Here is a 56,170-nt window from a genome sequence, read left to right on the forward strand (position 1 = left end):
CGGAGCCCCGAGGAGTCACCCGTGACCAGCACCGCGCAGGCGCCCTCTCCGCCTCCGTCCGAAGGCCGTTCGGCCCACCCGGACCACATCGGACACGTCATCTTCATCACGGCCTCGGCCGCGATGGGCGGCTTCCTCTTCGGCTACGACAGTTCCGTCATCAACGGCGCCGTCGAGGCCATCCGCGACCGCTACGACATCGGCTCCGCCGCCCTCGCCCAGGTCATCGCCATCGCGCTGATCGGCTGCGCCATCGGCGCCGCCACCGCGGGCCGGATCGCCGACCGCATCGGGCGCATCCGCTGCATGCAGATCTCCGCCGCGCTCTTCGCCGTCAGCGCCGTCGGCTCCGCGCTGCCCTTCGCCCTCTGGGACCTGGCCTTCTGGCGGATCGTCGGCGGCTTCGCCATCGGCATGGCGTCCGTGATCGGCCCCGCCTACATCGCCGAGGTCGCCCCCGCCGCGTACCGCGGCCGGCTCGGCTCCTTCCAGCAGGCCGCCATCGTCATCGGCATCGCCATCTCCCAGCTGGTCAACTACGGCATCCTGCAGCTCGCCGACGGCGAGCAGCGCGGCGAGATCGGCGGCCTGGAGGCCTGGCAGTGGATGCTCGGCGTGATGGTCGTACCGGCCCTCCTCTACGGTCTGCTCTCCTTCGCTATCCCCGAGTCGCCGCGCTTCCTCATCTCCGTCGGCCGCATCGACAAGGCCAAGGAGGTGCTCGCCGAGGTCGAGGGACGCGGCGTCGACCTGGACCACCGGGTCGACGAGATCGACCGGGCCATGCGCCGCGAGCACAAGTCCACCTTCCGGGACCTGCTGGTCTCCGGCAGCAGGTTCAAGCTGCTGCCGATCGTCTGGGTCGGCATCGGCCTGTCCGTCTTCCAGCAGCTCGTCGGCATCAACGTCGCCTTCTACTACTCCGCGACGCTGTGGCAGTCCGTCGGCATCGACCCGTCGAGCTCGTTCCTCTACTCCTTCACCACGTCGATCATCAACATCGTCGGCACCGTGATCGCGATGGTCCTGGTCGACCGGGTCGGCCGCAAGCCGCTCGCCCTCGTCGGCTCCGTCGGCATGGCGATCGCCCTCGCCGTCGAGGCCTGGGCCTTCTCCGCCGACCTCGTCGACGGCAAGCTGCCCACCACGCAGGGCGTCGTGGCGCTCGTCGCCGCCCACGTCTTCGTGCTCTTCTTCGCCCTCTCGTGGGGCGTGGTCGTCTGGGTCTTCCTCGGCGAGATGTTCCCCAACCGCATCCGCGCCGCCGCCCTCGGCGTCGCCGCCTCCGCCCAGTGGATCGCCAACTGGGCCATCACCGCCAGCTTCCCGTCCCTCGCGGACTGGAACCTCTCCGGCACCTACGTGATCTACACGGTCTTCGCCGTGCTCTCGATCCCCTTCGTACTGCGCTACGTCAAGGAGACCAAGGGCAAGGCGTTGGAGGAGATGGGCTAATCCCCGCTGCCCCGCTCCTCACGCACCACCCTGCCCCGGTCCGCGGCCCCATGCCACGGACCGGGGCAGTCGGCGTCCGGGCCGCCGGCCACGCCCGCCGGCCCGGCCCCCTCCCGTCCGGTGCCCACCCTGCCCGTCGCCCCGTCGCCCCGTCGCCCCGTCGGCGCGCTGCCCGTCGGCGCGCTGCCCGTCACCCCCGGCCTCCGCCCCTGACCTGCCGGTCCCGGGCCCGTCCACCGGCGGGCGGACGGCTCACGCCCGGAGCCGGGGCAGTACGGCGTCGCAGAACAGGCGCACGCTCCGCCAGCCCTCCTCGACCGGCATGCCGCCGCACAGGGGGTGCAGCACCAGGCTGTCGAGCTCCCCGCCCAGTGCCACGCACTCCTCCGGCGTCACCACCCGGTAGACGCCCTCCGCGCGCAGTTCCGGCACCGTCGCCGCCGTCGAGCGCACCGCCGAGCGGATGTCCTTCGACTGCCAGGACGCATAGGTCCGCGCCTCGTGCAGGAAGTGCTCGCCGTACTCCGCCCAGGTCCGGTCCGGGTCCTCCGCCACGTGCAGCAGCGGGGTCTCACGGGCCGGCATCATCGTCCAGCCCTCGGTGCCGTACGCGGCGCACTGCTCCTGGTAGTACGTCTCCAGCTCCGGCAGGTGCGCGCTCGGGAAGAGCGGCAGGCCCAGCCGGGCCGCCCGCCGGGCCGCCGCCTTCGACGAGCCGCCGACCAGCAGCAGCGGGTGCGGCCGGGTGAGCGGCCGCGGGGTGATCCGCACCGTGCGGCCCTGGTACGTGAAGGGCTCGCCGGACCAGGCCGCGAGCAGCGTCTCCAGGAGCACGTCCTGGAGCCTGCCGCGGCGGCCCCAGTCGACGCCGCGCTCCTCGTACTCCTCCGGCCGGTAGCCGATCCCCGCGACCGTCACGAGGCGCCCGCCGCTCAGCAGGTCGAGGACCGCGATCTCCTCGGCGAGCCGCAGCGGGTCGTACAGCGGGCCGATGATCGCGGAGACGGTCACCGCGATCCTCCGGGTCGCCCCGAACACCGCACCCGCGAAGGCGAAGGGGGAGGGGAGCCAGTTGTTGGCGGCGCCGTGGTGCTCCTCGGTCTGCACGGTGTCGACGCCGTGTGCGTCGGCGTGGGCCGCCATCTCGACGGCGGCGCGATAGCGCGCCGAGAGGGAGACGGGGTCCGCGTGCGGGGCGACGAGGTTGAAGCGGACGACGGTGAACGGCATGGGAAGTCCCCCTCCACGGGTGCTCGTGGAGGGGGACGGTAGCTGACGTGGCGTCAGATGGAAACGGTCTCGCGCGCTTCGGCGCTCTCGCCCGCCACGGCCGCCGGCGCCCGGCGTGCGCGGTCCCGGGGCAGCACCGCGTACAGCACGCCCGCCACCACGATCGTGGCCGCCCAGCCGAGCCCGTTCCGTCCGGTCCAGGACGAGGCCAGCGGGCCGGCGAACCAGTCGACCCGGGTGAAGAGCAGGCCCGTCGCCAGCGCCACGCCCCAGGCCGTCATCGCCTGCCAGGCGAAACCGCCCCGGTACCAGTACGCGCTGGTGCGGGTGGTGTCCATCAGCGCCTCCGCGTCGTACGTCCCGCGGCGCAGCATGTCCACGCCGAAGACGCCGATCCACGCCGAGAACGCCACCGCGAGCAGCGTCAGGAAGGAGATGAACGAGCCGATGAAGCTGGTCGCCACCACCATCAGCAGGAAGCCGAAGACCAGGCTGATCACCGCGTTCACGCTGACCGCAGCGGCTCGCGGCACCCTGATGCCCAGGGTCTGCGCCGTGAAGCCGGCCGAGTACATCGACATCGAGTTGATCAGCAGCATCCCGATCAGCGCGATCACCAGGTACGGCACCGAGATCCACCTCGGCAGCAGTTCGCCGATGAAGGAGACCGGGTCCTGCGCCGAGGCCAGGTCCGGCGTCGAGACCGCCATCACCGCGCCCATCAGCACCATCGGCAGCACGACGATCCCCGCGCCGCCGACCGTCGAGCCGACCACGGCCTTCGACGAGGCGGTACGCGGCAGGTAGCGCGTGAAGTCCGGGCCCGACGGCACCCAGCTGATCCCGCCCGCGGCGACGGTGCCGATGCCGGCCACCAGCATCTCCGTCGAGCCGGCCGGCTCGACGAAGACCGCCGACCAGTCGGTGTCCGCCACCAGATGGCCGAGGACCAGCACGGAGAAGGCGCCGAAGAGATACGTCGACCACGTGCTGCACACCCGCAGCGCGTTGATCCCGAGCCCGGACACCAGGAACGTGCAGGACACGAACGCCAGCAGTGTCACCACGATCAGGAACGTGTTCGACCTCACGCCGAAGAGCAGGTCGAGGACCGTCAGCACCGCGTACGCGCCGGTGACCGCGTTCACGGTCTCCCAGCCCCAGCGCGCCACCCAGATCAGCGCGCCGGGAAAAAGGTTTCCTCGCTGGCCGAAGACGGCCCGCGACAGGGCCATGCCCGGCGCCCCGCCCCGCTTCCCGGCGAGCGAGACCAGACCGACGATCCCGTACGACAGCACCGGCGCGGCCACCGCCACCACCAGCACCTGCCAGAAGTTCAGGCCGTTGAAGACGATCAGCCCGGCGCCCATCGTGAGCAGCAGCACGCTGATGTTGGCCGCGACCCAGGTCGGGAACAGCTCCCGGACCCGGCCGGTCCGCTCGGCGTCGGGAACGGGTTCGAGGCCGCGGCTCTCCAGCGTGCCGCCGCCCGGCGCGCCTTCGGTCTCGGACGCGTGGGACATAGGGGTACTCCGTCGTACAGATGGGGGGAAGCGACCACTTTACGTGCAACGCCGCCCGCCTCCGCGCGAGCTGCTCCGCCCCCGGCGCCTCGTGGCCGATACTGGACGGGTTATGGAACTCATCCTTGCTGTAGTCATCGCTCTGGTCGTCGCGGTCGCCGTGACCAGCGGCCTCGTGATCAGCGGTCGCAAGAAGAAGCAGCTGCCGCCGGCCGAGCCGCCGTCCACCACGCCGACCATCACCGCTCCGCCCGCCGAACCGCACGTCGGCGACGAGGCGGAGACACCGCGGGAAGAACCACGCCGCACCGTCGAGGAGGTCGAGCTCCCCACCGCCACCGAGGCCGTGGAGACCCCGGCCGCGGTCGAGGACCCGGTGGTCGAGGCGCCGCCGGCCCCCGCGATCGAGGTGCCCGAACCGACCGCCGGCCGTCTCGTACGGCTCCGGGCCCGGCTCGCCCGCTCCCAGAACTCGCTCGGCAAGGGGCTGCTCACGCTCCTGTCCCGCGAGCACCTCGACGAGGACACCTGGGAGGAGATCGAGGACACCCTCCTCACCGCCGACGTCGGCGTCGCCCCCACCCAGGAACTGGTCGAGCGGCTGCGCGAGCGCGTCAAGGTGCTCGGCACCCGCACCCCCGACGAGCTGCGCGGCCTGCTCCGCGAGGAGCTCGTCGCCCTCCTCGGCCCCGACTTCGACCGCTCGGTGAGGACCGAGAGCCCCGAGGACACCCCGGGCGTCGTCATGGTCGTCGGCGTCAACGGCACCGGCAAGACCACCACCACCGGCAAGCTCGCCCGCGTGCTCGTCGCCGACGGCAAGTCCGTCGTCCTCGGCGCGGCGGACACCTTCCGTGCCGCCGCCGCCGACCAGCTCCAGACCTGGGGCGAGCGCGTCGGCGCCCGCACCGTGCGCGGTCCGGAGGGCGGCGACCCCGCGTCGATCGCCTTCGACGCGGTCAAGGAGGGCATCGCCGAGAAGGCCGACGTCGTCCTCATCGACACCGCCGGCCGGCTGCACACCAAGACCGGCCTCATGGACGAGCTCGGCAAGGTGAAGCGCGTCGTCGAGAAGCACGGCCCGCTCGACGAGATCCTCCTCGTCCTCGACGCCACCACCGGCCAGAACGGCCTCATCCAGGCCCGCGTCTTCGCCGAGGTCGTCGACATCACCGGCATCGTCCTGACCAAGCTGGACGGCACCGCCAAGGGCGGCATCGTCATCGCCGTCCAGCGCGAGCTGGGCGTCCCGGTCAAGCTGATCGGCCTGGGCGAGGGCCCGGACGACCTGGCCCCGTTCGAGCCGGGCGCCTTCGTCGACGCCCTCATCGGCGACTGACCCGGACCCCGACCCCCCACATCCGGCGCGTACGCGAAGGGCCCCTGCCGCAGCTCAACGGCAGGGGCCCTGTTCCGTGACCGGAGCCGGTCAGCAGTGCGTGCGGTGGCAGATGTAGGCGAGCGTCCCGAGCAGCAGCCGGGCCTCCGGCGGCGCCCCGGCGGTGTCCAGGGTCGGCGGCCGCAGCCAGCTCACCGGGCCCAGGCCGCCCAGGTCCGAGGGCGGGGCGGTGATGTGCCCGCCCGCGCCCAGGCAGTGCAGGTCCAGATCGGCGTCGTCCCAGCCCATCCGGTAGAGCAGCCGCGGCAGCTCCGCCGCCGCGCCCGGGGCCACGAAGAACTGCGCCCGGCCCGTCGGCGTCGCGCACACCGGGCCCAGCGGCAGGCCCATGCGCTCCAGCCGGACCAGCGCGCGGCGGCCCGCCGCCTCGGCGACCTCGATGACGTCGAAGGACCGGCCGACCGGCAGCAGCACCGCGGCTCCCGGCAGGCGTGACCAGGCCCGGGTCGCCTCGTCGAGGCCCGCGCCCGCCAGGACCGGCTCGCCGAAGGCCAGGGGATGCGCCCCCGGCGCCGTACAGCCGAGATCGCCGCAGGAGCAGCGCCCGGCGACCGCCCGTGCCCCCGGGACCACGTCCCAGCCCCACAGTCCCGTGTACTCGGCCACCGCTGTGCACTCCGTGGTGCGTGCGCGGCGGCGTGCGCCGGACCGCATCTCGCGAATGCCGCCGATCGTGAAGCCCATGCCCCCTCCAACGGGTCGAGCGCGCCGGTGGTTACGGAACGGAGGTCCACCGTCACGATCCGCGACATCCGTGGGGTGCGATCCCGCCGGAGGTGTGCGGTGGTGTGGCCGGTGGTGCGGACCGTGGCGCGCGCCTCTTCGCGCTCCGGTTCGCCGAGCCTGATCCGTCGCATGTCAAGTGAATCGTGTTCCGTGCGCGGCGAGTTCATTCGAAGGGGTGGCGAATGGTGGCGTTTCTTGAAACGCCATGCCCGGACGGGTGATCGTAGGATTACCTTCGGTACACGAACCCCGGGGCGCATCGCACGCGCGGGTATGCCGGAGGCAAGCCGGTTTTCCGTTCGAAGGAGTACAAACACCGGACGGGCGCCGAGGAACAGGGCATCCTGGCAGGGGTTCGCGCAGACGACATCAGGTGGATGGGGGCGTTCCAGTGGGCGGCAACGGCGCAGACGGTTCGACTGCCGGCAAGCGCCCGAACGAGCAGCTGAGCTCGTGGTTCGTGCGCAGCGGCTGGTCGAAGGGCGAGCTGGCGCGCCAGGTGAACCGCCGGGCCCGCCAGATGGGCGCGCACCACATCTCCACCGACACCTCCCGCGTACGCCGCTGGCTCGACGGCGAACAGCCGCGCGAGCCCATCCCGCGGATCCTCTCCGAGCTGTTCTCCGAGCGCTTCGGCTCCGTCGTCGCCGTCGAGGACCTCGGCCTGCGCGCCGCCCACCAGTCGCCCTCCGTCTCCGGCGTCGACCTGCCCTGGGCCGGCCCCCAGACGGTCTCCCTGCTCAGCGAGTTCTCCCGCAGCGACCTGATGCTCGCCCGCCGCGGCTTCCTCGGCTCCTCCCTCCAGCTCGCCGCCGGGCCCGCCCTCATCGAGCCCATGCAGCGCTGGCTGGTGCCCACCCCGGTCGGCGAGGCCACGCCCGAGGCGCCCGGCGACGAGCGCCGCTCCCACCGGCTCTCCGCCGTCGAACTCGACCTGCTCGAGTCCACCACCGTCATGTTCCGCCAGTGGGACGCCCAGTGCGGCGGGGGACTGCGCCGCAAGGCCGTCGTCGGCCAGCTCCACGAGGTCACCGACCTGCTCCAGGAGCCACAGCCCTCCGCCACCGCCCAGCGCCTCTTCCGCTGCGCCGCCGAACTGGCCGAGCTGGCCGGCTGGATGAGCTACGACGTGGGCCTCCAGCCGACCGCCCAGAAGTACTTCGTCCTCGCCCTGCACGCCGCCAAGGAGGCCGGCGACAAGCCCCTCGGCTCGTACGTCCTGTCCTCGATGAGCCGCCAGATGATCCACCTCGGCCGGCCCGACGACGCCCTCGAACTCATCCACCTGGCCCAGTACGGCAGTCGGGACTGCGCCACCCCGCGCACCCAGGCCATGCTGTATGCGATGGAGGCCCGCGCCTACGCCAACATGGGCCAGCCCTCCAAGTGCAAGCGGGCCGTGCGGATGGCCGAGGACACCTTCGCCGACGTCGGCCTCGACCGCGAACCCGAGCCCGACTGGATCCGCTTCTTCTCCGAGGCCGAGCTCAACGGCGAGAACTCCCACTCCTACCGCGACCTCGCCTACGTCGCCGGACGCTCCCCGAGCTACGCCTCGCTCGCCGAACCCGTCATGGAGCGGGCCGTCGAACTCTTCGAGAAGGACCCCGAGCACCAGCGCTCCTACGCCCTCAACCTCATCGGCATGGCCACCGTCCACCTGCTCAAGCGCGAGCCCGAGCAGTCCGTCGTCCTCGCGGAGAAGGCCCTCGGCATCGCCCGCAAGGTGCGCTCCGAGCGGGTGAACACCCGGCTCCGCAAGACCGTCGACACCGCGGCCCGCGACTTCGGCGACGTCGCCGAGGTCGTCCACCTCACCGACCGGCTCACCGCCCTGCTCCCCGAGACGGCGGAGGCCGTCTGAGCCCGGCGCACCGCGCCCCACCGACCCCGGCCGCGCCGGCCGTCCCGTAAACCCCGATCGGCTCCCCCGCCGCAAGGTCACACGGACGGCCGACGCGGCCGGTCCTCGTGCCGCGGCCCCTGATACGCCCGCCGCCACGGTCCGCGGTCCGCCCCGCGGTCCGGCTGGCAGCGTCCCGGTGGCCCTGCGGCCTCTGGCGTGCCCGCGGCGGGAACCTCGCCGGGAGGCGCGGGCGGGGCTCCCGGGGCGGTCCGGCGCCCCGGGGGACGTGATCCGGGGATGGTACGCCCGTTACCGCACCGTGACCCTGCCGTTCACGGCCGCGTAACACGCCCCGCCTCTTCGTCACTGCGGCGAAACATCGAGCGGCATCGGCGGAAACCGCGCTGCGCGAATCTCTGGCGCATAACCGGCCACCCCACATGGCCGAGCCGCTCCCGGCCGCCGCCCCGCACAGGCCGTACCGACGACGAGGAGACGCCGATGGCATCAGCCATCACGACCCTGGCAGGAGACGCGCCCACGCTGTCCTCCGCCAACACCGGGTTCATGCTCATCTGCTCCGCCCTGGTCATGCTGATGACCCCCGGCCTCGCCTTCTTCTACGGAGGCATGGTCCGCGTGAAGTCCACCCTGAACATGCTGATGATGAGCTTCGTCAGCCTCGGGATCGTCACGATCCTGTGGGTGCTCTACGGCTTCAGCATCGCCTTCGGCACCGACACCGGCTCGCTCTTCGGCTGGTCCTCCGAATACGTCGGCCTCAGCGGCATCGGCCTCACCGAGCTGTGGGACGGCTACACCATCCCGGTGTACGTCTTCGCCGTCTTCCAGCTGATGTTCGCCATCATCACCCCGGCCCTCATCAGCGGCGCCCTCGCCGACCGCGTCAAGTTCACCGCCTGGGCCCTCTTCATCACCCTGTGGGTGAGCATCGTCTACTTCCCCGTGGCCCACTGGGTCTGGGGCACCGGCGGCTGGCTCTTCGAGATGGGCGTCATCGACTTCGCCGGCGGCACCGCCGTCCACATCAACGCGGGCGCGGCGGCCCTCGGCGTCATCCTGGTCATCGGCAAGCGCGTGGGCTTCAAGAAGGACCCGATGCGCCCGCACAGCCTCCCCCTCGTCATGCTCGGCGCCGCCCTGCTCTGGTTCGGCTGGTTCGGCTTCAACGCCGGCTCGTGGCTCGGCAACGACGACGGCGTCGGCGCGGTGATGTTCGTCAACACCCAGGTCGCCACCGCCGCCGCCATGCTCGCCTGGCTCGCCTACGAGAAGCTGCGCCACGGCTCCTTCACCACCCTCGGCGCCGCCTCCGGCGCGGTCGCCGGCCTCGTCGCCATCACCCCCTCCGGCGGCTCCTGCTCCCCGCTCGGCGCCATCGCCATCGGCGCGGTCGCCGGCCTGCTGTGCGCCATGGCCGTGGGCCTCAAGTACAGGTTCGGCTACGACGACTCCCTCGACGTCGTCGGCGTCCACCTCGTCGGCGGTGTCGTCGGCTCCCTCCTCGTCGGCTTCTTCGCCACCGGCGGCGTCCAGTCCGACGCCAAGGGCCTCTTCTACGGCGGCGGCCTGGACCAGCTCGGCAAGCAGGCGGTGGGCGTCTTCTCCGTCCTGGCCTACTCTCTGATCGCCTCCGCGATCCTCGCCCTCGTCATCGACAGGACGATGGGCATGCGGGTCACCGAGGACGACGAGATCTCCGGCATCGACCAGGTCGAGCACGCCGAGACCGCGTACGACTTCAGCGGAGCCGGCGGCGGCATCGCCCCGCGCACCACCGCCGCCCCCGCCCCGACGCAGAACACGAAGGTGGACGCATGAAGCTCATCACCGCGGTCGTGAAGCCGCACCGGCTCGACGAGATCAAGGAGGCGCTCCAGGCCTTCGGCGTCCACGGGCTGACGGTCACCGAGGCCAGCGGCTACGGCCGCCAGCGCGGCCACACCGAGGTCTACCGGGGCGCCGAGTACACCGTCGACCTCGTCCCCAAGATCCGCATCGAGGTCCTCGTGGAGGACGACGACGCCGAACAGCTCATCGAGGTCGTCGTCAAGGCCGCCCGCACCGGCAAGATCGGTGACGGAAAGGTGTGGAGCGTCCCGGTGGAGACCGCCGTACGGGTCCGCACCGGCGAACGCGGACCGGACGCGCTGTAGCGCACGACTTGTGAGGAGCCGCCGGGTGACGAGCGACGTGAAGACGGACACGGAAGATAGGGGACCCGGCGGTTACGCGGCGGCCCGGCTGCGCCTGCTCTCCGAGCAGGCGCGGTCCGGGCCGCCGCGCCGTACCGCCCTGGCGCGGCTCACCGACGACTGGCTGGCCGGCCTGTGGGCGGCCGCGGGGGCGCCCCCCGGCACGGCCCTCGTGGCCGTCGGCGGCTACGGACGCGGCGAGCTCTCCCCGCGCAGCGACCTCGACCTCCTCCTGCTGCACGACGGCAGCGCCGACGCGGGCGCCGTCGCCGCGCTGGCCGACCGCCTCTGGTACCCCGTCTGGGACCTCGGCATCGCCCTCGACCACTCCGTGCGCACCGCCGCCGAGGCCCGCAGAACGGCCGGCGAGGACCTCAAGGTCCAGCTCGGCCTCCTCGACGCCCGGCCCCTCGCCGGCGACACCGGCCTCGCCGCCGGCCTGCGCACCACCGTCCTCGCCGACTGGCGCAACCAGGCACCCCGCCGGCTCCCCGAACTCCACGCCCTGTGCCGCGAACGCGCCGAGCGCTCCGGCGAGCTCCAGTACCTCCTCGAACCCGACCTCAAGGAGGCCCGCGGCGGACTCCGGGACGCCCAGGCCCTGCGTGCCGTCGCCGCCTCCTGGCTCGCCGACGCCCCCCGCGAAGGACTCGACGACGCCCGCCGCCGCCTCCTCGACGCCCGCGACGCCCTCCACCTCGCCACCGGCCGCGCCACCGACCGGCTCGCCCTCCAGGAACAGGACGCCGTCGCCGCCGAACTCGGCCTCCTCGACGCCGACACCCTGCTCCGCGAGGTGTACGAGGCCGCCCGCACCGTCTCGTACGCCTCCGACGTCACCTGGCGCGAGGTCAACCGGGTCCTCAGGGCCCGCTCCGCCCGGCCCCGGCTCCGCTCCCTCCTCGGCCGCTCCGGCGCCGCCAAAGCGCCCGTCGAACGCACACCGCTCGCCGAAGGCGTCGTCGAGATGGACGGCGAGGTCGTCCTCGCCCTCAGCGCCCGCCCCGAACGCGACCCCGTCCTGCCCCTGCGGGCCGCCGCGGCCGCCGCCCAGGCCGGTCTGCCGCTCTCCCTGCACGCCGTCCGCCGGCTCGCCGCCGCCGCGAAGCCGCTGCCCGTGCCCTGGCCCGCCGAGGCCCGCGAGGAACTCGTCACCCTCCTCGGCGCCGGCGAGCCCACCGTCCCGGTCTGGGAGGCCCTGGAGGCCGAGGGCCTCATCACCCGGCTGCTGCCCGACTGGGAACGCGTCCGGTGCCGCCCCCAGCGCAACCCCGTCCACACCTGGACCGTCGACCGGCACCTCGTCGAGACCGCCGTCCGCGCCGCCTCCCTCACCCGCCGTGTCCACCGCCCCGACCTGCTTCTCGTCGCCGCCCTCCTGCACGACATCGGCAAGGGCTGGCCCGGCGACCACTCCGTCGCCGGCGAGACCATCGCCCGCGACATGGCCGCCCGGGTCGGCTTCGACCGCGCCGACGTCGCCGTCGTCGCCACCGTCGTCCGCCATCACCTGCTCCTCGTCGAGACCGCCACCCGGCGCGACCTCGACGACCCCGCCACCGTCCAGTCCGTCGCCGCCGCCGTCGGCACTCTCGGCGCCCTGGAACTCCTGCACGCCCTCACCGAGGCCGACGCCCTCGCCACCGGCCCCGCCGCCTGGTCCACCTGGCGCGCCTCCCTCGTCGCCGACCTGGTCAAACGCGTCGCCGGCGTCCTCACGGGGGAGGAGCTGCCCGATCCCGAGGCCGCCGCGTTCAGCGCCGAGCAGGAACGGCTCGCCATCGAGGCGCTCCGCACCGGCGAGCCCGTCCTCGCCCTGCACACCGAGCCGGTCGTCCCCGACGGCTCCGGCGAACCCGAGCCCGTCGGCGTCGAACTCCTCGTCGCCCTGCCCGAGCGGCCCGGCGTCCTGCCCGCCGTCGCCGGCGTCCTCGCCCTGCACCGCCTCACCGTCCGCGCCGCCGACCTGCGGGCCATCGCCCTGCCCCTGGAGCTCGGCGACGGACCCGTCCTCGTCCTCGACTGGCGGGTCGCCGCCGAGTACGGCTCGCTGCCCGAGGCCCACCGGCTCCGCGCCGACCTCGTGCGGGCCCTCGACGGCTCCCTCGACGTGGGCGCCCGGCTCGCCGAACGCGACGCCGCCTACCCGCGCCGGCGCGGCGTCCAGGCCCCGCCGCCCCGCGTCACCGTCGCCGCCGCCGAATCCCGCCTCGCCACCGTCCTGGAGGTCCGCGCCCAGGACGCGCCCGGCCTGCTCCACCGCATCGGCCGGGCCCTGGAGGGCGCCGAGGTCCGGGTCCGCAGCGCCCACGTCTCCACGCTGGGCGCCAACGCGGTCGACACGCTGTACGTGACCCGGCCGGACGGCACGCTGCTGGCCCCGGAGGAGGCCGCCGGGCTGGCGAAGACCCTGGAGGAGGCACTGCGCTGAGGCGGTGACGCCGGGCGGCCCGGCCCCCGCCCCGGTCCGCCTCCCGCGGCGGCGGGCTCCTCACCCCTCACCTGCCGGATGGGGCGGGTGAGGGCACACACTTCGAGCGGCCGGATACCCTGGAGGGCAGTCCGCCTGCCCGCCCACGACATCGAGGATCCGCGACCGCCGTGTTCGATACCCTCTCCGACCGCCTTTCAGCGACTTTCAAGAATCTCCGCGGCAAGGGGCGCCTCAGCGAGGCGGACATCGACGCCACCACGCGTGAGATCCGTATCGCCCTGCTCGAAGCCGACGTCGCGCTGCCGGTCGTCCGGGCGTTCATCAAGAACGTGAAGGAGCGCGCCCTCGGGGCCGAGGTCTCCAAGGCGCTCAACCCGGCCCAGCAGATCATCAAGATCGTCAACGACGAGCTGGTCGGCATCCTCGGCGGGGAGACCCGCCGCCTGCGGTTCGCCAAGACCGCGCCGACCGTGATCATGCTCGCGGGTCTGCAGGGTGCCGGTAAGACCACCCTCGCCGGAAAGCTCGGCCTCTGGCTCAAGGGCCAGGGTCACACCCCGCTGCTCGTCGCCTGCGACCTCCAGCGCCCCAACGCCGTCAACCAGCTCTCGGTCGTCGCCGACCGCGCCGGCGTCGGCTTCTACGGCCCGCAGCCGGGCAACGGCGTCGGCGACCCGGTCCAGGTCGCCAAGGACTCGATCGACTACGCGCGCACCAAGCTGCACGACGTCGTCATCGTCGACACCGCCGGCCGTCTCGGCATCGACGCCGAGCTGATGCAGCAGGCCGCCGACATCCGCGACGCGGTCTCGCCCGACGAGATCCTCTTCGTCGTCGACGCCATGATCGGTCAGGACGCCGTCAACACCGCGGAGGCCTTCCGCGACGGCGTCGGCTTCGACGGCGTGGTGCTCTCCAAGCTCGACGGCGACGCCCGCGGTGGTGCCGCGCTCTCCGTCGCGCACGTCACCGGCAAGCAGATCATGTTCGCCTCCAACGGCGAGAAGCTGGACGACTTCGACGCGTTCCACCCGGACCGCATGGCGTCCCGCATCCTCGGCATGGGCGACATCATGTCGCTCATCGAGAAGGCCGAGCAGACCTTCAGCCAGGAAGAGGCCGCCAAGATGGCCTCCAAGCTGGCGTCCAAGAAGGGCCAGGAGTTCACGCTCGACGACTTCCTGGCGCAGATGGAGCAGGTCCGCAAGATGGGCTCCATCTCCAAGCTGCTCGGCATGCTCCCCGGCATGGGGCAGATGAAGGAGCAGATCGCCAACATCGACGAGCGCGAGGTCGACCGCGTCGGCGCCATCATCAAGTCGATGACCCCGGCCGAGCGCCAGGACCCGACGATCATCAACGGCTCGCGCCGCGCCCGTATCGCCAAGGGCTCCGGTGTCGAGGTCAGCGCCGTCAAGGGCCTGGTGGAGCGCTTCTTCGAGGCCCGGAAGATGATGTCGCGCATGGCGCAGGGCGGCGGCATGCCCGGCATGCCGGGGATCCCGGGCATGGGCGGCGGCCCCGGCCGGCAGAAGAAGCAGATCAAGCAGGCCAAGGGCAAGCGCAAGAGCGGCAACCCGATGAAGCGGAAGGCCGAGGAGGAGGCCGCCCAGGCGAGGCGCGAGCAGGCGCAGGCCGGCGGCGCCTTCGGTCTCCCGGCGGCGGGCCAGGGCCCGGGCGACTTCGAGCTCCCGGACGAGTTCAAGAAGTTCATGGGCTGACGTCCGGGCAGGACGTCGGTCCCACGGAGGGGCCCGGGGCGGTGCGAAACCGCCCCGGGCCCCTTTTCGTCCGCCCGGACCACCCGTAATGCCGGGTATGTTCCGCTCTTCGATACTGGGGCCACTGCTGCCCCGAGGAGAGCCCGTGGCCAACCCCGTACCCCCGCGCGACCGGACCGACCAGCCCTGGCGCTCGGAAGGGGCCCCGCCGCCCCCGCCGGCCAGGAAGAGGATGCCCGGCGGCTGGGGCGGGCTCATCCTCACCGCGCTCGTCGTCTACCTGATCGCCAATCTCGTCCTGTCCTTCTTCAACGAGAAGGACGGGCCCACCATCTCCTACACCGAGTTCGACAAGCAGGTCGCGGCCGGCAACGTCACCAAGATCTACTCCAAGGGCGACGCGATCCAGGGGCAGCTGAAGAACAAGCAGCCCGTCCCGAACGGCGACGGCGACTACACCAAGTTCACCACCCAGCGGCCCGCCTTCGCCGACGACCAGCTGTGGGCCCAGCTCACGAAGAACAACGTCACCGTCACCGCCGAACCCGTCGTCCAGGAACGCAGCTTCCTCGCCAACCTGCTGATCTCGCTCGCCCCCATGCTGCTGCTCGTCGTCCTGTGGGTGTTCATCGCCCGGCGGATGAGCTCCGGGATGGGCGGCGCCGGCGGCATGCTCGGCCGCAAGGCCCCGCCCAAGCCCGTCGAACTGGAGGGCGTCAAGCGCACCACCTTCGAGGACGTCGCCGGCATCGACGAGGTCGAGGGCGAGCTCAACGACGTCGTCGACTTCCTGAAGAACCCCGACGCCTACCGCGAGATGGGCGCCAAGATGCCCCGTGGCGTGCTGCTCGCCGGCCCCCCCGGAACCGGCAAGACCCTCCTCGCCCGGGCCGTCGCGGGGGAGGCCGGCGTGCCGTTCTTCTCCGCCTCCGCCTCCGAGTTCATCGAGATGATCGTCGGCGTCGGCGCCTCCCGGGTCCGCGAGCTGTTCGCGGAGGCCCGCAAGGTCGCCCCCGCCATCATCTTCATCGACGAGATCGACACCATCGGACGGGCCCGCGGCGCCGGCGCCGGCATGGGCGGCCACGACGAGCGCGAGCAGACCCTCAACCAGATCCTCACCGAGATGGACGGCTTCACCGGCTCCGAGGGCGTCATCGTCCTCGCCGCCACCAACCGCGCCGACGTCCTCGACCCCGCCCTCACCCGTCCCGGCCGCTTCGACCGCATCGTCCACGTCAACCCGCCCGACCGCGGCGGCCGCGAGGCCATCCTCAGGATCCACACCCGGCAGATCCCGCTCGCCCAGGACGTCGACCTCGAACACGTCGCCAGGACGACCCCCGGCATGACCGGCGCCGAACTCGCCAACCTCGCCAACGAGGCCGCGCTCCTCGCCGTCAAACGCCAGCAGAAGGCCGTCACCCGGTCCGACCTCTCCGACGCCCTGGAGAAGGTCCAGCTCGGCGCCGAACGCCCCCTGGTCATGCCCCTGGAGGAGCGCCGCCGCACCGCGTACCACGAGAGCGGCCACGCCCTCCTCGGCATGCTCCAGCCCGGCGCCGACCCCGTCCGCAAGATCACCATCGTGCCGCGCGGGCGCGCCCTCGGCGTCACCCTCTCCACCCCCGAGTCCGACAAGTACGCCTACACCGAGGACTACCTGCGCGGCCGGATCATCGGGGCGCTCGGCGGCATGGCCGCGGAACAGGTCGTCTTCGGCGTCATCACCACCGGCGCCGAGAGCGACCTGGAACAGGTCACCAACATCGCCCGCGGCATGGCCGGCCGCTGGGGCATGAGCGCACGCGTCGGGCGCCTCACCGCCATCCCCGGCGACGCCCAGCAGGCCTACGGGCTCTCCGCCGCGCCCGCCACCCTCGACACCGTCGACGAGGAGATGCGCCGCATCGTCGACGAGTGCTACGAGAGCGCCCTGCGGCAGCTCCGCGAGCACCGCGACAAACTCGACGCCCTCGCCGAGGCCCTCCTCACGAACGAGACGCTGGAGGAGGCGGAGGCGTACCGGGCGGCGGGCATCGCCCGACTCGCGAAGGAGCCGTAGCGGCGGCCGCCCCGGGGCGGGGCGACGCCCGTGGGCCGCCCTGCCGCCCTGCCGGCCGGTCCGGGGGCCGGGGGGTCACGTCTCCCCGGGGGTCACGCCGCCCGGGCGATCACGTAGCGGAAGACGTTCGGCATCCAGACGGTGCCGTCCGGGCGGACGTGCGGCTCCAGCGCCTCCTGGAGCTCCTTCTCCACCTGGTCGGGGTCGGTCGCGCGGACCGCCGCGTCGAACTCGCCCGTCGACAGCAGCCCCCGCACCGCGCTGTCCCGGTCCGCGTAACCGAACGGGCAGGCCACCCGGCCCGAGGCCGCCGGGCGCAGCCCCGCCGCCGTGACCGTCTCCTCCAGGCCGCCCCGCTCCGTGCCGGCCCAGCCCGTCAGCCGGGCCGCGACCCGCAGCACCGTGGCCGTCGCGCACCGCTCCGCGGGGCCCCAGCCGGCCAGGACGAACGCCGCGCCCGGTTCGGCCGTCCGGGTGACGGCCGTCAGGCCGCCGGGGATTCCGGCGGTCCCGTGGAAGGCCGTGATCACGTCGTACGGACCCGCGTCCGGAGCCTCCGCCGTCCCGAGCGGCGCCTCGGGCAGGCGCTCCCTGGCGAGCGCCACGCGCGCGTGGTCCCGGTCGGCGCCGGCCACCCGCGCCCCGCGCCCCGCGGCCATCAGGAGCGCGAGACCGGAGCCGCAGCCGAGGCCGAGCACCCGGGACCCGGCGCCCACGCCGAGCCGGTCGTACACCGCCTCGTAGAGCGGGACGAGCATGCGTTCCTGGATCTCGGCCCAGTCGCGCGCGGGATGGTGCGGGACGAGCGTAGGTGTCATGGAAAGCGCCCCAATCGGTACCTGGACGACAACCCCCCGTAGCCAGGGAACTGCGCATCGCGGCCCCCGTCCAGTGCTCGGGCCGGACGTTCCGGACGGACTTCCCGCGGCCGGGGCGACTCCGGCCGGATGCCGCCGGGGGAGGGGGGCCGGTGCCCGAGTTCGGGCAACCGCCCGGTACTGTCCTCCCACCACCGTCCCGGAGCGCGTGATCTGCCCGCGCGCCGGGGCGTATGCGCCGCTACGCGCACCTCCGGACGCATCCCCACCGACTGACGGGTACGTGCAAAATATTTGACTTGCCCCGGAATGGAACCCGGAGGGGATCCGGCTCGTTGTACCCGACGTGAGCACGACACCCCCTGTTCTCGCCGCAGAGCTGGCGCAGGCGTGGGCCGACATTCAGCGGCACCACCCCGAGCTGCCCGACCTTGCCGCGCCCGAGTCCCTGATCGGAGAGTCCTCGTCCGCCTGCGGCGCCGAGCTCTCCTTCGAGCGACTGCTCCATGAGGCAGTCCACGGCATCGCCGCCGCCCGAGGTGTCCGCGACACCTCACGCGCCGGCCGCTATCACAACCGCAGATTCCTCGCGATCGCCGAGGAACTGGGCCTGGACCATCCCGAGGAACCGCACGCGAGCAGCGGCTTCTCGCTGGTCACCCTGAACGCGGAGGCCAGGCGGCGCTACCGGCCCACCATCGAGCGGCTCCAGCGTGCGCTCAAGGCCCACACCGTCGCGACCGCGGCCGACACCAAGCGCTCCTTCCGCGGGCCGGCCGCCCGGCACGGCTCCTCCGGCGGCGGCGTGCGGGTCAAGGCCGTCTGCGACTGCGGGCGCAACGTCCGCGTGGTCCCCTCCGTGCTCGCCCAGGCGCCGATCGTCTGCGGCGGCTGCGGCAAGCCCTTCCGCATCCCGGAGACGGTGGGCGCCGCGAGCTGACCTCCGGGTCGGCCGACCCGGGGCGGGGGCCCGGGGCGGCCGACCCCGGACGGCCGGCCCCGCGGCGTGTGGCACAATGGCTAGCTGTACTCGACAGTCGCACAGGACCCCTCTCTCCTCCGGCTGACGCGTCCATCGGGCATCCGAGTACCGCAACCCCACGTGGCATCTCAAGTGCCCAACCACGTCAAGACCAGGAGACACCACTCCAGTGGCAGTCAAGATCAAGCTCAAGCGCCTCGGCAAGATCCGCCAGCCGCACTACCGCATCGTCGTCGCCGACTCCCGCACCCGCCGGGACGGTCGTGCGATCGAGGAGATCGGCCTCTACCACCCGACGTACAACCCGTCGCGTATCGAGGTCGACTCCGAGCGTGCGCAGTACTGGCTGTCCGTCGGCGCCCAGCCGACCGAGCCGGTTCTCGCCATCCTGAAGCTCACCGGCGACTGGCAGAAGCACAAGGGCCTCCCCGCTCCGGAGAAGCCCCTGCTCGCCCCGGCGACCAAGGAAGCCAAGCGTTCCACCTTCGACGAGTTCGCCAAGGCTCTCGAGGGCGACGACAACAAGGGTGAGGCCATCACCCCGAAGGCCAAGAAGGCCGACAAGAAGGCGGACGAGGCCGAGGCCGAGTCCACCGAGTCGACCGAGGCCTGATCATGCTCGAGGAGGCTCTCGAGCACCTCGTGAAGGGCATCGTGGACAACCCCGACGACGTGCAGGTCGCCTCGCGCACCCTGCGTCGTGGCCGCGTTCTCGAGGTCCGGGTCCACCCCGACGACCTCGGCAAGGTGATCGGCCGCAACGGCCGCACCGCGCGTGCGCTGCGTACCGTCGTGGGCGCCATCGGCGGCCGTGGCATCCGTGTCGACCTCGTCGACGTGGACCAGGTCCGCTGAACGTTTGACACCGGCACGGGCCGGGGAGGGCCGTCGGCCCTCCCCGGCCCGTTGTCGTACGACAGGAGAGATCACCAGTGCAGTTGGTAGTCGCGCGGATCGGCCGCGCCCACGGCATCAAGGGCGAGGTCACCGTCGAGGTGCGGACCGACGAGCCCGAGCTGCGGCTCGGCCCCGGCGCCGTCCTGCACACCGACCCGGCCTCCGCCGGGCCGCTCACCATCGAGACCGGCCGGGTGCACAGCGGCCGGCTGCTGCTGCGCTTCGAGGGCGTGGCCGACCGCACCGGCGCCGAGGCCCTGCGCAACATCCTCCTCATCGCCGACGTGGACCCCGAGGAACTGCCCGACGGCGACGACGAGTACTACGACCACCAGCTGGTCGACCTCGACGTCGTCCTCGCCGACGGCACCGAGATCGGCGTCATCTCCGAGATCTCCCACCTTCCGTCCCAGGACCTCTTCATCGTCGAGCGGCCCGACGGCAGCGAGCTGATGATCCCGTTCGTCTCGGAGATCGTCACGGAGATCGACCTGGAGAACCAGCGCGCCGTGATCGCCCCGCCGCCGGGCCTGATCGACGACGCCGAGGCCGTCGTCGCCTCCGCCCGCGAGGCCGAGGCCGAGGCGGCCTCCGGCGAGGACGCCCGGGACGACACGGGAGCCGCCGCCGGTTCCGCGGGCACCGCTCCCGACGCCGACAGGGGCGCCTCCTGATGCGCCTCGACGTCGTCACGATCTTCCCCGAGTACCTCGAGCCGCTGAACGTCTCGCTCGTCGGCAAGGCCCGCGCCCGCGGCCGGCTCGACGTGCACGTCCACGACCTGCGCGCGTGGACGTACGACCGGCACAACACGGTCGACGACACCCCGTACGGCGGCGGCCCCGGCATGGTCATGAAGACCGACCCGTGGGGCGACGCACTCGACCAGACCCTCGCCGACGGCTACGAGGCCGGCGCGCACGGCCCGGTCCTCGTCGTCCCCACCCCGAGCGGCCGTCCCTTCACCCAGGAACTCGCCGTCGAGCTCTCCGAGCGGCCCTGGCTGATCTTCACGCCCGCCCGCTACGAGGGCATCGACCGCCGCGTCATGGACGAGTACGCCACCCGGATGCCGGTCTACGAGGTGTCCATCGGCGACTACGTCCTGGCCGGCGGGGAGGCGGCCGTCCTCGTCGTCACCGAGGCCGTCGCCCGGCTCCTGCCCGGCGTCCTCGGCAACGCCGAGTCGCACCGGGACGACTCCTTCGCCCCCGGCGCCATGGCCAACCTCCTCGAAGGCCCCGTCTACACCAAGCCCCCGGAGTGGCGCGGCCGCGGCATCCCCGACGTGCTGCTCAGCGGGCACCACGGCAAGATCGCCCGCTGGCGCCGCGACGAGGCCTTCCGGCGCACCGCCGCGAACCGGCCCGACCTGATCGAACGCTGCGACCCCGCCGCCTTCGACAAGAAGGACCGGGAGATCCTCTCCATGCTGGGCTGGGCGCCCGAGCCCGGCGGCCGATTTTGGCGCAGGCCTCGGGCCGTGGAAGAATAGGCCGCTGTCGTGCGTCCGGCGTGCGCCCCTGCCACAGGGGGAAGACGCCCGCCCGGGACGGACGACGATCGCCCATCATTCGTACGTACCGCTGATGACCTGTGGCATCAGCGAGGAAAGAGACCTCCATGGCCTCCCTGCTCGACCAGGTCAACGCCGGCGCCCTGCGCTCCGACGTCCCCGCCTTCCGCCCCGGCGACACCGTGAACGTCCACGTTCGCGTCATCGAGGGCAACCGCTCCCGTATCCAGCAGTTCAAGGGTGTCGTCATCCGCCGTCAGGGCTCGGGCGTCTCCGAGACCTTCACGGTCCGCAAGGTCTCGTTCTCCGTCGGCGTCGAGCGCACCTTCCCGGTGCACAGCCCGATCTTCGAGAAGATCGAGCTCGTCACCCGCGGTGACGTCCGTCGCGCCAAGCTCTACTACCTCCGTGAGCTGCGCGGCAAGGCTGCCAAGATCAAGGAGAAGCGCGACAACTGAGCTCCGGCCCACAGGGTGGCGGGATAGGCTCTGCCCCCGATGGACACCGAAGCACAGCACACGGAGCGCGATCGCTCCTCCGGCGAGGAGGAGCGGTCGCGCTCCGCGCGCGTTTCCGGGACGGACGCGGGGGCCGGGCGGCGGGACGACGACCCCGAAGGCGCCCCGCCGGGCGCCGGGCCCGCGCCCGCCGACCGCACGTCAGCGCACTTCTCCGGTGGGCTGACCTGGCGGCGCACCGGCCTCGTCGGCCTCGTCTGCATGGTCTTCCTGCTGCTGTTCAGCCACTTCGTGCTGCAGCCCTTCCTGGTGCCCAGCCGCTCGATGGAGCCCACCCTCCAGGTCGGCGACCGGATCCTGGTCAACAAGCTGGCGTACCGTTTCGGCGACCAGCCCCGTCGCGGTGACGTCGTCGTCTTCGACGGCACCGGCTCCTTCGTCCAGGAGGATCCCGGAGGGAACCCGGTCACCGGCGCGCTGCACGACGCCGCGGCCGCCCTCGGTCTGGCCGAGCCCGACGAGACGGACTTCGTGAAGCGCGTCGTCGGCACCAGCGGCGACCGGGTCGTCTGCTGCGACAAGGACGGCCGGATCAGCGTCAACGGCGTCCCCGTACGGGAGACGTACGTGATGCTCGGCGACCGGCCCTCCGCCGTGCCCTTCGACATCGTGGTGCCGGACGGCACGCTGTGGGTGATGGGCGACCACCGCAGCCAGTCCAGCGATTCGCGCGACCACCTCGGGCAGCCCGGCGGCGGCATGGTCCCCGTCGACAGGGTGATCGGCCGCGCCGACTGGATCGGCTGGCCCTTCGGCCGCTGGTCCACCGTGCCGGACACCGACGCCTTCGGCTCCGTACCGGCGTGGACGACGGGCGGCCACGGCACCGCGCACGCGGCCGGGCCGGCCGGACCCCGCGGGTCCGGCCATGGGTAGCCGGGGAAAGCCCGCCGCGGGACGCCGCGCCGCCGCCGCCGGGACCGCGGTGGACGGGGAGGGCCGCGCCGCGCCGGGCCGGGCCGAGCGGCGCAAGCTCGCCCGCAGGGTCAAGCGGCGCCGGCAGCGCTCCGCCGTCAAGGAGATCCCGCTCCTCCTCACCGTCGCCGTCCTCATCGCCCTGGTCCTGAAGACCTTCCTGGTGCAGGCCTTCGTGATCCCTTCCGGCTCGATGGAACAGACGATCCGGATCGACGACCGGGTGCTCGTCGACAAGCTGACGCCCTGGTTCGGCTCCGAGCCGCAGCGCGGCGACGTCGTCGTCTTCAAGGACCCCGGCAACTGGCTCCAGGAGGCCGAGCCCGCCCCGGACGCCCCGGTGGGGATCAAGCAGCTCAAGCAGGCGCTGACCTTCATCGGGCTGCTGCCGTCGGCCGACGAGCAGGACCTGATCAAGCGGGTCGTCGCGGTCGGCGGGGACACCGTGAAGTGCTGCGGCGCCGACGGCAGGCTCACGGTCAACGGCGTAGCGTTGGACGAACCGTATCTGCACCCCGGGAACCCGCCCTCGAAGATCCCCTTCGAGGTCAAGGTCCCGCAGGGAAGGGTGTTCGTCATGGGCGACCACCGGTCCGACTCCGCCGACTCGCGCTTCCACCTCGACGAGAAGGACCACGGCACGGTCTCCGAGGAACAGATCGTGGGCCGGGCCGTCGTCATCGTCTGGCCGGTGGGCCACTGGCGGCGCCTGGAGGAACGGTCGACCTTCGCGGCGGTCCCCGACGCCGACGGCGTGGGCGGAGCCGCGGCACACGGTGTGTCGCATAGTGTGTCCCCGCGCGATCTCAACGGATTGCCCGGGCTCCCGACCCCTGCGGAACTTCTGCTCGTTATGGGAGTGGTGGGCCTGTCCCTCTTCCGGGGCAGGCGGTTGCACGGAATGAGGAGTGGATGTGGGGGATTTGGCCGTCGGGGCACGATCAGGACACGACGAGCCCGAGGAGCGGCCCGAGCGGCACGTCCCGTCGGCGGCGGCCATGACGGATGACGCCACGGGACGACCCGACCCCGATCCGCGCTCCGACCGGCGCCCGGACGAGGACTCCGGCCCGGCCTCCGGCCACCCCGGCGGCCCCGCGGCCGACGGCGGCGGCTCCGGCGACGGGGACGGCGAGGACACGGCCCGCGACGGCCGGGGCCCGCAGCGGCCGCGTTCCTTCTGGAAGGAACTGCCCCTCCTCATCGGCATCGCCCTCGTCCTCGCGCTCCTCATCAAGACCTTCCTGGTGCAGGCGTTCTCGATTCCCTCGGACTCGATGATGAACACCCTCCAGCGCGGCGACCGGGTCCTCGTCGACAAGCTCACGCCGTGGTTCGGCTCCGAGCCGGAGCGCGGCGAGGTCGTCGTCTTCCACGACCCCGGCGGCTGGCTCGAGGACGGCAAGACCCCCGAGCCGAACGTGGTCCAGAAGGTCCTCAGCTTCATCGGCCTCATGCCGTCCGCCGAGGAGAAGGACCTGATCAAGCGGGTCATCGCGGTCGGCGGCGACACCGTCTCCTGCAAGGAGGGCGGCAAGGTCGTCGTCAACGGCAAGGAGCTCGACGAGACCTACCTCTACCCGGGCTCGGTCCCCTGCGACCCCGCCTTCGGCCCGGTCAAGGTCCCCCAGGACCGCATCTGGGTCATGGGCGACAACCGCCAGAACTCGCTCGACTCCCGCTTCCACATGGAACTCGCGGGCGGCGGCACCGTCTCCAACGACGAGGTCGTCGGCCGGGCCGTCGTCATCGCCTGGCCGGTCACCCGCTGGGCCACCCTGCCCATCCCGGCCACCTTCGACCAGCCCGGACTCAACCAGGCGCTGGCCCTGGCCCCCGGAGCGGCCGGCCTCGCCGGCGCCCTTCCGCTCGTGCTGTGGCGCCGCAAGAAGCGCGCCGCTCGCCATACCGCGGAGTAGCGACCCGCGGGTAGGGTGCCGTCCCGGACCGTCGCACGGACGGTCCGTGGACCAGCCGAGGTGCCCATGAGCGTGAAACCGCGTACGCAGGACGGCCACGGCCGCCTCGGCAGAGTGCTGTCGGGGCTCGCCGTGGCCGTCGGCTGTGTGCTGTTCCTCGGCGGCTTCGTCGTCGGCGCCGTGCTCTACCAGCCGTTCACCGTGCCCAGCGACTCGATGACCCCGACGCTCGACGTGGGCTCCAAGGTGCTCGCCCAGCGCATCGACGGCACGGACGTGAAGCGCGGCGACGTCGTCGTCTTCAACGACCCGATGTGGGGCAACGTCCCCATGGTCAAGCGGGTCATCGGCGTCGGCGGCGACACCGTCGCCTGCTGCGGCGCCGGCGGTCGCATCACCCTCAACGGCAAGGAGATCGACGAACCGTATCTCCGGCAGGGCAAGATCGCCTCCGCCGTGGAGTTCTCGGCCACCGTCCCGGCCGGCAAGCTCTTCCTCCTCGGCGACGAGCGGCACAATTCCATGGACTCCCGCGCCCACCTCCAGGAGGCCGGCCACGGCTCCGTGCCCGTCTCCTCCGTCATCGGCCGCGTCGACGCCGTCGCCTGGCCCGCCAAGGGCGTCCTGGAGCGGCCCGCGAACTTCGCCGCCCTGCCCGGCGGCATCTCCGGCCCCGGTCCCGTCGGACCCCTCTTCTCCGCGATCGTCGCCGGGTGTGTACTGATCCTTGCGGGCGCCGCGTACGGGCCGGTCGCCCGGGCACTGGCGCCGAAGAAGCCCGCGGCCACGGCCACGGGGAAGACCGGGGACAGGGTGAACGCATGACGGAGGCGGCGAGGACGTCAGGCCCTCCGGCGGGGACGGGGTCCTCGGAGGGCACGGGAGCTCCGGCGGGGACGGGGTCTTCGGCGGGGACGGGATCCCCGGCGGGGACGGGAGCTCCGGCAGGGACGGGGTCTTCGGTGGGCACGGGGTCTTCGGCGGGGACGGGGTCCCTGGCGGGCTCGGGATCCCCGGCGGCCACGGGATCGCCAGGGGGACCCGTCGCAGGCGTGGCCGGGGGAGACGCCGAGGCCGCGGCCACAGGCGGCGCCCTGGACTCGGCCCGGGGCATCGACGCGGGCCCGGCCGCCGACGCCCCCGGCGCCACGGCCCCGGACACGGCCCGCGGCGCCGGATCCGCCGCCCCGGCACCGGACGAGAACCGGCGGGTCGCGCGGGTCGTGCTCCTCGACCCCGACGACCGCATCCTCCTCCTGCACGGCCACGAACCCGACGACCCCGCCCGGACCTGGTGGTTCACGCCCGGCGGCGGCCTGGAGGGCGACGAGAGCCGGGAAGAGGCCGCCCTGCGCGAGCTCGCCGAGGAGACCGGCATCACCGACGTCGAACTCGGGCCGGTGCTGTGGCAGCGCTACTGTTCCTTCCCCTTCGACGGGCGCCGCTGGGACCAGGACGAGTGGTACTACCTGGCCCGCACCACCCAGACCGCCACCTCTCCCGGCGGGCTCACCGAACTCGAGGCCCGCAGTGTCGCGGGCCTGAGGTGGTGGACCTCCGCCGAACTGTCGGCGGCGCGTGAGACGGTGTACCCCAACAGACTGGCCGAGCTGCTCCGCACGCTGCTCGACGAAGGACCTCCGAGCGCGCCGCTCGTCCTCGCCCCGGAAATCGTCTAGGGGCCCGGACGACTGGCGCACAATGGGGGGACGCACGGCTGAAGGGGAACATGCCATGAGCGCCGAGGACCTCGAGAAGTACGAGACCGAGATGGAGCTGAAGCTCTACCGGGAGTACCGAGACGTCGTCGGGCTGTTCAAATACGTGATCGAGACCGAGCGGCGCTTCTACCTCACCAACGACTACGAGATGCAGGTGCACTCGGTCCAGGGCGAGGTGTTCTTCGAGGTCTCCATGGCCGACGCCTGGGTCTGGGACATGTACCGGCCCGCCCGCTTCGTCAAGCAGGTCCGCGTCCTCACCTTCAAGGACGTGAACATCGAGGAGCTCAACAAGAGCGACCTGGAGCTCCCCGGCAGCTGAAACCACTCCTGAGGGTGGTCCGGTTATCCACAACGGGCCACCTGTCCACAGCGCCGCACACGCGGCGTCACGATGCGTCACATTCGGTGCCGGAGGTGGTACCGAATGAACGCGACCCGAGCCCTCGGACGGTACGGCGAAGAGCTCGCCGCCCGTCTGCTCACCACGGCCGGCCTGCAGATCCTCGCCAGAAACTGGCGCTGCGGCCGCACCGGAGAGATCGACATCGTCGCCCGCGACGGCGACACCCTCGTCGTCTGCGAGGTCAAGACCCGCCGCGAGGGCGCCTTCGAGCACCCCATGGCCGCCGTCACCCCGCACAAGGCCGCCCGCCTGCGCCGCCTCGCCGCCTGCTGGCTCGACCGGCACGAACACCCACCCGGCGGCGGCGTCCGCATCGACCTCGTCGGCATCGTCCTGCCCCGCCGCGGCGCACCCGTCGTCACCCACGCCCAAGGGGTGGCCTGATGGGATTCGCCCGCACCTGCTCCGTCGCCCTCGTCGGCGTCGAAGGCGTCGTCGTCGAGGTCCAGGCCGACCTCGAAGCCGGCGTCGCCGCCTTCACCCTCGTCGGACTCCCCGACAAAAGCCTCTCCGAGAGCCGCGACCGCGTCCGCGCCGCCATCGTCAACTCCGGCGCCGAATGGCCCCAGAAGAAACTCACCGTCGGCCTCAGCCCCGCCTCCGTCCCCAAGGGAGGCTCCGGCTTCGACCTCGCCGTCGCCGCCGCCGTCCTCGGCGCCGCCGAACGCATCGACCCCCGCACCATCGCCGACCTCGTCCTCATCGGCGAACTCGGCCTCGACGGCCGCGTCCGCCCCGTACGAGGCGTCCTGCCCGCCGTCCTCGCCGCCGCCGACGCCGGCTACCACCAGGTCGTCGTCCCCGAACAGACCGCCGGCGAAGCCGCCCTCGTCCCCGGCGTCTCCGTCCTCGGCGTCCGCACCCTGCGCCAGCTCATCGCCGTCCTCGCCGACGAACCCGTCCCCGAGGAAGCACCCCACGACACCGGCCGCCCCGACCCCATGCTCGCCGGACTCCTCGTCCCCGGCGCCGGCGTCGGCACCGGACTCGCCGCCGACCCCACGGACGGACCCGACCTCGCCGACGTCGCCGGACAGCACACCGCCCGCCGCGCCCTCGAAATCGCCGCCGCGGGCGCCCACCACCTCTTCCTCTCCGGACCACCCGGCGCCGGCAAGACCATGCTCGCCGAACGCCTCCCCGGCATCCTGCCGCCCCTCACCCGCCAGGAATCCCTCGAAGTCACCGCCGTCCACTCCGTCGCCGGCATCCTCCCGCCCGGCGAACCCCTCGTACACCGCCCGCCCTACTGCGCACCCCACCACTCCGCGACCATGCAGTCCCTCATCGGCGGCGGCAACGGACTGCCCCGCCCCGGCGCCGTCTCCCTCGCCCACCGAGGCGTCCTCTTCCTCGACGAAGCCCCCGAATTCGCCACCAAGGCCCTCGACGCCCTCCGCCAGCCCCTCGAATCCGGCCACGTCGTCGTCGCCCGCGCCGCCGGCGTCGTCCGGCTCCCCGCCCGCTTCCTCCTCACCCTCGCCGCCAACCCCTGCCCCTGCGGCCGCCACACCCTCCACGGCACCGGCTGCGAATGCCCCGCCTCCCTCATCCGCCGCTACCAATCCCGACTGTCCGGCCCCCTCCTCGACCGCGTCGACCTCCGCGTCGAAGTCGAACCCGTCACCCGCGACGACCTCCTCGGCCACGGCGACCGCGGCGAACCCAGCAGCACCGTCGCCGACCGCGTCCGCGAAGCCCGCGCACGCGCCGCGGCCCGCCTCGCCGGCACCCCCTGGACCGTCAACAGCGAGATCCCCGGCCACGAACTCCGCACCCGCTGGACCGCCGCCCCCGGCGCCCTCGCCGCCGCCGAGCGCGACATCGACCGCGGCCTCCTCACCGCCCGCGGCCTCGACCGCGTCCTCCGCGTCGCCTGGACCGCCGCCGACCTCGCCGGCCACGACCGCCCCGACACCGACGACCTCGCCCTCGCCCTCGAACTCCGCACCGGCATCGCCCGCGGCGTCCCCGCCACCGCGGGAGCCCGGCCATGACCCGCCACGACGCCGAACACCTCGCCCGCGCCGCCCTCACCCACATCGTCGAACCCGGCGACGAACACGCCGGCCGCGCCATCCGGCACCACGGCGCCACCGGCTTCCTCCACCTGCTGGAACAAGGAGACGACGAAGCACTGCTCCCCACCCCACGAGCCCCGCACGACGACGCGTTCGGCGCCGAGGCGGCCGACCCGCCGGCACCCCCGAGCCGCCACCACCGGAAGCCGCCCCCCGCCGACCCCGCCACGCACCACCCCCGCGACCTCCGGAACCTGCCCGGCACCGGCGCCCGACGGATCGCGAACTGGCGCCGCCGGGCCCGCACCGCCGCACCCGAACGGGACGTCGACCACATCGCCCGGCTCGGCGGCCGCTTCCTCGTCCCCGGCGACCCCGCCTGGCCCCGGCAACTCGACGACCTCGGCGACGCCCGGCCCATCGGCCTCTGGGTCCGCGGCCCCGCCGATCTCCGCGGCTGGGCCCTCCGCTCCGTCGCCGTCGTCGGCGCCCGCGCCTGCACCCCCTACGGCGCCCACGCCGCCGCCACACTCGCCGCCGGCCTCGCCGAACACGGCTGGGTCGTCGTCTCCGGCGCCGCCTTCGGCATCGACGGAGCCGCCCACCGCGGCGCCCTCGGCAGCGGCGGCGCCACCATCGCCGTCCTCGCCTGCGGAGTCGACACCGCCTACCCGCCCGGCCACGCCGGCCTCATCGGCCGCATCGCCGAACAAGGCCTCGTCATCGGCGAACTGCCCCCCGGCAGCCACCCCACCCGCAGCCGCTTCCTCCTCCGCAACCGCGTCATCGCCGCCCTCACCCGGGGAACCGTCGTCGTCGAGGCCGAACACCGCAGCGGCTCCCTCGTCACCGCCCGCGCCGCCGCCCGCCTCGGCCGCCACACCATGGGCGTCCCCGGCCCAGTCACCAGCGGACTCTCCGCCGGCGTCCACGAACTCCTCCGCGGCGAAGCCACCCTCGTCACCGACGCCGCCGAAATCGTCGAACTCGTCGGCGCCATCGGCCAACTCGCCCCACAACGCCGCGGCCCCGTCCTGCCCCGCGACCTCCTCGCCCCCGACACCACCCGCGTCCTCGAAGCCCTCCCCGGCCACCGCCCCGCACCCCTCGCCGACATCGCCGCCCGCGCCGGCACCCACCCCGACCACACCCTCGCCAAGCTGTACGAACTCCACTCCCTCGGGTTCGTCGAACGGCGACACGACCACTGGAAGTTGACGAACAGGCGCACAGAACCGCCGAACGCCCGGCATGGCGGTACTTGACCTGGAGCATTCGGGTGAAAAGGTGAAGCCGATGAGCAAGCGAGCACTCCCGGCCGCACCCGAGGAGCCGACCCCCGCCACGGCCCCCCTTCGAAGACGTGGGCGACGGAGGCCACCCCTACCGGCGCCATCCCTCGTCGTTCGCACACCGCGACAGCCCACTCACGCTACGCTCACGTGCATCCCCCGCCCGACCACAGGAATGACTCCTTCGCACCCCACAGCAGAACGGCACAAGGCAACGCATGCCCCAGCACACCTCCGGGTCTGACCGCGCCGCGGTGCCCCCAGCAGCCCGGGGCACCGTGCGACCACCCGCACCGACCTCCCTCGACGAGCTCTGGCGCTCGTACAAGGACACGGGCGACGAGCGGCTGCGGGAACAGCTGATCCTGCACTACTCGCCCCTCGTCAAATACGTCGCGGGACGCGTCAGCGTCGGTCTCCCGTCCAACGTGGAGCAGGCCGACTTCGTCTCCTCCGGAGTCTTCGGCCTCATCGACGCCATCGAGAAGTTCGACGTCGAGCGGGCCATCAAGTTCGAGACGTACGCCATCACCCGGATCCGCGGCGCCATGATCGACGAACTCCGCGCCCTCGACTGGATCCCCCGCTCCGTCCGCCAGAAGGCCCGCAACGTCGAACGGGCCTACGCCACCCTCGAAGCGCAACTGCGCCGCACCCCCTCCGAGGCCGAGGTCGCCGACGAGATGGGCGTCACCCTCGACGAACTCCACTCCGTCTTCAGCCAGTTGTCCCTGGCCAACGTCGTCGCCCTCGAAGAGCTCCTGCACGTCGGCGGAGAAGGCGGCGACCGGCTCTCCCTCATGGACACCCTCGAGGACACCGCCGCCGACAACCCGGTCGAGGTCGCCGAGGACCGCGAGCTGCGCCGGCTCCTCGCCCGCGCCATCAACACGCTCCCCGAGCGCGAGAAGACCGTCGTCACCCTCTACTACTACGAGGGCCTCACCCTCGCCGAGATCGGCCACGTCCTCGGCGTCACCGAGAGCCGGGTCAGCCAGATCCACACCAAGTCCGTCCTCCAGCTGCGCGCCAAACTGGCCGACGTGGGCCGCTGACCGAGGGAGGCCCCCTCGCCGTACAGTGGAGCCGTGCCCAGGATTCGAGCGGCCTCCGTGGCCGAGCACCGGACCATGCAGCGCGGCGCCCTGCTCGACGCCGCGCGATCCCTGCTGTCCGAAGGCGGGACGGAGGCGCTGACCTTCCCCGCCCTCGCCGAGCGCACCGGCCTGGCCCGCTCGTCGGTCTACGAGTACTTCCGCTCCCGCGCGGCCGTCGTCGAAGAACTCTGCGCCGTCGACTTCCCCCTCTGGGCCGCCGAGGTCGAGGCCGCCATGGCCGCCTCCGACACCGCCGAGGGCAAGGTCGAGGCGTACGTCCGCAGCCAGCTGGAACTCGTGGGGGACCGGCGCCACCGCGCGGTCGTCGCCATCTCGGCGAGCGAACTCGACGACGGCGCCCGGGAGAAGATCCGCGCCGCCCACGGCGGCCTCGTCACCATGATCGTCGACGCCCTCGCCGCTCTCGGCCGCCCCCAGCCCCGCCTGGAGGCGATGCTCCTCCAGGGCGTCGTCGACGCCGCCGTCCGCCGCATCGAACTCGGCGCGGCCGAGGACCCGGCGACCATCGTGAACGCGGCGGTGTCGATGGCGCTGGGCGGCATCCGCGGGGCCTGATCCCCGTGTTCCTGGGGGCCTCCCCCCCCGCCCCCCCCACCCCGCCCCCCCCCACCTCTCCCCCCGACCGCGCGCCCCCTGCGCCCCCTGCGCCCCGTGCGCCCCCCGCCCCCACCCGCCTCCGCTCTCACGCCCCCGCGCACGGTCGGTGTGCCGTCAGGCCAGGGGTACCCCCGTCACCGGCAGCAGGCGGGACGGGCCGTGCCTGAGGAGGCCCAGGGGGTTCAGGTAGGTCTCGCCGCGCAGCAGGCCCCAGTGGAGGCAGGGCACCGTGCAGTGGTCGCCTTCCGTCACCCGGGCGACGACCTCGCCCGCGCGTACCGCCGTGCCCACGGGGACCAGGGGTTCGACCGGGCCGTAGGTCGTGCGCAGCGGCGGGGTGCCGGTGCCGTGCAGGGTCAGGGTGAGGACGCCCCGTCCGGCCACCGGCCCGGCGAAGGACACCGTGCCGGCCGCGGGGGCCGTGACCGGGGTGCCCGGTGGGGCCGCGAGGTCGATGCCGCGGTGGCCCGCCGCGTAGGGGCTCGGCGGCGGGTCCCAGTCGCGCAGGACGTCCGGTGGCGGTGGGCCGATCGGCCACACCGCGGTGATCAGGGTCAGCAGGATCATCGGGATCTGGTGCATGAGGCCAGGCTGCCCCGGTCGCGGTGCTCATGACCGGCATCGGCGGAATCTGTGGACAACCGCCCGGTTGTGGACAGTGCCGTCACCCGGTGCCTCCGGGGTCCCGTACACTTTCCATGGCGACCCGGGTCACCGGGTCGACTTCGCACGCCCCGCCATCGGTCTCCTGGACGGGTGGTAGCGCCTTTCGGTCCCTTGTGGCACGGCGCGTCGGGGCGTCAGGCAAACAACCGAGAACCCAAGGAGATACGGCCATGGCCGTCGTCACGATGCGGGAGCTGCTGGAGAGCGGCGTCCACTTCGGTCACCAGACCCGTCGCTGGAACCCGAAGATGAAGCGCTTCATCTTCACCGAGCGCAACGGCATCTACATCATCGACCTGCTCCAGTCGCTGTCGTACATCGACCGCGCCTACGAGTTCGTCAAGGAGACCGTCGCGCACGGCGGCTCCATCATGTTCGTCGGTACGAAGAAGCAGGCCCAGGAGGCCATCGCCGAGCAGGCGACGCGCGTCGGCATGCCGTACGTCAACCAGCGCTGGCTGGGTGGCATGCTCACCAACTTCTCGACCGTCTACAAGCGTCTGCAGCGCCTCAAGGAGCTCGAGCAGATCGACTTCGAGGACGTGGCCGCCTCCGGTCTCACCAAGAAGGAGCTCCTGGTCCTCTCCCGCGAGAAGGCCAAGCTGGAGAAGACCCTCGGTGGTATCCGCGAGATGCAGAAGGTGCCGAGCGCCGTCTGGATCGTCGACACCAAGAAGGAGCACATCGCCGTCGGTGAGGCGCGCAAGCTCCACATCCCGGTCGTCGCGATCCTCGACACCAACTGCGACCCCGACGAGGTCGACTACAAGATCCCGGGCAACGACGACGCGATCCGCTCCGTCACCCTGCTCACCCGCGTGATCGCCGACGCCGTCGCCGAGGGCCTCATCGCCCGCTCCGGCGCCGCGACCGGCGACTCGAAGCCGGGCGAGAAGGCCGCGGGCGAGCCGCTCGCCGAGTGGGAGCGCGACCTCCTCGAGGGCGAGAAGAAGGCTGACGAGGCTCCGGCCGCCGCCGAGGCGCCGGCCGCCGAGGTCGAGGCCCCGGCCGCCGAGGCCGAGGCTCCGGCCGCCGAGGCCGAGGTCGAGGCTCCGGCCGCCGACGCCGAGCAGGCCTGACCCTTCCGGTCCCTCAGGACCTTCGGGTGACGACGGCGGGGGCCCACGAAGCCCCCGCCGTCCACCCGTGGACCCGCCCGATCTTTCAGACTTCGAAAGAGAAAAAGACTCATGGCGAACTACACCGCCGCTGACGTCAAGAAGCTCCGCGAGCTCACCGGCGCCGGCATGATGGACTGCAAGAAGGCCCTGGACGAGGCCGACGGCGACGTCGACAAGGCCGTCGAGGCCCTGCGCATCAAGGGCCAGAAGGGTGTCGCCAAGCGTGAGGGCCGCTCCGCCGAGAACGGCGCCGTGGTCTCCCTCATCGCCGACGACAACACCTCCGGTGTCCTGGTCGAGCTGAAGTGCGAGACGGACTTCGTCGCCAAGGGTGACAAGTTCCTCGCCGTCGCCAACGCGCTCGCCGCCCACGTCGCCGCCACCTCCCCGGCCGACCTGGAGGCCCTGCTCGCCTCCGAGATCGAGGCCGGCAAGACCGTGCAGGCGTACGTCGACGAGGCCAACGCCAACCTCGGCGAGAAGATCGTCCTGGACCGCTTCGCGCAGTACAACGACGGCTTCGTCCTCGCCTACATGCACCGCACCATGCCCGACCTGCCGCCGCAGATCGGTGTCCTGGTCGAGCTGGACAAGGCCGACGCCGAGGTCGCCAAGGGTGTCGCGCAGCACATCGCCGCGTTCGCCCCGAAGTACCTGACCAAGGAAGACGTCCCGGCCGAGGTCGTCGAGTCCGAGCGTCGCATCGCCGAGGAGACCACCCGCGCCGAGGGCAAGCCCGAGGCCGCGATCGCCAAGATCGTCGAGGGTCGCGTCAACGGCTTCTTCAAGGACGCCACGCTGCTCGGTCAGCCGTACGCCCTGGACAACAAGAAGTCCGTCCAGAAGGTCCTGGACGAGGCCGGTGTCACCCTGAAGCGCTTCACCCGCATCAAGGTCGGCATCTGAGTCCGTACGCAACGGACACCGGACCCCGGTAGGGTCTGAGGCAGTCGCCCGCGCACGCGCGGGACGACCGCAGATCTGACGAGGAGGCCATTGCCGTACGGGAAACCGCAAGGACCCACGGGCAATGGCCTTCTTCGTATGTGCACGAGGAGATCTCCATGAACCACGGCGCCGCACAGGGCGACGACAAGAACGGCAAAATGGTCGGCCGCTACATGCTGAAGCTGTCCGGAGAAGCCTTCTCCGGCGGTACCGGCCTCGGCGTCGACCCGGACGTCGTGCACGCCATCGCGCGCGAGATCGCCGCCGTCGTCCGCGACGGGGCGGAGATCGCGATCGTGATCGGCGGTGGCAACTTCTTCCGCGGCGCCGAGCTCCAGCAGCGCGGCATGGACCGGGCCCGCTCCGACTACATGGGCATGCTCGGCACCGTGATGAACTGCCTCGCCCTCCAGGACTTCCTGGAGAAGGAGGGCATCGACTCCCGCGTCCAGACCGCCATCACCATGGGCCAGGTCGCCGAGCCGTACATCCCGCTGCGCGCCGTGCGCCACCTGGAGAAGGGCCGCGTGGTCATCTTCGGTGCCGGTATGGGCATGCCGTACTTCTCCACCGACACGACCGCCGCGCAGCGCGCCCTCGAGATCGACGCCGAGGCGCTGCTCATGGGCAAGAACGGTGTCGACGGGGTCTACGACTCCGACCCGAAGACCAACCCGGACGCGGTCAAGTTCGACGCACTCGAGTACGGCGAGGTGCTCTCCCGCGACCTCAAGGTCGCCGACGCCACCGCCATCACCCTGTGCCGCGACAACAACCTGCCGATCCTCGTCTTCGAGCTGCTCGCCGAGGGCAATATCGCGCGCGCGGTCAAGGGTGAGAAGATCGGCACGCTCGTGAGCGACCAGGGCACCCGGGCCTGACCCGAACCGGGAACCGCCCCGCGAGGGGGATGGACAGAGCCCTGCCGGTCGTACACCGTGCAGGACACAACGCGACGACACGCAGGAGCAAGTGGTGATCGAAGAGACCCTCCTCGAGGCCGAGGAAAAGATGGAGAAGGCCGTCGTGGTCGCCAAGGAGGACTTCGCCGCGATCCGCACGGGCCGTGCGCACCCGGCGATGTTCAACAAGATCGTGGCGGACTACTACGGTGCCATCACCCCCATCAACCAGCTGGCGTCGTTCTCGGTGCCGGAGCCGCGCATGGCTGTGGTGACCCCGTTCGACAAGAGCGCGCTGCGCAACATCGAGCAGGCCATCCGCGACTCGGACCTCGGCGTCAACCCGAGCAACGACGGCAACATCATCCGTGTGGTGTTCCCCGAGCTGACCGAGGAGCGCCGCCGCGAGTACATCAAGGTGGCCAAGGGCAAGGCCGAGGACTCCAAGATCTCGATCCGCTCCGTGCGCCGCAAGGCCAAGGAGACCATCGACAAGCTCGTGAAGGACGGCGAGGTCGGCGAGGACGAGGGCCGCCGCGCCGAGAAGGAGCTCGACGACACCACCGCGAAGTACGTGACGCAGGTGGACGAGCTGCTCAAGCACAAGGAAGCCGAGCTGCTCGAGGTCTGATGAACGACTCTTCCTGGGGGGCCCCGGCCGGAACCGGCTTCGGGGGACCCGACCAGGGGCCTGCCCCGGCGGGTCCCGCCTACGAAGGGCGGCAGGCGGCGCAGACTCGCCCCATGCCCATCGTGTCCGACGTTCCCGCCGGCGACAACCAGGACGATCACGACCGGGGGGCCGCTCAGCCGAGCGGTCCCCTGTTCCGTGACGAGACGCCGCACGAGCACCCGCAGGAGCCCATGTCCAGCCCGTCCCAGCCCGCCTCTGCGCCTTCGCCCCGGCAGAAGCCGCGGCAGAAGAAGAGCGCGGGCCGTGACCTGGGCGCGGCCATAGGGGTCGGCCTGGGGCTCGGCGCGGTCATCATCGCGTCGTTGTTCATCTGGAAGCCGGCGTTCGTCGGGGTGATCGCCGTCGCCGTGGTGGTCGGCCTGTGGGAGCTCACCTCCCGGCTGCAGGAGCGCAAGGCCGTCAAGGCGCCGCTGATCCCGCTCGCGGTCGGCGGTGCGGCGATGGTGGTCGCCGGATACGTGCGGGGCGCCGAGGGCGCGTGGGTGGCGATGGCGCTCACCGCGCTCGCGGTGCTCGTGTGGCGGATGACGGAGCCGCCCGAGGGCTATCTGAAGGACGTCACGGCGGGCGTCTTCGCGGCGTTCTACGTGCCGTTCCTGGCGACCTTCGTGGCGATGCTGCTGACGGCCGACGACGGTCCGGAGCGGGTGCTCACGTTCCTGGTGCTGACGGTGGTCAGCGACACGGGGGCGTACGCGGTCGGCTGGCGCTTCGGCAAGCACAAGCTGGCCCCGCGGATCAGCCCGGGCAAGACCCGTGAGGGCCTGCTGGGCGCGGTCGCGTTCGCGATGGGCGCCGGCGCGCTGTGCATGCAGTTCCTGATCGACGACGGCATCTGGTGGCAGGGGCTCCTGCTGGGCCTGGCGGTCGCGGCCAGCGCGACCCTGGGCGACCTGGGCGAGTCGATGATCAAGCGTGATCTCGGCATCAAGGACATGGGCACCCTCCTGCCGGGCCACGGCGGCATCATGGACCGTCTGGACTCCCTGCTGCCGACGGCGCCGGTGGTGTGGCTGCTGCTGGTGCTGTTCGTGGGCAGCGCCTGATCCGCTGCCGTACCGAGCGAAGGGCTCGTCGTCCCCCGGGCGGCGGGCCCTTCGCCGTGTCGGAGCCCCGGACGGGGTGCGGGGTGCACCGCCCCCTGCCCCTTCCGCCCCCTGCCCCTTCCGCCCGGAGCTCCTTCCGGCCGGAGCGCCGCACGCTGGGTGACGGCGACGTCTCCGCCCAGGTCAGCGGAACGCATCGCCTCACGCTCCGCGACGGCGGGAGCGCTCGGAGGCCGTACCGGGGCCGTCCCCGGGCCTTCCCGGGCCGAGGGAGACGGCCCGGGCGGTCCCCGGGGGCGGTCGCGGGCCCCGGTCACGGGTTTCCGTCTGCGACACTGGTAGCACCATGCCCAAGCCCGGAGAACTCACTTTCGTCGCCCCGCGGGGAGCCAAGCAGCCCCCGCGGCACCTCGCCGACCTCTCGCCCGCCGAGCGCAAGGAGGCGGTCGCCGCGATCGGCGAGAAGCCGTTTCGCGCCAAGCAGCTGTCCACGCACTACTTCGCGCGGTACGCGCACGACCCGGCCGAGTGGACCGACATCCCGGCCGCCTCGCGCGAGAAGCTCGCGGGGGAGCTGCTGCCCGATCTGATGTCGGTGGTGCGGCACGTCTCCTGTGACGCCGACACCACCCGCAAGACGCTGTGGAAGCTGCACGACGGCACGCTCGTGGAGTCGGTGCTCATGCGCTACCCGGACCGGGTGACCATGTGCATCTCCTCGCAGGCGGGCTGCGGCATGAACTGTCCGTTCTGTGCCACCGGCCAGGCGGGGCTCGACCGGAACCTGTCGACCGCCGAGATCGTGCACCAGATCGTCGACGGCATGCGTGCGCTGCGTGACGGCGAGGTGCCCGGGGGCCCGGCGCGGCTCTCCAACATCGTCTTCATGGGCATGGGCGAGCCGCTCGCCAACTACAAGCGGGTCGTCGGCGCCATCCGGCGGCTGACGGACCCCGAGCCGGACGGGCTCGGTCTGTCGCAGCGCGGGATCACCGTGTCCACGGTCGGTCTGGTGCCGGCGATGCTGCGGTTCGCCGACGAGGGCTTCAAGTGCCGTCTCGCCGTCTCGCTGCACGCCCCCGACGACGAGCTGCGCGACACCCTGGTGCCCGTGAACACCCGCTGGAAGGTCCGCGAGGTCCTCGACGCGGCCTGGGAGTACGCGGAGAAGTCCGGTCGCCGGATCTCCATCGAGTACGCCCTGATCCGGGACATCAACGACCAGGCCTGGCGCGGTGACCTGCTGGGCCGGCTGCTCAAGGGCAAGCGGGTGCACGTCAACCTGATCCCGCTGAACCCGACGCCCGGCTCGAAGTGGACCGCCTCGCGGCCCGAGGACGAGAAGGCGTTCGTGGAGGCCATCGCCGCCCACGGCGTGCCCGTCACCGTCCGCGACACCCGCGGCCAGGAGATCGACGGTGCCTGTGGACAGCTGGCGGCCTCCGAACGCTGACCTTGTACTCTGAGCTCGAACACATCTGCATATTCCGACAGGGGAGCGCCACAGCGCTGAGAGTGCGGTGTCCGTCAGGCCGCAGACCCTCTGAACCTCGCCCAGGTCATTCTGGGTAGGAAGTTCGGTCGTAACTCGAGCTGTTGCGCCCTGCCCGCGTCCGCCCGGACGCGGGCAGGGCCGCGTCTCTTCCTGGACACACCCAGGAGGAACCACACGTGAACACCAAGAAGGCCGCCGCCGCCGCGCTCGTCGCGGCGCTCGGCGTGACGACCCTCGCCGCCTGCGGCGGCGGGGACGGCGACAAGGGCAAGGCCGGCGGCACGCCCGCGCCGAAGACCGTCACCCTGGTCAGCCACGACTCCTTCAACGCCTCCAAGGAGGTGCTGGCGGAGTTCACCCGGCAGACCGGTCTCACGGTCAAGGTCCTCAAGAGCGGCGACGCCGGCGAGGCCGTCAACAAGGAGATCCTCACCAAGGGCGCCCCGCAGGGCGACGTCTTCTTCGGCGTGGACAACACGCTGCTCTCCCGCGCCCTCGACAACGGCATCTTCACGCCGTACGAGGCCGAGGGCCTGTCCCGGGTCCCGGCCGCGCTGCAGCTGGACAAGGAGCACCGGGTCACCCCGGTCGACACCGGTGACATCTGCGTCAACTACGACAAGCAGTACTTCGCGGACAAGAAGCTGGCGCCGCCGCAGACCTTCGACGACCTGGCCAGGCCGGAGTACAGGAACCTCCTGGTCGTCGAGAACCCCGAGCGTTCCTCCCCGGGCCTCGGTTTCCTGCTCGGTACGGCCGCGCAGTACGGCGACGCCGGCTGGCCGGACTACTGGAAGAAGCTCAAGGCCAACGGTGTGAAGACCGTCGACAGCTGGGAGCTGGCCTACAACCAGGAGTTCTCCGGCTCCGCCGGCGGCAGGAAGGCCAAGGGCGACCGCCCGCTCGTCGTCTCGTACGCCTCCTCCCCGCCGGTCGAGGTGCTCTACGCCCAGCCCCAGCCGAAGGTGGCCCCGACCGGTGTCTCCACCGGCACCTGCTTCCGGCAGACCGAGTTCGCCGGGCTCCTGAACGGGGCGAAGAACCCCGAGGGCGGCAAGGCCCTGATCGACTTCCTGATCTCCAAGAAGTTCCAGGACGACATGCCGCTGCAGATGTTCGTCAACCCGGTCACCAACGACGCCACCCTGCCCGAGCTGTTCACCAAGCACGGTGTGGTGATCGACAAGCCGCAGACCATGGCGCCCGACAGGATCGCCCGGAACCGCGACCAGTGGATCGAGCAGTGGACCTCGCTCGTCCTGAAGTAGCCCCCGTCCGGGCGGACCGCGCGGGGAGCGCGGCGCGGCTGGCCCTCATGGTGCTGCCCGTCGCGTTCTTCGCGGTCTTCTTCGCCTGGCCCGTCGTCTCGATCGTCGAGCGCGGGCTCGGGCCGGACGGCCACTGGGAGCCGGGGCGGTTCGGCGAGACGCTGGCCCGGCCGGAGATCCTCGACGTGCTGTGGTTCACGCTGTGGCAGGCGCTCGCCTCCACGGCGCTCACCCTGCTCGTCGCGCTGCCCGGCGCGTACGTCTTCGCGCGGTTCGACTTCCCCGGGAAGCGGCTCCTGCGGGCGGTGGTCACCGTGCCGTTCGTGCTGCCCACGGTCATGGTCGGCACGGCCTTCCTCGCGCTCGTGGGGCGGCGCGGGCTGCTGGACACCTGGTGGGGCGTGCGGCTCGACACCTCGGTGGGGGCGATCCTCATCGCCCACGTCTTCTTCAACTACGCCGTCGTCGTGCGCACGGTCGGCGGCCTGTGGTCGCAGCTCGACCCCCGCCAGGAGGAGGCCGCGCGGGTGCTCGGCGCCTCCCGGTGGCGGGCCTGGCGCACGGTGACGCTGCCCGCGCTCGGTCCGGCGGTCGCGGCCGCCGCGCTCATGGTGTTCCTCTTCACCGCGAGCTCGTTCGGCATCGTGCAGATCCTCGGCGGTCCCGCGTACTCCACGCTGGAGACGGAGATCTACCGGCAGACCGCGGACCGGCTGCAGCTGTCGACGGCCGCCGTCCTCACGATGGTGCAGTTCGTCGCGGTCGGCGTGGTCCTGGCCGTGCACGCCCGGACCGTGCGACGCCGGGAGACCGCCCTGAAGCTGGTCCCGGCCGAGCGCACCGCCCGCCCGCCGCGCGGCGCCGGGCAGCGGGCGCTGCTGGGGGCCGTGCTGCTGTCGGTCGCGCTGCTGATCCTCGCCCCGCTGGGCGTGCTGGTCGAGCGGTCCCTCGCCACCCCCACCGGCTACGGGCTCGACTACTACCGGGCGCTGCAGCGGGTCGACGACAACGGCACCTTCCTGGTGCCGATGACCGACACGATCGTCAACTCGCTCCAGTACGCGCTCGCCGCGACGGGCATCGCCGTCGTCGTCGGGGGCCTGGCCGCGGCCGCGCTCACCCGGCGGGCGGGGCGGCTGGTCCGCGGCTTCGACGCGCTGCTGATGCTGCCGCTCGGGGTCTCCGCCGTCACCGTCGGCTTCGGTTTCCTCATCACCCTCGACGAGCCGCCGTTCGATCTGCGGGCCAGCTGGATCCTCGTCCCCCTCGCGCAGGCCCTCGTCGGCGTCCCCTTCGTGGTCCGGACCATGCTGCCGGTGCTGCGTGCCGTGGACGAGCGGCTCCGGGAGGCCGCCGCGGTCCTGGGGGCCTCGCCCTGGCGGGCCTGGCGCGAGGTCGACCTGCCGCTCGTGCGGCGCGCGCTGCTCATCGCCGCCGGTTTCGCCTTCGCGGTGTCCCTCGGCGAGTTCGGCGCGACGGTGTTCATCGCCCGCCCGGACAATCCGACCCTGCCGGTCGCCGTGGCCCGGCTCCTCAACCGGCCGGGCGAGCTCAACTACGGCCAGGCCATGGCCCTTTCGACGATTCTCATGGTGGTGTGCGCGGTGTCCCTGCTGCTGCTCGAACGCCTGCGCACCGACCGCACCTCGGGGGAGTTCTGATGCTGACGCTGGACCGGGCGACCGTACGCTTCGGGGAGCGCGCCGTCCTCGACGCGGTGGACCTCGACGTCGCCGACCACGAGATCGTGAGCGTGCTCGGGCCCAGTGGCAGCGGCAAGTCCACCCTGCTGCGGGCGGTCGCCGGGCTCCAGCCGCTGTCCGCCGGCCGGGTGCTGCTCGGCGGCGCCGACCAGGCCGGGGTGCCGGTGCACCGGCGCGGGGTGGGCCTGATGTTCCAGGACCACCAGCTCTTCCCGCAGCGCGACGTCGCCGGCAACGTCGCCTTCGGTCTGCGCATGCGCGGCGTGCCCAGGGCGGAACAGGCCGCGCGGGTCGCGGAGTTGCTGGAGCTGGTGGGCCTGCCCGGGGCCGGCCGCCGGGCCGTCTCCGCCCTCTCGGGGGGTGAGCAGCAGCGGGTCGCGCTCGCCCGGGCGCTCGCGCCGCGGCCCCGGCTGCTCATGCTCGACGAGCCCCTCGGGCAGCTCGACCGCAGTCTGCGGGAACGGCTCGTCGTCGAACTGCGGCAGCTTTTCGGGCAGTTGGGCACGACGGTGCTGGCGGTCACCCACGACCAGGGCGAGGCCTTCGCCCTCGCCGACCGGGTCGTGGTGATGAACGACGGCCGGATCGCCCAGACCGGTACGCCGCTCGACGTCTGGCGGCGCCCCGCCTCCGAGTTCGTCGCGCGCTTCCTCGGCTTCGACAACGTCGTCCCCGCCACGGTCACCGCCGCCGTGGCCGACACCCCGTGGGGCAAGATCGCCGTCCCCGACGGCTCGCCCCAGGGCGACCGCCGCCTCCTCGTGCGCCCCGCCGGGGTCCGCCTGGTCACTCGCGGCGAGGGCCTGACCTGCCGTGTCGAGACCCGCACCTTCCGCGGCGATCGCGTGGCCGCCACCCTGCGTCCCGTCGAAGGCCCGCTGCTGGAGGCCGAGTTCACGCTGAGGGACGCGCCGGAGCAGGGTGTGGAGGTCGACGTGGACTTCCGCGCGGAGGACGTCGTGGTCCTCGACGGGGCGTGAGCGCCGGCCGCTCACGGGCGCAGGACGCCGGCCGGGTGTCCGCGTACGTCGCCCGCCGCGTGGCCGTCGGCGCGTGCTCGCCGCCCCCGCCGCCTGCCTGTCCGCGCCCCGGGCCGCGCCGTTACGCCCCCAGCCTGGCCAGGGCCTCCGGTGCCTCGTCGATCGAGTCGACCAGGGTGATGCGGGCCGCCATCGGGCGGTCGGCGGCCAGCGCGCGGAGGAGGGGCCAGGCGGGAAGCTCCTCGGTCCAGTGGGCGCGGTTCACCAGCACCATCGGCGTGGGCGCGCCGCGCGAGGCGTAGTAGTTCGGGGTCGCGTTGTCGAAGATCTCCTGGACGGTGCCGGCCGCGCCGGGGAGGAAGACCACGCCCGCGGTGGACCGGGCCAGCAGGCCGTCCTCGCGGAGGGCGTTGGCGAAGTACTTGGCGATCCGGGTCGCGAAGGCGTTCGGGGGCTCGTGGCCGTAGAACCAGGTCGGGATGCCGACCGACTCGCCGCCCCGCGGCCAGCGGGACCGCACCTCGAAGGCGGCGCGGGCCCAGTCCGTCACCGAGGGGGTGAACGAGGGGGCCTTCGCGAGGAGTTCCACGGCATCGTCGAGGACCGCGTCCGGCAGCGGGGCCGTGTAGGCGCCGAGATTGGCGGCCTCCATGGCGCCGGGGCCGCCGCCCGTCGCGACGGTGAAGCCCGAGCGGGCCAGGGTCCGGCCGAGCCGCGCGGCCCCCGCGTACGCGTCGGTGCCGCGGTCCATCCGGTGCCCGCCCATGACGCCGACCACCCGCGTACCGGCCAGGTGTTCGTCCAGCGCGTCCGAGAGGGCGTCGTCGTGGAGCGAGCGGAGCATGGAGGAGAAGATGTCGCCGTCGGACCTGGTCTCCTGGAACCAGGCGTAGGAGCGGGCGTCGGGGGTCCGTTCGTACGGGCCGTCCGCGATGCCGTCGTACAGTTCGCCGGGGGAGTAGAGCCGCGCCCGGTACGGGTCGAACGGCAGGTCCGGCACGGGCGGGAAGACCAGCGCCCCGTCCGCCCGGACCTTGGAGGCGGCCTCCGGCTGCAGGGCGCAGCCCAGGAAGACGGCGTCGCCGGTGGGGACGGACAGGAGCGCGAAGGTGCGGTCGGTCAGGTCGACGGACTGCACCCGGCAGCCGGCCAGCGAGGCGCGCGAGCCGAGCGCCCCGTCGAACTCGTCGAGCGAGTGGATCTCCCGGTAGTGCCGCTGCGTCGCCATGCGCCCACGATAGGCGCGCCCGTCCCCGGCCCGTCGGTCACCCCCGCAGCGGGATCGCGGCCAGGGTGCCCACCGCCCACGTGAGGGGGACGAAGACGGCGAGGAGCACGGCCGCGCGGAGCAGGGCCGTGGTGCGCAGGACCGTGGGCGGGGCGCCGAGGCGCAGCAGCGCCTCGGTGGTGTGGGTGCGGGCCTGCTTCGACTCCAGGGCCGCGGTGAGGAGGGTGGCCGTGGTGCAGCCGACGACGAGGCTCACGCCGAGCCAGGTCAGCGGGCCGAGGACCTGGTGGCCGTAGAAGGAGAGGGCGGCCACCGCGCCGGAGCCGACCGCGCAGACCACTCCGAGGGGGCGGCCGATGCGGCGGGCCTCGTCCATCAGGACCCGGCCCGCGAGGAGGCGGACGGCGCCGGGCCGGATCATCTGGAGCAGCCGGCCGCACCCGTGGGTGAGGCCCGGGCCCATCATCGCGAGGCCGACGGCGGTCAGGATCCAGCCGGCGAGGACGCCGCCGCCGTCGCCGCGGGCCGCGTAGGTCTCCACGGCCAGGCCGAGGGCGAGCAGCGCCACGCCCCAGGGCAGCCCGGTGGGCATGCCCGGCGTCTCCGACGGTGCCGTGCGCGGACGCAGGGCCAGGCCCGCTGCCGTGGCGCCGGCCACCGGGACGACGGCGAGGAGGGTGAGGGCCGCCGCGAGGGGGACGGGCCGGTCGGCGGCGAGCAGGTCGGCCGCCGCGCCGTCGAAGGGGAGGCCGGTGATGTCGCCGCGCAGGTGCAGGTAGAAGAGCAGGGCGACGGCGGAGCCGAGGGTGCAGGCGATGCCGGTGGAGGCCGCGGCGATGGCGGTGAGCCGGGCCGGGCCGAGGCCGATCGCGGAGAGCCCGGGGCGCGGCCGGGTGCTGGGGTCCGTCCGGGCCACGGCCACCGCGAACTGCACCGTCGCGGCGAGCGGCAGCACGCACCACAGCAGGCGCAGCACGCCGGCGGGGTCCGCGGGGTGCCCGACGGCGAAGCCGAGGGCGCACAGCAGCAGGAAGCCCACTCCGGCGGCCGCCGCCGCCACGAGGAGGCGGCGGAGCTGGACCACGGGGTGGGTCCCGCGGACTAGACGGAGAGCGAGCACGCGGCGACGCCCTCCGCCCCGGTGGCCGGTGGTACGGAGCCGACGCGGCGTCCGTCGAGGAGCGAGACGGTGCCGTCGGCCAGGGCGGCGACCTCGGCGTCGTGGGTCGCCAGCAGCACGGTGATGCGGTGGGAGCGGGCCGCGGCGGTGAGGGTGCGCAGCACCTGCGCGCCGTCGGCGCGGTGCAGGGTGGCGGTCGGCTCGTCGGCGAAGAGCACCGAGGGCGTGGTCACGAGGGCGCGCGCGATGGCGATGCGCTGGCGTTGCGACCGGGTGAGGGCGTGCGGGCGCTTGCGGGCGCAGGCGCCGATGTCGAGGCGCTCCAGCCACTCGCCGGCGGTGGTCCTGGCCGCGCGGTGGGACACCCCGCGCAGCAGGAGCGGCAGGGCGGTGTTCTCCCAGCCGGTGAGCTCGGGGACGAGCTCCGGCTCGGGGTCGATCCAGCCGAAGCGGTCGCGGCGGAGCCGTTCGCGCTGGGTCACGTTCATGGTGTGGATGGGGGCGCTGTTGAACCAGACCTCGCCCTCGTCGGCGACCAGCTGGCCGGAGAGGCAGCGCATGAGGGTGGTCTTGCCGCTGCCGCGGGGGCCGACGAGGGCGAGGATCTCGCCCTCGCGTACGCCGACGGACACGCCGGTCAGTACGTCCGAGCCGCCCAGGGCGCAGCGCAGGGAACGCGCCCAGAGCACGTCGTTGTCCGGTGGGGCCATCGCGTACACCTCGATGTCGAAGCCAGTCCGTGGTCGTTCCCCCGGACGGGGGAACGAATCGGCGGGCCGGTCGGTCACTGGGGGTCTTCCCGGCACCGTAAGGATTCCGATCGGTTTGTACGGACAGCACGCGGCCCGGGCCGCCGCCATCCACTCGGATGGCGGCATGCCCGGGCCGGGGTCACGCCGTGAGGGCGGCGTGGCGTGCGAGACCGCCTACAGCTTCGTCCAGGCCTCGGTGAGGGTGGCCCGGAGGATGCTCTCGATCTCGTCGAACGTGGACTGGTCCGAGATCAGCGGCGGAGCCAGCTGGATGACCGGGTCGCCACGGTCGTCGGCACGGCAGTACAGGCCGTTCTCGAAGAGCGCCTTCGAGAGGAAGCCGTACAGGACGCGCTCGGTCTCCTCGTCGTTGAAGGACTCCTTGGTGGCCTTGTCCTTGACGAGCTCGATGCCGTAGAAGAAGCCGTTGCCGCGGACGTCGCCGACGATCGGCAGGTCGTGCAGCTTCTGCAGCGTCGAGAGGAAGTTGCCCTCGTTGTCCAGCACGTGCTGGTTGAGCTTCTCCTTGTCGAAGATGTCGAGGTTGGCGAGGCCCACGGCCGCGGAGACCGGGTGGCCGCCGAAGGTGTAGCCGTGCAGGAAGGTGTTGTCGCCCTTGTAGAACGGCTCGGCGATGCGGTCGGAGACGATGCAGGCGCCGATCGGGGAGTAGCCCGAGGTCATGCCCTTCGCGCAGGTGATCATGTCCGGCACGTAGCCGAACTTGTCGCAGGCGAAGGTGGTGCCGAGGCGGCCGAAGGCGCAGATGACCTCGTCGGAGACGAGCAGCACGTCGTACTTGTCGCAGATCTCGCGGACCCGCTGGAAGTACCCGGGCGGCGGCGGGAAGCAGCCGCCGGCGTTCTGCACCGGCTCCAGGAAGACGGCCGCGACGGTGTCGGGGCCCTCGAAGAGGATCTCCTGCTCGATCTGGTCGGCGGCCCAGCGGCCGAAGGCCTCCGGGTCGTCGCCGAAGAGCGGCGCGCGGTAGATGTTGGTGTTCGGCACCTTGTGCGCGCCGGGGACGAGCGGCTCGAAGGGGGCCTTCAGGCCGGGCAGGCCGGTGATGGAGAGGGCGCCCTGCGGGGTGCCGTGGTAGGCGACCGCACGCGAGATGACCTTGTACTTGGTGGGCTTGCCGATGAGCTTGAAGTACTGCTTGGCGAGCTTCCAGGCGGTCTCGACCGCCTCGCCGCCACCCGTGGTGAAGAAGACCTTGTTCAGGTCGCCGGGGGCCTCGTGGGCGAGGCGCTCGGCGAGCTCGACGGCCTTCGGGTGGGCGTACGACCACACCGGGAAGAAGGCGAGCTCCTTGGCCTGCCTGGCGGCCGTCTCGGCGAGCTCGGTGCGGCCGTGTCCGGCCTGCACGACGAACAGGCCGGCGAGGCCGTCGAGGTACTTCCTGCCCTTGTCGTCGTAGATGTACGTGCCCTCACCGCGGACGATGGTGGGCACGGGGTTGTTCTCGTACGACGACATGCGGGTGAAGTGCATCCACAGGTGGTCGTAGGCGGACTTTGACAGGTCGCTGCGGGAGTTGCTCACGGCTATCGGGTTCCCCACATATAGGTCTGCTTCTTGAGCTTCAGGTAGACGAAGCTCTCGGTGGAGCGCACCCCGGGGAGGGTGCGGATGCGTTTGTTGATCACATCCAGGAGGTGGTCGTCGTCCTCGCAGACGACTTCCACCATGAGGTCGAACGAGCCCGCGGTCATCACCACGTACTCGCATTCGGCCATGGCCGTCAGAGCGTCCGCAACCGGATCAAGGTCACCCTCGACGTTGATGCCGACCATCGCCTGCCGCCGGAATCCCACGGTGAGCGGGTCGGTGACGGCGACGATCTGCATGACGCCCTGGTCGAGCAGCTTCTGGACGCGCTGCCTCACGGCGGCCTCGGAGAGGCCGACGGCCTTGCCGATCGCCGCGTAGGGACGGCGACCGTCCTCCTGGAGCTGTTCGATGATCGCCAGGGAGACGGCATCGATCGTCGGGGACGAACCGGATGCGGTTCTGGACTCTGTGCTTCGACTGGCCACGAGCTCACTCTGCACCGAACCTCGTCGTTCTTGCAAGCCCGGAGCGATGAAATTCGTTGTTCGGGCAGCAAGATCTCACCGAATCCGAAGTTGCGGGGGGTCGGGCCTGTTGAAAGCGTCAGTGGACCGATTAGGCTGAGGTGTCTCGCCCATCGGGACACCGCACGATGGAGTGCGGAGACAGAACGTGACAGGAGGGGTGGCAAGTGACCACCGAGCTGCGCCGGCTGCGCAACTACATCAACGGGGAGTTCCGGGACGCGGCCGACGGCCGCACGATCGACGTGATCAACCCGGCCACCGGTGAGGTGTACGCCACCTCCCCGCTGTCCGGCCAGAGCGACGTCGACGCCGCCATGGAGGCCGCCGCGGCCGCCTTCCCCGCCTGGCGTGACACCACGCCGTCGGAGCGCCAGAAGGTGCTCCTGAAGATCGCGGACGCTTTCGAGGAGCGCGCCGAGGACCTGATCGCCGCCGAGGTCGAGAACACCGGCAAGCCCGTCGGGATCACCGCGAGCGAAGAGATCCCGCCGATGGTGGACCAGATCCGCTTCTTCGCGGGTGCCGCCCGGATGCTGGAGGGCAAGTCCGCCGGCGAGTACATGGAGGGCCTGACCTCGATCGTCCGCCGCGAGCCGGTGGGCGTCTGCGCCCAGGTCGCGCCGTGGAACTACCCGATGATGATGGCCGTGTGGAAGTTCGCCCCGGCCCTCGCCGCGGGCAACACGGTCGTCCTCAAGCCCTCGGACACCACCCCGGCGTCCACCGTGCTGATGGCCGAGATCATCGGCGCGATCGTCCCCAAGGGCGTCTTCAACGTCATCTGCGGCGACCGTGACACCGGCCGCGCCATGGTCGAGCACCCGACCCCGGCGATGGCCTCCATCACCGGCTCGGTCCGCGCCGGCATGCAGGTCGCCGAGTCGGCCTCCAAGGACGTCAAGCGCGTCCACCTGGAGCTGGGCGGCAAGGCCCCCGTCGTGGTCTTCGAGGACACCGACATCGCCAAGGCCGTCGAGGACATCGCCGTCGCCGGCTACTTCAACGCCGGCCAGGACTGCACCGCCGCGACCCGCGTGCTCGTCCACGAGTCGATCCACGACGAGTTCGTGGCCGCGCTCGCCAAGGCCGCGGCCGACACGAAGACCGGTCAGCCGGACGACGAGGACGTGCTGTACGGCCCGCTGAACAACGCCAACCAGCTCAAGCAGGTCAGCGGCTTCATCGACCGCCTCCCGGCGCACGCCAAGGTCGAGGCCGGCGGCCACCGGGTCGGCGACAAGGGCTACTTCTTCGCCCCGACCGTCGTCTCCGGCCTCAAGCAGGACGACGAGATCGTCCAGAACGAGGTCTTCGGCCCGGTCATCACGGTCCAGTCCTTCACCGACGAGGCCCAGGCCCTGGAGTTCGCCAACGGCGTCGAGTACGCCCTGGCCTCCTCCGTCTGGACCAAGGACCACGCCCGCGCCATGCGGATGTCCAAGTCCCTCGACTTCGGCTGTGTGTGGATCAACACCCACATCCCGCTCGTCGCCGAGATGCCGCACGGCGGCTACAAGAAGTCCGGCTACGGCAAGGACCTCTCCGCGTACGGCTTCGAGGACTACACGCGCATCAAGCACGTGATGACCTCCCTGGGCTGATCCGCCCGGACCCGCGGCCCCGGCACCCGACAGGGTGTCGGGGCCGCGGCGTCCCGGTCGACGGAGCGTCCATTGCCGCACGCCGGACAGCCGGACGATGCTGACGGGGTGACAGCGAACGCACCCGCCAGGAAGACCGTGTCCCGACGTGCCCTGCTGCGGGGGATCGGCGGCACCGGAGCCGCGGCCCTGCTCGCCGGCTGCGGAGTGCCCGCCGCCTACGTCGACCCCGGGGACCGGGCCGGCCGCGACCTGTCGGCGCGGGACCGCGTGCTCGACTTCGCCAACTGGCCGCTCTACATCGACACCGACGACGCCGACCCGTCCCGGCGGCCCACCCTCGACGCCTTCCGGAAGCGCACCGGCATCTCCGTGCGCTACACGGAGGAGATCAACGACAACGACGAGTTCTTCGGCAAGATCAGCCCGGCCCTCATGAACCACCAGGAGACCGGCCGGGACCTCGTCGTCATCAGCGACTGGATGGCCGCCCGCTTCGTCCGCCTCGGCTTCGTGCAGGAGATGGACCGCGCCCGGCAGCCCAACGTCGCCCGGTATCTGGACCCGCTGCTGCGCACGCCCGCCTTCGACCCGGGCCGGCTGCACTCCGTGCCCTGGCAGTCCGGCATCACCGGCATCGCGTACAACCGCAAGCGGCTCGGCCGCGAGATCCGCTCCACCAAGGAGCTGTGGGCCGACGACCTGCGTGGCCGGGTCACCCTGCTGTCCGGACTCGACGAGTCGTTCTCGCTGCTCATGCAGGGAAACGGCGTCGACGTCACCCGCTGGACCGCCGACGACTTCCACGACCTGTGCGAGCAGATCGAGGGGCTCGTCCGGAAGCGGCACATCCGCCGCTTCACCGGCAACGACTACATCAAGGACCTGTCGACCGGCGACGTGCTCGCCTGCCAGGCCTACTCCGGCGACGTCATCCAGCTCCGGGCCGACAACCCGGACATCGAGTTCGTCGTGCCCGAGGAGGGCGCCGAACTGTGGGCCGAGTCCCTGATGATCCCCAACCTGGCGCGGCACAAGACCAGCGCCGAGCAGCTCGTCGACTACTACTACGAGCCCGAGGTCGCCGCCGAGCTCGCCACCTGGGTCAACTACGTCTGTCCCGTGCCCGCCGCCCGCGACGTGCTCGCCGACTCCGGCGACGAGGAACTCGTCGCGCTCGCCGAGGACCCGCTGATCTTCCCCGACGACGCGATGCGCGAGCGGCTCGCGATCGCCCGGGACATCACGGCCGACGAGCGGACCGCGTTCGCGAAGCGCTGGAACTCGATCGTCGGCCTGTGAGGCCGGCACCGCGGCGGCGACGAAAGCGCCCGCCACCTCGCCCGCGAGCCTGGTGACCGGGGACGGCACGGCGACCGCGACGCAGACCAGGGCGCGCAGGCGCCGGCAGCGCCCGCGCGGGACGGCGAAGGCGCGCATCGTGCCCACCGTGCCCACCACCCAGGCCAGGAGGACGGCCCGGCGTGCTCCGGCCGGGTGAGAGGGGCGATGCCGCACTCCGAACAGGGGAGCGGACGCGGCCCGCGGGCGGTCCCGCCGGGGCGGGTGACCCGGTCGGCCCTGTCCGCCGTGCGCGGCTCCGGCAGGGCCCCGAGGCTGACAGAGCCGCTGTCACCCAGTCCTCAGGGAGGGCCTCATGGCATCGATGGACGTCCCGGCGGAGGTCCCGAGGCAACCGGAGCGGGTCGCGACGAGACCGGCGACGCCACTGATGACCTGGGTCACGCTGGCGCTGATGACCACCGCCTCGGTGGCCAGTCTGCGGGCCGCCCCCACCATGGCCGTGTACGGCCTGGCGTGCGTGTTCCTCTACCTCGTGCCGGCCGTGGTGTTCCTGCTGCCGACCGCGCTCGTCTCGGCGGAGCTCGCTTCGGGCTGGCCGGGCGGCGTCTACCGGTGGGTGAGCGAGGGGCTGTCCAAGCCGCTCGGATTCCTCGCGGTGTGGTGCCAGTTCGCGATGACGATCTTCTACTACCCGAGCCTGCTCGGGTTCGTCGCCTCCACCATCGCCTACATCATCGACCCGGCCCTCGCCTCCAGCGGCCCGTACACCGCGATCGTCATCGTGATCCTCTACTGGACCGGCGTGTGGGTCTCCTCGCGCGGCACCAAGGCGCTGGCCGGACTGGCCAGTTGGGGTCTGATCATCGGCACCCTGATCCCCGGCACCCTGCTGGTGGTCCTCGGCATGGTCTTCCTCGGGCAGGGCAATCCCTCGGCCGCCCCGATGACCGCCTCCCACCTGCTGCCGCAGTGGACCGGTCTGGCGAGCCTGGTCCTGATCGTCAACAACTTCCTGTCGTACTCCGGCATGGAGATGAACGCCGTCCACGTCTCCTCCCTGAAGGACCCGGCGAAGGAGTACCCGAAGTCGATGTTCCTGGCCACGGGCCTGGTGCTGCTGATCTTCATCCTCCCGGCGCTCGCGATCAGCTGGGTCGTCCCCGCCGACCAGCTCAGCCTGACCGCCGGAGTGATGCAGGCCTTCGACGCCTTCTTCTCCTACTTCCACATCGGCTGGATGACGCCCGTCGCCGCCGTCATGCTGATCTCCGCGTCGCTCGCGGGCATGCTGACCTGGCTGGCCGGACCGTCCAAGGGCCTGCTGGAGATCTCCCGGCAGGAGGGCTACCTGCCGCCGTTCCTGCAGCAGCTCAACAAGTACGGCATCCAGCAGAACATCCTGGTCTCCCAGGGCGTCGTCACGACCGTCATCGCCCTGGGCTACGCGCTGATCCCGAACGTCTCCAGCGTCTACTGGATCTTCTCGGTCATCACCACGCAGGTGTACCTGATCGTCTACCTGCTGATGTTCGCCGCGGCGATGCGGCTGCGGAAGACCCAGCCCGACCACCCCCGCGGCTACCGGGCCCCGGCCCTCGGCGTCCTGTGCGTCGTCGGCCTGCTCGCCTCCCTCGCCGCGCTCTGCATCGGATTCGTCCCGAGCTCGCAGTTCGGCAGCGGCAGCGTGTGGCTGTACATCGCGATCGTCGGCGGCGGTCTGGTCATCCTCGGCCTCCTGATCCCCTGGGCCTTCCTCAGGTTCCGCAAGCCGAGCTGGCGCACCGCGGCGGCGGAGCAGAACGGAGCCGCGTCATGAGTCCCACCGAATTCGCCGCCCAGCACAAGTGGATCTACCTCGGCGCGATCGTGGTGCTGGTCGGCCTGGCCGTCGCCGGTCTCGTGAAGTACGCGACCGTCACGACCTCCAGCGCGTCCGCGGCGAAGGCGAACCAGCTCGCCGACGCCGCGGTGGCGGCCGGCTACCCCCGCCCCGACACCCAGGTCATCGAACAGGCCCTGGGCACGGACGGCGGCGTCGTCTGCAAGAGCCCCGCCTCCGCCCTGAAGACGGCGCTCTGGAAGATCAACCTGTCCAACGGCGCCGCCTTCGTCGGACAGCGGCCGGTCATCGCCGACACCCGTCTCCTGCGCGCCGGGGCCAAGATCCTGGAGATCTACTGCCCGGACAAGCTCCACGAGATCCAGGACGAGATCGCCGACCTGAAGACCGACGACACGGTGCGGCCCAGGTGAGAGCGCGGGCGGTGGTCGCCGTTCGCCGGACCTGACCGGCGGACGACGGCGGCTGCCCGGCGCGGCGGACGATCGCCCCGCCGGGCAGCCGCCCCTCCGGGTCCACCGGTAGGGGAACCGGCGCGGCGGGCCCGGGAGTTGGACAGGTATGGATCATGAACTCAACCCCCTTGTCACCTATGGCCTGTTCGCCGCCTGGGCGCTCCACGACGCGGAGGAGGTGGCCTTCGGGCCGCGCTGGCTGCGGGAGAACCTGCCGCGGCTGAAGGAGCGCTTCCCGGGGGTGCCGGAGCGGGTGTGGCGGGCGGCCGGATCGGTGGACGACCGCGAGTTCCGGGCGGCCGTCGCGGTGATGGCCGTGGTGGTCGGCTCGGCCGCCGTCGCCGGCGGGCGCTCGGGCGGGCGGTCCGCCTTCTTCCAGGGCGCGTTGAACGGGTTCGGGCTGCACGGCCTCGTCCACCTCGCCCAGGCGGCCGCCGTGCGGGGGGTCACCCCGGGCTCGGTCACCTCGCCGCTCCTCGTCGTCCCCTTCACCCTGTGGGCCCGCGGCCGGCTGAAGCGGGCCGGGGTGCTGCGGCCCGCCCGGGCCGTGGACGTGGTCACCGGACTGGCGGTCGCGGCCGGGGCGACGGCCCTCTCGCACACCGTGGCGCGAAAGATCGCCCCGCTTTTTTGAACACGTTCACAGGTGGCGTACGCTGCCCTCATGAGCGACACGAACGGGCCGAGAGCCCTCCTCAAGCGCATCCGCGTCTGGCTGGTCGTCTTCATCGTCTGCCTGGTGCTCAGCGGGGCCACCGCCTTCCCGCTGGTCACCGAACTCCGCCTGCTCGACACCGCCCTGGACTCCTGGGCGGCGCCCGTCGCCGACGCCCTCCCCGGCCTCGCCGAGTGGATCGCCCGGGTGCGGACGGGCGTCGAAGGGGCCGACGCGCAGGCCCCGTACCTGCTCTACGGCACCGACTGGCTCGCCTTCGCCCACCTCGTGATCGCCGTCGCCTTCTACGGGCCCTACCGCGACCCGGTCCGCAACATCTGGGTGATCGAGTTCGGCATGATCGCCTGCGTCGGCATCGTCCCGCTCGCCCTGATCTGCGGACCGGTCCGGGGCATCCCCTTCTGGTGGTCGGTGATCGACATGTCCTTCGGGGTCCTCGGCATGCTGCCGCTGCTCGTCGTACGCCGGCTGATCAAGCGTCTCGAAGCGCTGGGGACCGCTGCCGCCGTCACGCCGACGGCAGGCCGTACGTCGCCAGCATGATGTTCATGGCGACCTTGTTCATGTCCTTGCCCTTGGCGTCGGTGGCGTTGACGCTGTAGACGAGGGTCCGCTCGCCGTGGCGGGTCGAGGCGATGGCCGTGTTGTAGCCCCAGCGGCCGCCCGTCTTGCCCCACACCTCGCGCCCGCCCAGCTTCTTCATCGACAGGCCCACCGCGTACGCGGCCGGTTCACCGGTCGTGACGTCCGCGACCCTGGGCAGCGTGAACATCTCCTCCAGGAGCGGTCCGCGCACCACCCGGCCGGCGAACAGGGCCCTCGTGAAACGCTCCAGGTCCGCGGTGGTGGAGATCAGGTCGCCGGCGGCCCAGCCGTCCGTCGCGCTCCACACGCTGACGTCGCGCAGTCCGGTCGTCCCGTCCTCCAGGCGCATCCACTGGTAGCCGTGGTTGTGCCGGCCCTCGATCCGGGGGCTCGTGCCGGGCAGATACGTGTCGCGCAGACCCAGCGGCCGCAGCACCCGCGCCGTCACCTGGTGCTCGTACGTGTCGCCCGTGACGCGCTCGACGATCAGGCCGGCGATCGTGTAGCCGATGTTCAGGTAGTGCTGCCTCTCGCCGGGGGCGAACTCGCGCGGCTGCGAGGTCGCCGAGCGCACCAGCTCGCGCGGGTCGTACGTGACGAAGCGGCGCGCGTACCACTCCTCGACCGTCTCGCCCGCCAGGTTCGCCGCCGGGATGCCGTGGGTGTGGTTGAGCAACTGCCGTACCGTCACCCCCTCGTACGCCGCCGGGATCAGTTCCGGAAGATACGCGCGGGCCGAGCGGTCCAGGTCGATCCGGCCCTCCGCGGCGAGCTGCAGGACGACCGCCGCGGTGAACACCTTGGTCACCGAGCCGGCCCGGAAACGGGCGCCCGGGTCCGCCGGACGGCCGGACCTCAGGTCGTGCACACCGGCGCTGCCCCGCCAGGCGCCCTCCGAGCCGCCGACCCGGACCAGGGCCGCCGTCGCGTCCTTCGACGGGAGGCCCGCGACGGCCGCCTCCAGCCCGGCGAACGGGGCGGCGGCCGGTGCCGCGGCCGCCGGAGCGGCGGGCGCGGCGCCCGCCGGCAGGACCGCGGGGCCCGCGGCGATCCCCAGGACCAGGGCGGTGGCGAGCAGGGTGCGGGGGGTGTTCCTCATGGTCAGCTCCGTGGGTGTGAACCGTCGTTCGCGATGGCTCCATCCTGCTGACCGGCGGCGATCCGCGGATCGCCCGCACCGGCGGTCCGTGCCGGTCTACTTCCTCGCCCGCCCGGGGGAGGCACCCGCGCCGCCGCCTCCCCCGGCCGGGGGAGCGCCCGCCGCGACCAGGCCCGTCTCGTACGCGCAGATCACCGCCTGGATCCGGTCCCGCAGCCCCAGCTTCGCGAGCACGTTCCCCACGTGCGTCTTCACGGTGTGGTCGCTCACCACCAGCTCGGCCGCGATCTCGGCGTTCGACAGGCCCCGCGCGAGCAGCAGCAGCGTCTCCCGCTCCCGTGCCGTCAGCACGTCCAGCCGCGGATCGGTCCGCCGGGGGCCGCCGGAGGTGTACTGCTCCACGAGCCGCCGGGCCACCGACGGGGCCAGCAACGACTCGCCGCCGGCCACCACCCGCACCGCGTGCACCAGGTCGTCCCGGCGCACGTCCTTCAGGAGGAAGCCGCTGGCGCCCGCGTGCAGCGCCTCGTACACGTACTCGTCCGAGTCGAAGGTCGTCAGCATCACCGTCCGGCAGGAGGACTCGGCGGAGATGATCCGGCACGCCTCGATGCCGTCCATCCGGGGCATCCGGATGTCCAGCAGCGCGACATCGGGCCGGTGCCGCCGCACGGCCGCCACGGCCTCGGCGCCGTCGCCGGCCTCCGCCACGACCTCGATGTCCTCCTGGACGTCGAGGATCAGGGCGAAACCGCTGCGCACCAGCTCCTGGTCGTCCGCCACCACCACGCGGAGCGTCATCCCCGCACCTCCCGCCCCTCCAGCGGGAGCACCGCCCGCAGTTCGAAACCCCGCCCGTCCGGGCCCGGCCCGGACGACGCCGTACCGCCGTGGGCCGCCGCGCGCTCGCGCACGCCGGTCAGGCCGTGCCCGCCGGCGCCCCCGGGCCGCGGCCCGCGCCCGTCGTCCGTCACCCGGACCTCCACCTCGCCCCGGCCGTATCCGAGGCGCACCGACACCGAGCCGGCCCGCGCGTGCTTGACCACGTTCGTCAACGCCTCCTGCACGATCCGGAAGACGGTCGCCCCGGTCGCGGCGGGCAGCGGGCGCACCGTGCCCTCCGTCGCGTACCGCACGTCGAGCCCTCCGCCCCGCACCCGCTCGACCAGCTCCGGCAGTTCGCCGATGCCCGGCTGTGGGTCCCGGGGCGCGGCGGACGATCCCTCGTCCCGCAACAACCCCAGCATGCCGCGCAGTTGGACCATGGCGT

General features: G+C 72.3%; 53 protein-coding genes and 1 riboswitch (1 of these 54 only partly in view). Of the genes, 40 read left to right on the forward strand and 13 right to left on the reverse strand.

From position 1 onward, the window contains the following. Positions 1–21 precede the first annotated feature (21 nt). Entirely contained in the window at positions 22–1,455 is a 1,434-nt protein-coding gene (locus tag ACGF1Z_RS25245) for a sugar porter family MFS transporter (RefSeq protein WP_393007619.1), read from the forward strand. Positions 1,456–1,707: 252 nt separating this feature from the next. On the opposite strand, the gene ACGF1Z_RS25250 is transcribed toward ACGF1Z_RS25245, so the two are convergent. After that, complete coding sequence (locus ACGF1Z_RS25250) at positions 1,708–2,685, reverse strand: LLM class flavin-dependent oxidoreductase (protein ID WP_393007621.1); 978 nt, start codon at positions 2,683–2,685, stop codon at positions 1,708–1,710. A gap of 53 nt (positions 2,686–2,738) precedes the next feature. Then, complete coding sequence (locus ACGF1Z_RS25255) at positions 2,739–4,208, reverse strand: cytosine permease (protein WP_393007623.1); 1,470 nt, start codon at positions 4,206–4,208, stop codon at positions 2,739–2,741. Between the two features lie 112 nt (positions 4,209–4,320). Between ACGF1Z_RS25255 and ftsY the strand changes: the two genes are divergently transcribed. After that, positions 4,321–5,547 carry a signal recognition particle-docking protein FtsY gene (gene ftsY / locus ACGF1Z_RS25260; RefSeq protein ID WP_393007625.1) on the forward strand — a complete coding sequence of 409 codons (1,227 nt, stop codon included), beginning with the start codon at positions 4,321–4,323 and terminating at the stop codon, positions 5,545–5,547. A 90-nt stretch (positions 5,548–5,637) separates the two neighbouring features. Here the strand turns inward: ftsY and ACGF1Z_RS25265 are convergent, their stop codons facing one another. Next, entirely contained in the window at positions 5,638–6,291 is a 654-nt protein-coding gene (locus ACGF1Z_RS25265) for a bifunctional DNA primase/polymerase (protein WP_393007627.1), read from the reverse strand. 433 nt (positions 6,292–6,724) lie between these two features. On the opposite strand from ACGF1Z_RS25265, the gene ACGF1Z_RS25270 reads away from it, so the two are divergent. The 6 genes from ACGF1Z_RS25270 (at position 6,725) to ftsH (ending at position 16,615) form a co-directional block, all read left to right on the forward strand. Next, positions 6,725–8,197 (forward strand): hypothetical protein, encoded by a 1,473-nt coding sequence (locus ACGF1Z_RS25270; RefSeq protein ID WP_393007629.1) that lies wholly within the window; start codon positions 6,725–6,727, stop codon positions 8,195–8,197. A gap of 483 nt (positions 8,198–8,680) precedes the next feature. Further along, on the forward strand, positions 8,681–10,021 hold the full coding sequence (locus ACGF1Z_RS25275) for an ammonium transporter (protein ID WP_393007631.1): 1,341 nt from the start codon (positions 8,681–8,683) through the stop codon (positions 10,019–10,021). Beyond that, on the forward strand, positions 10,018–10,356 hold the full coding sequence (locus ACGF1Z_RS25280; RefSeq protein ID WP_128977495.1) for a P-II family nitrogen regulator: 339 nt from the start codon (positions 10,018–10,020) through the stop codon (positions 10,354–10,356). The genes ACGF1Z_RS25275 and ACGF1Z_RS25280 overlap by 4 nt, the downstream gene beginning before the upstream one ends. A gap of 25 nt (positions 10,357–10,381) precedes the next feature. Then, positions 10,382–12,826, forward strand: a complete 2,445-nt coding sequence (locus ACGF1Z_RS25285; protein ID WP_393007633.1) for a [protein-PII] uridylyltransferase — start codon at positions 10,382–10,384, stop codon at positions 12,824–12,826. A 170-nt stretch (positions 12,827–12,996) separates the two neighbouring features. After that, the gene (ffh, locus tag ACGF1Z_RS25290) at positions 12,997–14,550 is read left to right on the forward strand and encodes a signal recognition particle protein (RefSeq protein ID WP_393007635.1); all 1,554 of its coding nucleotides are present in this window, start codon (positions 12,997–12,999) and stop codon (positions 14,548–14,550) included. A gap of 145 nt (positions 14,551–14,695) precedes the next feature. Further along, on the forward strand, positions 14,696–16,615 hold the full coding sequence (gene ftsH / locus ACGF1Z_RS25295) for an ATP-dependent zinc metalloprotease FtsH (protein ID WP_393007637.1): 1,920 nt from the start codon (positions 14,696–14,698) through the stop codon (positions 16,613–16,615). A 92-nt stretch (positions 16,616–16,707) separates the two neighbouring features. Here the strand turns inward: ftsH and ACGF1Z_RS25300 are convergent, their stop codons facing one another. Then, entirely contained in the window at positions 16,708–17,433 is a 726-nt protein-coding gene (locus ACGF1Z_RS25300; RefSeq protein ID WP_393007639.1) for a class I SAM-dependent methyltransferase, read from the reverse strand. Positions 17,434–17,779: 346 nt separating this feature from the next. Here ACGF1Z_RS25300 and ACGF1Z_RS25305 point away from each other — a divergent pair, with 346 nt between their 5' ends. From ACGF1Z_RS25305 to ACGF1Z_RS25385, 17 genes are all read left to right on the forward strand, one after another. Beyond that, on the forward strand, positions 17,780–18,373 hold the full coding sequence (locus tag ACGF1Z_RS25305) for a hypothetical protein (RefSeq protein WP_345485364.1): 594 nt from the start codon (positions 17,780–17,782) through the stop codon (positions 18,371–18,373). A gap of 211 nt (positions 18,374–18,584) precedes the next feature. Further along, positions 18,585–19,028 carry a 30S ribosomal protein S16 gene (rpsP, locus tag ACGF1Z_RS25310; RefSeq protein ID WP_393007642.1) on the forward strand — a complete coding sequence of 148 codons (444 nt, stop codon included), beginning with the start codon at positions 18,585–18,587 and terminating at the stop codon, positions 19,026–19,028. Between the two features lie 2 nt (positions 19,029–19,030). Then, entirely contained in the window at positions 19,031–19,270 is a 240-nt protein-coding gene (locus ACGF1Z_RS25315; protein ID WP_003980229.1) for an RNA-binding protein, read from the forward strand. A 77-nt stretch (positions 19,271–19,347) separates the two neighbouring features. Further along, positions 19,348–19,986: a ribosome maturation factor RimM gene (rimM, locus tag ACGF1Z_RS25320; RefSeq protein ID WP_393007644.1), complete on the forward strand. Its 639-nt coding sequence runs from the start codon at positions 19,348–19,350 to the stop codon at positions 19,984–19,986. Continuing rightward, complete coding sequence (gene trmD / locus ACGF1Z_RS25325) at positions 19,986–20,807, forward strand: tRNA (guanosine(37)-N1)-methyltransferase TrmD (protein WP_393007646.1); 822 nt, start codon at positions 19,986–19,988, stop codon at positions 20,805–20,807. Before rimM ends, trmD begins: the two co-directional genes overlap by 1 nt. A gap of 128 nt (positions 20,808–20,935) precedes the next feature. Then, the gene (gene rplS / locus ACGF1Z_RS25330; protein ID WP_393007648.1) at positions 20,936–21,286 is read left to right on the forward strand and encodes a 50S ribosomal protein L19; all 351 of its coding nucleotides are present in this window, start codon (positions 20,936–20,938) and stop codon (positions 21,284–21,286) included. Positions 21,287–21,325: 39 nt separating this feature from the next. Beyond that, positions 21,326–22,222, forward strand: coding sequence for a signal peptidase I (gene lepB, locus ACGF1Z_RS25335; RefSeq protein ID WP_393007650.1), 897 nt, complete (start codon positions 21,326–21,328; stop codon positions 22,220–22,222). After that, positions 22,215–23,270, forward strand: a complete 1,056-nt coding sequence (gene lepB, locus ACGF1Z_RS25340) for a signal peptidase I (protein WP_393007652.1) — start codon at positions 22,215–22,217, stop codon at positions 23,268–23,270. Before lepB (ACGF1Z_RS25335) ends, lepB (ACGF1Z_RS25340) begins: the two co-directional genes overlap by 8 nt. Then, positions 23,185–24,180, forward strand: coding sequence for a signal peptidase I (lepB, locus tag ACGF1Z_RS25345; protein WP_393007865.1), 996 nt, complete (start codon positions 23,185–23,187; stop codon positions 24,178–24,180). The genes lepB (ACGF1Z_RS25340) and lepB (ACGF1Z_RS25345) overlap by 86 nt, the downstream gene beginning before the upstream one ends. A 66-nt stretch (positions 24,181–24,246) precedes the next feature. After that, positions 24,247–25,005 (forward strand): signal peptidase I, encoded by a 759-nt coding sequence (lepB, locus tag ACGF1Z_RS25350; RefSeq protein WP_393007654.1) that lies wholly within the window; start codon positions 24,247–24,249, stop codon positions 25,003–25,005. A 287-nt stretch (positions 25,006–25,292) separates the two neighbouring features. After that, on the forward strand, positions 25,293–25,859 hold the full coding sequence (locus ACGF1Z_RS25355) for an NUDIX hydrolase (RefSeq protein ID WP_393007867.1): 567 nt from the start codon (positions 25,293–25,295) through the stop codon (positions 25,857–25,859). Positions 25,860–25,914: 55 nt separating this feature from the next. Next, positions 25,915–26,223 carry a DUF2469 domain-containing protein gene (locus ACGF1Z_RS25360; RefSeq protein WP_005311352.1) on the forward strand — a complete coding sequence of 103 codons (309 nt, stop codon included), beginning with the start codon at positions 25,915–25,917 and terminating at the stop codon, positions 26,221–26,223. A 105-nt stretch (positions 26,224–26,328) separates the two neighbouring features. After that, positions 26,329–26,691 carry a YraN family protein gene (locus ACGF1Z_RS25365; RefSeq protein ID WP_393007656.1) on the forward strand — a complete coding sequence of 121 codons (363 nt, stop codon included), beginning with the start codon at positions 26,329–26,331 and terminating at the stop codon, positions 26,689–26,691. Next, positions 26,691–28,304 carry a YifB family Mg chelatase-like AAA ATPase gene (locus tag ACGF1Z_RS25370; protein WP_393007658.1) on the forward strand — a complete coding sequence of 538 codons (1,614 nt, stop codon included), beginning with the start codon at positions 26,691–26,693 and terminating at the stop codon, positions 28,302–28,304. Before ACGF1Z_RS25365 ends, ACGF1Z_RS25370 begins: the two co-directional genes overlap by 1 nt. Further along, on the forward strand, positions 28,301–29,593 hold the full coding sequence (gene dprA, locus ACGF1Z_RS25375; protein ID WP_393007660.1) for a DNA-processing protein DprA: 1,293 nt from the start codon (positions 28,301–28,303) through the stop codon (positions 29,591–29,593). Before ACGF1Z_RS25370 ends, dprA begins: the two co-directional genes overlap by 4 nt. 245 nt (positions 29,594–29,838) lie before the next feature. Beyond that, positions 29,839–30,675: an RNA polymerase sigma factor WhiG gene (gene whiG / locus ACGF1Z_RS25380; RefSeq protein ID WP_376636567.1), complete on the forward strand. Its 837-nt coding sequence runs from the start codon at positions 29,839–29,841 to the stop codon at positions 30,673–30,675. Positions 30,676–30,732: 57 nt separating this feature from the next. Continuing rightward, positions 30,733–31,293 (forward strand): TetR/AcrR family transcriptional regulator, encoded by a 561-nt coding sequence (locus ACGF1Z_RS25385; protein WP_393007869.1) that lies wholly within the window; start codon positions 30,733–30,735, stop codon positions 31,291–31,293. A gap of 156 nt (positions 31,294–31,449) precedes the next feature. Here the strand turns inward: ACGF1Z_RS25385 and ACGF1Z_RS25390 are convergent, their stop codons facing one another. Next, entirely contained in the window at positions 31,450–31,917 is a 468-nt protein-coding gene (locus ACGF1Z_RS25390; RefSeq protein WP_393007662.1) for a murein hydrolase activator EnvC family protein, read from the reverse strand. A 254-nt stretch (positions 31,918–32,171) separates the two neighbouring features. Between ACGF1Z_RS25390 and rpsB the strand changes: the two genes are divergently transcribed. The 9 genes from rpsB to ACGF1Z_RS25435 all read left to right on the forward strand — a co-directional run bounded on the left by rpsB (position 32,172) and on the right by ACGF1Z_RS25435 (position 42,158). After that, positions 32,172–33,080, forward strand: coding sequence for a 30S ribosomal protein S2 (gene rpsB / locus ACGF1Z_RS25395; RefSeq protein ID WP_393007664.1), 909 nt, complete (start codon positions 32,172–32,174; stop codon positions 33,078–33,080). 111 nt (positions 33,081–33,191) lie between these two features. Next, positions 33,192–34,028, forward strand: coding sequence for a translation elongation factor Ts (gene tsf / locus ACGF1Z_RS25400; protein WP_393007666.1), 837 nt, complete (start codon positions 33,192–33,194; stop codon positions 34,026–34,028). Positions 34,029–34,186: 158 nt separating this feature from the next. Then, positions 34,187–34,951, forward strand: a complete 765-nt coding sequence (pyrH, locus tag ACGF1Z_RS25405) for a UMP kinase (RefSeq protein WP_393007668.1) — start codon at positions 34,187–34,189, stop codon at positions 34,949–34,951. Positions 34,952–35,045: 94 nt separating this feature from the next. Further along, positions 35,046–35,603, forward strand: a complete 558-nt coding sequence (gene frr, locus ACGF1Z_RS25410) for a ribosome recycling factor (RefSeq protein ID WP_148006369.1) — start codon at positions 35,046–35,048, stop codon at positions 35,601–35,603. After that, positions 35,603–36,712 (forward strand): phosphatidate cytidylyltransferase, encoded by a 1,110-nt coding sequence (locus tag ACGF1Z_RS25415; RefSeq protein ID WP_393007670.1) that lies wholly within the window; start codon positions 35,603–35,605, stop codon positions 36,710–36,712. Before frr ends, ACGF1Z_RS25415 begins: the two co-directional genes overlap by 1 nt. A 346-nt stretch (positions 36,713–37,058) precedes the next feature. Beyond that, positions 37,059–38,165 (forward strand): 23S rRNA (adenine(2503)-C(2))-methyltransferase RlmN, encoded by a 1,107-nt coding sequence (gene rlmN, locus ACGF1Z_RS25420; RefSeq protein ID WP_393007672.1) that lies wholly within the window; start codon positions 37,059–37,061, stop codon positions 38,163–38,165. A 29-nt stretch (positions 38,166–38,194) separates the two neighbouring features. Next, positions 38,195–38,305, forward strand: a riboswitch (TPP riboswitch). Between the two features lie 78 nt (positions 38,306–38,383). Continuing rightward, positions 38,384–39,475, forward strand: a complete 1,092-nt coding sequence (locus ACGF1Z_RS25425) for a thiamine ABC transporter substrate binding subunit (protein ID WP_393007674.1) — start codon at positions 38,384–38,386, stop codon at positions 39,473–39,475. 47 nt (positions 39,476–39,522) lie between these two features. Continuing rightward, entirely contained in the window at positions 39,523–41,136 is a 1,614-nt protein-coding gene (locus ACGF1Z_RS25430) for an ABC transporter permease (protein WP_393007871.1), read from the forward strand. Continuing rightward, complete coding sequence (locus ACGF1Z_RS25435; RefSeq protein ID WP_393007676.1) at positions 41,136–42,158, forward strand: ABC transporter ATP-binding protein; 1,023 nt, start codon at positions 41,136–41,138, stop codon at positions 42,156–42,158. The genes ACGF1Z_RS25430 and ACGF1Z_RS25435 overlap by 1 nt, the downstream gene beginning before the upstream one ends. Positions 42,159–42,279: 121 nt before the next feature. Here the strand turns inward: ACGF1Z_RS25435 and ACGF1Z_RS25440 are convergent, their stop codons facing one another. The 5 genes from ACGF1Z_RS25440 to ACGF1Z_RS25460 form a co-directional block, all read right to left on the reverse strand. After that, entirely contained in the window at positions 42,280–43,386 is a 1,107-nt protein-coding gene (locus tag ACGF1Z_RS25440) for an LOG family protein (RefSeq protein ID WP_393007678.1), read from the reverse strand. 37 nt (positions 43,387–43,423) lie between these two features. Next, the gene (locus tag ACGF1Z_RS25445) at positions 43,424–44,506 is read right to left on the reverse strand and encodes a hypothetical protein (RefSeq protein ID WP_393007680.1); all 1,083 of its coding nucleotides are present in this window, start codon (positions 44,504–44,506) and stop codon (positions 43,424–43,426) included. Further along, entirely contained in the window at positions 44,488–45,216 is a 729-nt protein-coding gene (locus tag ACGF1Z_RS25450) for an ABC transporter ATP-binding protein (RefSeq protein WP_393007682.1), read from the reverse strand. Before ACGF1Z_RS25450 ends, ACGF1Z_RS25445 begins: the two co-directional genes overlap by 19 nt. 216 nt (positions 45,217–45,432) lie before the next feature. Beyond that, a complete protein-coding gene (locus ACGF1Z_RS25455; RefSeq protein WP_393007684.1) occupies positions 45,433–46,821 on the reverse strand; it encodes an aspartate aminotransferase family protein in 1,389 nt (462 codons plus the stop codon). Further along, a complete protein-coding gene (locus tag ACGF1Z_RS25460) occupies positions 46,806–47,297 on the reverse strand; it encodes an Lrp/AsnC family transcriptional regulator (protein ID WP_376636538.1) in 492 nt (163 codons plus the stop codon). Before ACGF1Z_RS25460 ends, ACGF1Z_RS25455 begins: the two co-directional genes overlap by 16 nt. Positions 47,298–47,503: 206 nt before the next feature. On the opposite strand from ACGF1Z_RS25460, the gene ACGF1Z_RS25465 reads away from it, so the two are divergent. From ACGF1Z_RS25465 to ACGF1Z_RS25490, 6 genes are all read left to right on the forward strand, one after another. Then, positions 47,504–48,940, forward strand: coding sequence for a gamma-aminobutyraldehyde dehydrogenase (locus tag ACGF1Z_RS25465; protein WP_393007686.1), 1,437 nt, complete (start codon positions 47,504–47,506; stop codon positions 48,938–48,940). Positions 48,941–49,078: 138 nt separating this feature from the next. Continuing rightward, the gene (locus ACGF1Z_RS25470) at positions 49,079–50,242 is read left to right on the forward strand and encodes a PotD/PotF family extracellular solute-binding protein (RefSeq protein WP_393007688.1); all 1,164 of its coding nucleotides are present in this window, start codon (positions 49,079–49,081) and stop codon (positions 50,240–50,242) included. Between the two features lie 355 nt (positions 50,243–50,597). Beyond that, on the forward strand, positions 50,598–52,061 hold the full coding sequence (locus ACGF1Z_RS25475) for an APC family permease (protein WP_393007690.1): 1,464 nt from the start codon (positions 50,598–50,600) through the stop codon (positions 52,059–52,061). Beyond that, the gene (locus tag ACGF1Z_RS25480) at positions 52,058–52,498 is read left to right on the forward strand and encodes a hypothetical protein (protein ID WP_393007692.1); all 441 of its coding nucleotides are present in this window, start codon (positions 52,058–52,060) and stop codon (positions 52,496–52,498) included. The genes ACGF1Z_RS25475 and ACGF1Z_RS25480 overlap by 4 nt, the downstream gene beginning before the upstream one ends. Before the next feature lie 148 nt (positions 52,499–52,646). Beyond that, positions 52,647–53,174 carry an HXXEE domain-containing protein gene (locus ACGF1Z_RS25485; RefSeq protein WP_393007694.1) on the forward strand — a complete coding sequence of 176 codons (528 nt, stop codon included), beginning with the start codon at positions 52,647–52,649 and terminating at the stop codon, positions 53,172–53,174. 30 nt (positions 53,175–53,204) lie between these two features. After that, complete coding sequence (locus ACGF1Z_RS25490) at positions 53,205–53,759, forward strand: hypothetical protein (RefSeq protein WP_393007696.1); 555 nt, start codon at positions 53,205–53,207, stop codon at positions 53,757–53,759. Here ACGF1Z_RS25490 and ACGF1Z_RS25495 read toward each other — a convergent pair. From ACGF1Z_RS25495 to ACGF1Z_RS25505, 3 genes are all read right to left on the reverse strand, one after another. Beyond that, on the reverse strand, positions 53,725–54,900 hold the full coding sequence (locus ACGF1Z_RS25495; protein WP_393007698.1) for a serine hydrolase domain-containing protein: 1,176 nt from the start codon (positions 54,898–54,900) through the stop codon (positions 53,725–53,727). The genes ACGF1Z_RS25490 and ACGF1Z_RS25495 overlap by 35 nt on opposite strands. A gap of 96 nt (positions 54,901–54,996) precedes the next feature. After that, positions 54,997–55,701, reverse strand: coding sequence for a response regulator (locus ACGF1Z_RS25500; protein WP_393007700.1), 705 nt, complete (start codon positions 55,699–55,701; stop codon positions 54,997–54,999). After that, positions 55,698–56,170, reverse strand: partial view of a sensor histidine kinase gene (locus tag ACGF1Z_RS25505; RefSeq protein ID WP_393007702.1) — the final stretch only. 679 nt of this gene lie beyond the right edge of the window; the window shows 473 of its 1,152 coding nt (coding positions 680–1,152); the start codon falls outside the window, past its right edge — the gene reads right to left on this strand; the stop codon is at positions 55,698–55,700. Before ACGF1Z_RS25505 ends, ACGF1Z_RS25500 begins: the two co-directional genes overlap by 4 nt.

Source organism: Streptomyces sp. NPDC048018 (assembly GCF_043202995.1).
GTDB lineage: Bacteria > Actinomycetota > Actinomycetes > Streptomycetales > Streptomycetaceae > Streptomyces.

What these genes read in the sequence shown, in the direction of transcription:
- ACGF1Z_RS25430 (WP_393007871.1), top strand. Translation starts at nt 39,523, where the DNA reads ATGGTGCTGCCCGTCGCGTTCTTCGCGGTCTTCTTCGCCTGGCCCGTC.
- ACGF1Z_RS25275 (WP_393007631.1), top strand. Translation starts at nt 8,681, where the DNA reads ATGGCATCAGCCATCACGACCCTGGCAGGAGACGCGCCCACGCTGTCC.
- ACGF1Z_RS25255 (WP_393007623.1), bottom strand. Translation starts at nt 4,208, where the DNA reads ATGTCCCACGCGTCCGAGACCGAAGGCGCGCCGGGCGGCGGCACGCTG.
- ACGF1Z_RS25415 (WP_393007670.1), top strand. Translation starts at nt 35,603, where the DNA reads ATGAACGACTCTTCCTGGGGGGCCCCGGCCGGAACCGGCTTCGGGGGA.
- ACGF1Z_RS25495 (WP_393007698.1), bottom strand. Translation starts at nt 54,900, where the DNA reads ATGAGGAACACCCCCCGCACCCTGCTCGCCACCGCCCTGGTCCTGGGG.
- ACGF1Z_RS25485 (WP_393007694.1), top strand. Translation starts at nt 52,647, where the DNA reads ATGGATCATGAACTCAACCCCCTTGTCACCTATGGCCTGTTCGCCGCC.
- trmD (WP_393007646.1), top strand. Translation starts at nt 19,986, where the DNA reads ATGCGCCTCGACGTCGTCACGATCTTCCCCGAGTACCTCGAGCCGCTG.
- ACGF1Z_RS25280 (WP_128977495.1), top strand. Translation starts at nt 10,018, where the DNA reads ATGAAGCTCATCACCGCGGTCGTGAAGCCGCACCGGCTCGACGAGATC.
- tsf (WP_393007666.1), top strand. Translation starts at nt 33,192, where the DNA reads ATGGCGAACTACACCGCCGCTGACGTCAAGAAGCTCCGCGAGCTCACC.
- ACGF1Z_RS25440 (WP_393007678.1), bottom strand. Translation starts at nt 43,386, where the DNA reads ATGGCGACGCAGCGGCACTACCGGGAGATCCACTCGCTCGACGAGTTC.
- lepB (WP_393007654.1), top strand. Translation starts at nt 24,247, where the DNA reads ATGAGCGTGAAACCGCGTACGCAGGACGGCCACGGCCGCCTCGGCAGA.
- ACGF1Z_RS25450 (WP_393007682.1), bottom strand. Translation starts at nt 45,216, where the DNA reads ATGGCCCCACCGGACAACGACGTGCTCTGGGCGCGTTCCCTGCGCTGC.
- ACGF1Z_RS25500 (WP_393007700.1), bottom strand. Translation starts at nt 55,701, where the DNA reads ATGACGCTCCGCGTGGTGGTGGCGGACGACCAGGAGCTGGTGCGCAGC.
- ACGF1Z_RS25390 (WP_393007662.1), bottom strand. Translation starts at nt 31,917, where the DNA reads ATGCACCAGATCCCGATGATCCTGCTGACCCTGATCACCGCGGTGTGG.
- ftsY (WP_393007625.1), top strand. Translation starts at nt 4,321, where the DNA reads ATGGAACTCATCCTTGCTGTAGTCATCGCTCTGGTCGTCGCGGTCGCC.
- ACGF1Z_RS25370 (WP_393007658.1), top strand. Translation starts at nt 26,691, where the DNA reads ATGGGATTCGCCCGCACCTGCTCCGTCGCCCTCGTCGGCGTCGAAGGC.
- rlmN (WP_393007672.1), top strand. Translation starts at nt 37,059, where the DNA reads ATGCCCAAGCCCGGAGAACTCACTTTCGTCGCCCCGCGGGGAGCCAAG.
- lepB (WP_393007652.1), top strand. Translation starts at nt 22,215, where the DNA reads ATGGGTAGCCGGGGAAAGCCCGCCGCGGGACGCCGCGCCGCCGCCGCC.
- ACGF1Z_RS25365 (WP_393007656.1), top strand. Translation starts at nt 26,329, where the DNA reads ATGAACGCGACCCGAGCCCTCGGACGGTACGGCGAAGAGCTCGCCGCC.
- ACGF1Z_RS25265 (WP_393007627.1), bottom strand. Translation starts at nt 6,291, where the DNA reads ATGGGCTTCACGATCGGCGGCATTCGCGAGATGCGGTCCGGCGCACGC.
- lepB (WP_393007650.1), top strand. Translation starts at nt 21,326, where the DNA reads ATGGACACCGAAGCACAGCACACGGAGCGCGATCGCTCCTCCGGCGAG.
- whiG (WP_376636567.1), top strand. Translation starts at nt 29,839, where the DNA reads ATGCCCCAGCACACCTCCGGGTCTGACCGCGCCGCGGTGCCCCCAGCA.
- ACGF1Z_RS25490 (WP_393007696.1), top strand. Translation starts at nt 53,205, where the DNA reads ATGAGCGACACGAACGGGCCGAGAGCCCTCCTCAAGCGCATCCGCGTC.
- ACGF1Z_RS25435 (WP_393007676.1), top strand. Translation starts at nt 41,136, where the DNA reads ATGCTGACGCTGGACCGGGCGACCGTACGCTTCGGGGAGCGCGCCGTC.
- ACGF1Z_RS25250 (WP_393007621.1), bottom strand. Translation starts at nt 2,685, where the DNA reads ATGCCGTTCACCGTCGTCCGCTTCAACCTCGTCGCCCCGCACGCGGAC.
- rplS (WP_393007648.1), top strand. Translation starts at nt 20,936, where the DNA reads ATGGCCTCCCTGCTCGACCAGGTCAACGCCGGCGCCCTGCGCTCCGAC.
- ACGF1Z_RS25315 (WP_003980229.1), top strand. Translation starts at nt 19,031, where the DNA reads ATGCTCGAGGAGGCTCTCGAGCACCTCGTGAAGGGCATCGTGGACAAC.
- dprA (WP_393007660.1), top strand. Translation starts at nt 28,301, where the DNA reads ATGACCCGCCACGACGCCGAACACCTCGCCCGCGCCGCCCTCACCCAC.
- ACGF1Z_RS25480 (WP_393007692.1), top strand. Translation starts at nt 52,058, where the DNA reads ATGAGTCCCACCGAATTCGCCGCCCAGCACAAGTGGATCTACCTCGGC.
- ACGF1Z_RS25475 (WP_393007690.1), top strand. Translation starts at nt 50,598, where the DNA reads ATGGCATCGATGGACGTCCCGGCGGAGGTCCCGAGGCAACCGGAGCGG.
- rpsB (WP_393007664.1), top strand. Translation starts at nt 32,172, where the DNA reads ATGGCCGTCGTCACGATGCGGGAGCTGCTGGAGAGCGGCGTCCACTTC.
- ACGF1Z_RS25360 (WP_005311352.1), top strand. Translation starts at nt 25,915, where the DNA reads ATGAGCGCCGAGGACCTCGAGAAGTACGAGACCGAGATGGAGCTGAAG.
- ACGF1Z_RS25300 (WP_393007639.1), bottom strand. Translation starts at nt 17,433, where the DNA reads ATGACACCTACGCTCGTCCCGCACCATCCCGCGCGCGACTGGGCCGAG.
- pyrH (WP_393007668.1), top strand. Translation starts at nt 34,187, where the DNA reads ATGAACCACGGCGCCGCACAGGGCGACGACAAGAACGGCAAAATGGTC.